The following is a 56,956-nucleotide window of genomic DNA, read 5'->3' as shown; positions in this document are numbered from 1 at the left end:
GCGGCCCCTTACGTATGCGGGAGAGAGGGTGCGGTGCCTTTGCTCCAGCCGCTCGTTGATGGATGACATCGAAGATGTGGAATAACGCATGATGGCAAATCGGACGATCAGCCTCTTCATGGAATCACACATCCATAAGGTTTTATGGGAACAATCCGACTCCGCATGTAGCACGTTACCCTCATTTTCGTGATCCGTTCATGCTTAGCTTTGCTGAAACGAAATTCGCACGAGCTGAATAATAAAATAGGAGTCTTTGGCACCTCCTATTTTCCGCTTTTTCGAAAAACCGCAACAGATAGAGGCGGTTTGCACCCCCTATTTCAACCAAGTGGGCGGGTCTGCACGCTTATCCACGGATAATAGCAGTCCCAAACCGCTTTTAGTCCCCAAGCGAGGGGGGAAGACGAATGGCCACGGAGCAGGGCTGAAGCGGAAAGCTCAAGATGTGTAACCTTGCGGCATTGCTAGTCCGATCGATAAGTGAGGAGCCCCATTGCTGCTACCGTACGTTGAAGACGAATTTAACCATTCTACGCTATCAAAAAAAAGAGCCTTGCCGGTCGATGGCGACCGCCAAGGCTCTTTTCTCGTTCCCCCGCCACAGGACGGCGGAATTCCGCTTATCTAAAATCCGGCGGCGTCCGGCGGGCGACACCGGTCAAGATCGCCGCTTCCACGACCGCGCGCCTGACGCGCACGACGACCTCCTCGTTGAAGATGCCGGGGATGATGTACTGCTCGTTGCGCTCGCCCTCGGATATGACGGAGGCGATGGCGCGGGCTGCGGCGAGCTTCATCGGCTCGTTGATGAACGTCGCCCGGCAATCCAGTGCGCCCCGGAACATGCCGGGGAAGACGAGCACGTTATTGATCTGGTTCGGGTAATCGCTTCGTCCGGTTGCGAACACCCGCACATGCGGCAGCGCTTCTTCGGGAGCGATCTCCGGGTTCGGATTCGCCATAGCGAAGACGATGTTGTTCGGCGCCATCCGCTGAACGTCTTCCGCGTTCAGCAGCCCGGCACGCGATACGCCGATAAAGACGTCGGCGCCGGTCAGCAATTCCTTCAGGCTGCCCGGCGTATCTTCCACCTGCGGCTGCTCGGCGAGCCAGTTCCACATCGGGTTCGGGTAGCTGCCGCCGCGCACGATCGCGCCGTCACGATCGACCGGGACAAGCTGCTTCACGCCGGCGGCCAGCAGCATTTTGCAGATCGATACACCGGCGGCTCCGATGCCGTTGACGACGACCCGGATATGCTCCATCCGTTTGCCTACAACTTTCAGCGCGTTGATCAGTCCGGCGACGACGACGACGGCCGTTCCGTGCTGGTCGTCATGAAACACCGGAATGTCCAGCTCTTCCGCCAGCCGGGTCTCGATCTCGAAGCAGCGCGGCGAACTGATGTCCTCCAGATTGATTCCTCCGAAGATCGGACTGATCGCTTTGATTGTGCGGATAATTTCCTCGGTATCCGTCGTGTCGAGGCAGATCGGGAAGGCGTCTACATCGGCGAGCTGCTTGAACAGCATCGCTTTTCCTTCCATAACCGGAGCCGCCGCATAAGGACCGATGTCCCCAAGACCGAGGACGGCCGTCCCGTCGGTGATAACGGCTACCGTATTGCGCTTGATCGTGAGCGAGTACGCTTTTTGCGGATTTTCGTGAATGGAAGTACATACCCGCGCTACGCCGGGGGTGTACACCCGCGACAAATCGTCGCGGTTTTTGACCGGAAGCTTGGGCTGAACCGATATTTTTCCTCCCAGGTGGGCAAGAAAGGTGCGATCCGATACGTTCACGACTTCGACACCCTTAAGCGACTTCAATCCTTCGACGACCCGGGCTTCGGCCGTATCGGAGACGTCGATCGTAATATCCCGGACCGACCGGTCGCTGCCGGGACGAATTACGTCGATTGACGTAATGTCGCCCTTGGCCAGACTGATCGCCGAAGCGACCTCACCGAAATTAATTTCGCTATGATTCAATTCAACGCGGACAATGATACTATTGTAGGCCATTATCGGATGTTCCCTTCTCATTTAGGAGTATAATATCAGGTTCGATTAGAAGCTGGATATCGCTTGGGTAATCTCTCTGGCGCCTTTCTGCAGCAAGTTGCGGGTGATCTGGGCATCGTAATGGTTGGAAGCGCTGGAACGGAACGCGCCGAGAATAAGGACGATCTCTCCCCTCGAATTAAAGATCGGACAGCCGAGTCCGGCGATACCGTACGTATACTCCTCAAAGCTTTCCGAGATGCCTTCTTCGCGGATTTGCCGCAGGTTGTCGAGGTACACATTCAGATCGGTAATCGAATTGTCCGTATACCGGGGCAGCTTGCCGTCGACAACGACCTCCTCGATAATGCTCAAGGCGGAATGAACCGACGGTATGAAAGATCGTCGTTCGTTATTCGTGGAGGGCTGCCTGTTCACCTATTCGCATACATTCTTTCGTCTAAAAGAGCAAGGTAAAGGTTCCTCCGCGGATGATCCCCAATTAGAAGGATACATCATCTATTCCGTAAACGACAACTATATTTGATAGAGATTATGAATCGAGGAGCCTTTACGTTGCAGAATTCTGCCTAAAAATACCTTTGTCCAGAAAACTATTATACCATCAAACCTGGCATCGTCTTGTTCGTAAAAGTCTTCCACGTAGTACCTTGATGGGGAGGCCGTTGACAAGCAAGGTGAAGCCGTATAAATTTCAAATGGGGCCTTTTGCCCCCGGCTTGTATAGCACAGTTTCCTTCTCCGCTGTATCGTCCGGAAGGGATGTCGGAATGGGAGTACGGCATGTACGGCGTCTGTCAGCTTGGGGGTTTCCTGTATATGGAAGGTGTTGCCTCCACACTCCGGAATCGGGCCGGATAGAAGACGATGTCCTATGTGATTGCGGCCGGAACGGCCTTTCAGAAGTGAAGGACGACCCGAATCCGGGAGAGATGGAGAACATACGGCGCAAATCCGGTAATCGGGGAAGTACTGACCAGACAAGTGCGAAGCCAGGGCTGATTCAGGGAACTTGCCGCTAATTCGGGAAAGTGGGGATACGATGAAACATCACTTATATATGAACGGCCAGTGGAAAGAAGCGCCCCGGTATACGCCGCTGTACTCGCCTTATTCCGGCGAGCTTGTGGCGGAAGTAGGGGAAGCGGGGGAAGCGGAGACCGAGGAGGCGATCCGTGCCGCCGAAGCGGCCGCTCCGGTGATGGCGGCGATGCCGGCGCACGAGCGGGCGGCGATCCTTGACCGGGTCGTCGCCATTCTCGAACGGCGGCAGGAGGAGCTGGTGCGCATTTTGGCGCTGGAAGCCGCCAAGCCGGTTAAGACGGGACGCGGCGAAATCATGCGGACGATCCAGACCTACAAGTTCGCTGCGATGGAAGCCAGGCGCTTCCATGGCGAGACCGTTCCGCTGGACGCCGCGCCGGGCGGAGAAGGGCGGATCGCTTTTACGATGCGCCGGCCGATCGGCGTCGTGGGGGCGATTACGCCGTTTAATTTCCCGTTTAACCTGGTTGCCCATAAGGTGGGCCCGGCGATAGCGGCGGGAAATACGGTGGTGCTGAAGCCTGCCGGGCAGACGCCGCTTTCTTCGCTCGTGCTCGGCGATATTTTTGCCGAAGCGGGACTGCCTGCGGGAGCGCTTAACATTATCCCGGGGCCGGGAGCGGTAGTCGGGGAGAAGCTGGTGAGGGACAGCCGGGTCAAGGCGATTACGTTTACCGGCAGTCCGGCGGTGGGCATCGCGATGAGAAACAAGGCCGGATTGAAACGGATGACGCTGGAGCTGGGCTCCAACTCCGCGCTCGTCCTCGATCGGACTTGCGACATTACGCCGGAGCTGATCCAGCGCTGTGTGCTTGGCGCTTTTTCCTTCAGCGGGCAAGTCTGCATCTCGATCCAGCGAATCCTGGTCCATGAGGAGAAGGCCGAGGCGTTTGTGCAGCAATTTAAAGCGCAAACCGAGAAGCTGGTCGTCGGCGATCCGCTGGATGAGGCGACGGACGTGTCGGCGCTGATCAGCGAGAAGGAAGTTCGCCGAATGGAGGAATGGGTCGGCAGCGCGGTCGCCCAAGGAGCGGTAGTCGTTACCGGCGGCAAAGCGGTCCATCCGCGGCTGTATCCGCCGACGATCCTGACAGGGGTGCCGACGACCGAGCCGGTATCGTGTCAGGAAGTATTCGGTCCGATCGTCACGGTCGGGTCGTTCTCGACGCTGGACGAAGCGATCCGGGAAGTGAACAATTCCCGTTACGGACTTCAGGCCGGCATCTATACGAACGATATCCATGCGGCGATGCAGGCGGCGGTCGAGATGGACGTAGGCGGGGTCATGATCAACGACTTTCCGACCTTCCGCGTCGACAACATGCCCTACGGTGGAGTCAAGGAAAGCGGCTTCGGCCGCGAGGGCATCAAATATGCGGTAGAAGAAATGACCGAGCTGAAGCTGATCTCGATCAAGCTGAAGCCGTAACAGGCAGGCTGCTGCCTCGATAACCGTCCGGGAATGAAGTGCCCCGCTAGTTAGATCGCATCTAACCGCAGGAGGTACGTTCAAGTTCCGGGCGGTTTTTTTTACCGCTTGCTGCTTGTGGTGTTGGGCGCGCTGGAGAACGGCCGGCTGGAGATGAGAGCGGGGGAGCGGTTTGCTTTGCAGGACGCAGCCAGCGGCCATTCGCGGAGTAGGAAGCAGAGGCAGCACGGGCCAAGCGTTGCTCCGCGTCGAAGATTAGTGCTATAATGTTCAATTTAAAGGAGCAGATGCAACCCCACTACGTGTTAACAGGAGGAATCCGAATGGGATACGTCGAAGAACTTCGTTCCGCGGTCGGCCACCGGCCATTGATTCTTGTTGGAGCGGTGACTCTTGTGCTGGATGATCAAGACCGCCTCCTTCTCGAACAGCGTCGTCATCCGTACGGCAGATGGGCGCTGCCCGGCGGACTGATGGAGTTAGGAGAGTCGGCCGAGCAAACCGCGATTCGCGAAGTCCGGGAAGAGACGGGACTTACGATCGGCGATTTGCAGCTGGTGGACGTCTTCTCGGGCCCCGAGCAATTTATAACCGCTCCGAACGGAGATCAGTTCTATGCCGTCACCGTAGCGTATTTCACCCGAAATGTAAGCGGACAACTGCAGATCGATTACGCCGAATCGCTGGATTTCCAATATTTTGAATGGTCCGCTCTGCCGGGCGACATCGTGAAGAGCCACAGGAAGATTATCGACCATTATCTGTCTCAGCAGGAGCGCAGCATGGGGCACAGGTAGCCGGGATTTTTTCGAAACGGGGAGGAGTTTACTGATGGACTGCAGCGCCGATCGAAGCGTCGAGCTTCGTCGCTTGATCGAAGAAGCTGTCGCATGTTTTATTTCGCCGGATGCTGTTGTGCTGGATTTGGAAGAACAGCCGGTTCACAAAGGATTTTCGGCCACTGACATTTATCGGCATCAAGTGCAAGTGGAGTATCGGAACGAACGGTTAGTAACCTCTTACATCACTAAAAACGCAAGTTTGAAGGAACGCCGGGTATTGGCGCTGCTGCACCGGCAAGGGGCTGCTGTACCTTACAGCTTCTCCCGTGACTATGAGGAGGATCAGTCCCGTTACGTCTGCATACAGGATGTTGACTATGCGACGGATTACGGGGCCGTGGATGCGGAACAAGTTCTCGGACAAGAATTCGAACTGCTTGCTCACCTTCACGCCAGTAACCTGGGTCGCAGGCACGAACTGCTCTGGCTTCCTGAAGCCGACTCCGGTTATATATCCCGGATGCTTCGCGAGCGGTGGGAGCCGTCGTGGAATCAGGCTGTGCAGGACAAGGATTTCGCAGCCTTATTTCAATCGTACATACCGGACATCCAAGCCGCAGCCCAATCGATTGCAGATGATCTGGAACCGATCCTTAACGACGCAAGCTCCCATACATTAATCCATACCGATCTGCACCCGGGCAACGTATTGGTTCAGAACAACACCCGGATTCGTTACATCGACTGGGAGGAAGCCGGATACGGATCGTTTTACTTGGATATTCCGCTTCGCTTCACGAGCTTGGAAAAAGCGGAAAAATACCGAATGGCGCTCGAAGCAAGAGGAGTCTCCATAGACCAGGACGAATTCAGACAGCGGTATATAACGGCTTCCCGGTACATAGGATTGCGGTATATGGGGTGGACGTTCGGGTCGTGGCGCACCGATCGGCATACGTTCGAATCGATGATTCAATACATGAACATGGTGCTAAGTTAACAAAAAGGGACTGCCCGACGGTCATCTGCGATGGCTGCTTGGGCAGTCTCTGTTTATTACGAGGTATAGGCGGGAGGGCCACCCGACTTATTGGCGTCTGCCCGGCCTGGTAATATTTAATGAAGTCATTTATTATCACAACAAGACTCTCTTTTTTTAGTAAAATGGAAGCATCAATGTGCCTGGGATGTGAGAAAGATGAGTTCAACAATCGCTTCACTGTTCGATCAGTATTACCGGGAGAAGGACTTCGCCGCGCGGGACTGGTGAAGACGAACGATCAGGTACAGTTTGCACAAGCCTACGGCTTAGCGCATAGAGGATATAAAGTGGCGAATACAGTGCAGACCAAGTTCGATACGGCATCCATCACTAAATTATTTACAGCGGTTTCCATTGTGCAACTGATCGATAACGGGACTATCCGGTTGGATGATAACATAACGGAGCTCCTTGATCTGTGAGGGACTGCAATTCCGGACGATGTTACGATCTCTCACTTGCTTACCCATACTTCGGGAATCGCTGACGATGCGGATGAGGAAGAGGGGGAAAGTTACGAGGATTTGTTCAAGAATAAGCCCAATTATTCCATCCGAAATTGTATTGACTTTCTCCCGCAGTTTGCGTACAAGAAACTTAAATTTAAGGCGGGGACGAAGGTAAGCTACAATAACTGCGCTTTTGTGCTGCTTGGGCTCGTCATCGAACAGGCAACCGGCGAAGGCTACCGGGAGTATGTTGAACGAAATGTATTTCACGTTTGCGGTATGAAACATACATCCTTTATATCCAAAGATGACGGCGACGCTGAGGCGGCGGAAGGGTACTGCGCCGTTCAAAAAGTTGAAGCCGCAGACCCATCTGGAGAAAACATTCGAATGGGGGAGAATCGTTAACGGTTACGGGTTTCACTTTACTTATAATAAGGAAGGGAAAGGTTATCGTCTCTACAAGGAAGGCTCCAACGCCGGAGTTGCGGCGATGCTTGCCTATTACCCGGACCTGGACACGACCAGCATCATATTAGCGAATCAAACGTGCAACGTCTGGAAGCTTCACTGGGAAGTGGAGCAATTGCTGTTCGACGGGTTAAAGTAAGACGAGCTAATCAGAAGCGATCAGAAAGAAGGTGTCCCGATTGTCACATTCGGAACGCGTCTACAGTGTGGTGACAGCTGGCGTATATGTGCTTGCCCGCGGGTTGTTTCCGTTTCAAGCCGGTCCGGACCGATCCGGACAAGTGCTCGGCGTCGTCAGGCTCGGCGGTCATCGGGAGGAAGGCGAGACAGGCTGGGAGTGCGCATCGAGAGAAGCGTGGGAAGAGGCGTCGATGCGGGTGAATCCGATCGCTCCGCCCGCTACTTATTGGCTTGATTACGGAGAGAGCGACCGGTTGTCCCCCGGTCCGTGGGAGGAAGACGGCATAGCGCCGATTCTTGTCTCAAGAAAGGAGGATGGAAGCATTACGCCGATTTATTTGGCGACTTCCACGGATTCGCCGGTTCCCGCTGCGGAGACCAAGGCGCTGCTCCTGCTCCGCCCGGAAGAGATTCGGCGTATGGCGACAACTTCGATTACTTTGAGGCAGTATTTGGAGGCGGGAGGGCAAGCGGTGTTCAAGGCAGAACTGCCGCTCGATTTTATTTTGCAACCGTTCCCGCATTTGCGTCTGCTTCACGTTTTGCTGCAGATGCATCCGGAACTCGCTCGGCTTGCGCCTCCCGCCAGGCAGGTATAAAAGAATGGAAATGGAGTCAGAAAATGATTCACACGGGAACGTGTGTTTGGTATACTGCTAAGTAGATGCGAAAATCGCAATAGACCAGACTCCAGTCTCCTGCTGCACGCGGGACGGCGGGAGGGAAGGAAGGTATACATGGTTACGGACCAGCTCACGGAAATAGACGAGGTGATCGCTTATATTCATAAGCATTTGGATGATCCGCTGCCTCTCTCCCGGTTAGCCGGCCATATTAGCTACAGTCCCTTTCATTTTACCCGGCTGTTTAAGGAAAGGGTCGGGCTGCCGCCGCTTTATTACGTATCTTCTCTCCGGCTTCAAAAAGCGAAAGATTTATTGCTGCAGACGAATATGAGTATTCGCGATATCGGCCTGGAGATCGGCCAGCAAAGCCTCGGTACGTTCACTACCCGGTTTACCGAACGGGTAGGCGTGTCCCCGTCCCAATTCCGGAATTCGCGGCTGCAGGCGGACGATCAGTTTCGCGCTTTGCGCAAGCTTGGCGATTGGGAACCGGAGCAGCGGTATTTGAATCACCTTAATACGGTAAGAGGCACCATCTGTGCGGAGATTCCTTTCGATGGCGTCATTCTGATCGGCCTGTTCGCCAAACCGATTCCCGAAGGATTGCCCCTGTACGGGACGCTCCTTCCTTCCGTCGGCGATTTTTGCTTTACCGGCGTCAGGCCGGGCACCTATTATTTGATGGCGACTTCGCTCTCGTGGGGGATGCAGGCGATGGATATTTTGCTGCCGCACGCTACTTTACGGACCCGGACGAAAGAGCCGATCGTAGTCGGCCCCGGGTCTTATATCCCGCATCTGCAAGTTACGTTATATCCCCCGCGGGTGGACGATCCGCCGATTCTCATCTCTTTATCGCTGCTGATGAACAATTTCATGAACAGAGTGACAAGCGGCGTTACCCGGTAAGGCGCGGCGCACCTGGTTCTGCTGTTGTTTAGATCCGCTGCTGCACCTGCCGCAGGAAACCGCCGCAAAGCTCCAGTTGTCGTTCGGCGAAAGACCAGTCTCCATGCCCCTCCAGCGCCAATGCCGCATTGCAAAGCGTCGACACCAGAATACGCGCGCGTAATATGAATCCGAACGATTCCCGGTCTGCTGCAACCTCCGGACGGTTCAGCACGGCTTGCAGAAACGGCTCCTCCCACCCCCGGAACAACGCCAAATTTGCGACAAACGAAGCATAGTCCCAATATCTCGGCATCCGGCTAACGTCCTCGAAATCCGTCCAGCGCCAGCCGTCCGGGCCCGGAAGCAGGTTGCGCGCATGGGAGTCGCCATGGGCGGGGACAAGCTCCTCCGGCCGGAACCGGCGCATCCGCTCGTCGACGCTCCGGTACGCTTCCAGTGCCCGGCTGATTCGCGGATCGTCGTATGCGGGCATCGCTTGGATGATTTGATACGATTTGTCCCAGACGCCAAGAACGGGAAGCTCCTCGGGAAACGAAGCCATTGCCGACGTCAGGTCACCGATAAGCCCGATCGCCCGGTCCGGGGCGAGAGGGGACGCCGGAGCAGGCGGTACGTACTCCCAGCAAGTGACCCACGTGCCGCCGGCCTGGAACGGAACGGCCAGCGTCGTATCGGGTTGGACGACAGGAACTTGGCATATGTGCAGATGACGCGCTACTCGGATCTCGCGCGCCAGCGTCGCTCCGGCTTCCTCGAGCCGCAGCTTAGCCGCTCGGGCTACGACGGGGTAGAGGGCCAGGTGTATAAGGAGATTGGCTCCATTGCTTAGCACGGAAGGGGTGATATTGACGAAGCCGCGTGCTTCGACGGCTGCCGCGACTTGGTCTACCAGCTTATGGGGAATAGTCAACAGGTACTGTCCTCCTCGAAAGTTGATCTTCGTATAACGTAGCTTAGCGGCAGAACGGCTTCAAGCGGATAATTCCATTATGCTTGTTCTTTCCGCCCGAAATGCCGCTTCGTCTGCCGGGAATCTGGTATGATGCGGAGTGGAATCGTTCCATTCGGGAACGGATACGGAAAAACGGGAGGGTTATAATCATGACCGCATCGAATTGGAGCACGGCTGTACAAACCGTTAAGGGTGTCTTATCGGCGACACTCGCCTGCCCTCAGACGGATCTCGACCGTGAGGGCGTATCGGTGTACGAAGCGAAAAGTCTGGAAGGAAGGCTCCGGTTTCCGCTTCGCGAAAAAGCGTTAACGATCGTAACGATGGGGAAAGGCGTCGTCGTTTCGTGCAGCGCGGACCGGATGGACTGGGCGAGGCGGGAGCTAGGGGGGCTCGTAACCGGGCAAATTTTCACGGCGCGGACGGCCGCTTTACTGGAGGAGCTTGTCGCACAGGACCGTCAGTTTATGGCGGGACCGGATCAGAAGTATGTATGCTCTGCCGATCATTTCCGGGCGTTTACGGTTCCGCCTGGAGTTGGCGTCTCCACTTACCGCGGCGACCAAGTGTCTGGCTTGTACGGCTACACCCGGTTTAAGCACGCTTTGTCGTTTCGGGCCGACAGCCCGCGGCCGGATAAGATGGCAACGATAGCGGTTTGCGACGGGACTGTCGTCGGCATTGCCGGAGCATCCGAGGATAGCGAGACGATGTGGCAGATTGGCGTCGATGTGCTGCCGGAGTACCAAGGGAAAGGGATCGGCAAGGCGGTCGTCGGCACGTTAACGTTATCGATCCTGCAGGAGGGCGTTACGCCGTATTATTCGACGATTACGAGCAATCTGCAGTCGAGACAGCTGGCCGCCAGTTTGGGCTACTGGCCGGCTTGGGTCGAGATGTACGCCAGAGACAGCTCATAGTCCAACGAGACATGGAGCCCGGACTTGCTTGTGGCGGGAGGTGCAGCCGCTCGGCAGCGGGGCGCCTGTCTGGGCATCTGGGCAGGAATAGGTTCCTTCACCAGGCACGATACCCGAGTGGCCGATTAACTGGAAACGATTCCCTCTCAGCGGACATTTTTTGGAACCGCCCCGTTAACTCCCTTTTAGGCTTATTTCTTTTCTCCATGGCATGTCTCTTGATAACGCGTGATGATTAGAGTGCCTCTTACACAGCTTCATTCCTGCTGCGAAACACTCCCTTCCCACATCCCCATCCAAATATCGATAAATCACAAATGTAACGTCTATTATCGAATAGACCCCCTCTTGGAACCCGGTGTATATTGGTTGTGATCTTCAAACAAGGGTGTACCAGGGCATAGACAGGGGGATGCATATGAAACGCGAAATGCATGCAGACGTCGCGATCATCGGCGGCGGTCTGGGTGGTTTTGCAGCTGCGCTGGCAGCAGCAAGAACAGGCAAGCGTGTTGTATTAACCGAAGAAACGGATTGGATCGGCGGCCAAGTGACGAGTCAGGGAGTACCGCCCGACGAACACCGATGGATCGAGGAGACCGGTTGTACGAGAAGCTACCGGCAGTTCCGGGACGGCGTGCGCCACTACTATCGCAGCCACTTTCCGCTGAGCGATCTGGGGAAGAAGGCGGATATTTTTAATCCGGGCAACGCGCTCGTCAGTAAAGTAAGCGGCGATCCGAGGACCGCGCTGGCCGTCCTGCTCGAAATGGCGGCTCCATACACGCATAGCGGCAGACTGGTCATTCTGCTTAAGCACGTACCGGAATTGGTGGAGACGGAAGGGGATACGGTTCGCGCCGTCACGATGAGAAGTCTCGAATCCGGGGATCGCCTGGTTCTCACGGCACCGTATGTGCTCGACGCGACGGAATGCGGCGATCTGCTGCCGATGGCCGGGGTCGAATATGTAACGGGAGCGGAGTCCCGGGAGCAGACCGGGGAGCCGCGCGCTTTGGAGGGAGCGGCGAATCCGTCGGAGATGCAAGCGATCACGCATTGTTTCGCTATGGACTATATCGAAGGCGAAGACCACACGATCGACAAGCCGCGGGATTATGCGTTCTGGAGAGAGTTCAGCCCGGATTATTGGCCGGGGCGGATGCTGGGCTGGATCGGTCCCCATCCGGTCACGCATGAAGCGAGACAATACGTGCTGTTTCCGGAAAACGACTTGTTCCCGCTGTTTGATTACCGCCGGATCGCCGACAAATCCAATTTCGCGCCAGGTACGTTTGAAAGCGATATCACGATCGTAAACTGGCCGCAAAACGATTACGTACTCGGCCCGGTTATTGACGTAAGCGAGGAAGAGAAAGCCCGCCATCTGGACGGGGCGAAGCAGATCAGTTTATCGCTCCTCTACTGGATGCAGACGGAGGCGCCTCGTCTTGACGGTAAAATCGGCTATCCCGGACTCCGGCTGCGCAAAGATATTTTCGGTACGGAGGACGGTCTGGCCAAATCCGTTTACATTCGCGAATCGCGCCGGATTCAAGCGGAGTTTACGATACTTGAGCAGCATGTGACGAAAGAGTTCCATCCGGACGGCAAGGCGGAACGGTTCCTTGATTCGGTAGGCATCGGTTATTACGCGATCGATCTGCATCCGAGTACGGCGAACCGCAATTATATTCATTTCTCGCCGCTTCCGTTTCAGATTCCGCTTGGCAGCTTAATCCCGGTCCGGGTCAACAACCTGCTGCCGGCTAACAAAAATATCGGAACGACTCATATTACGAACGGCTGTTACCGGCTTCATCCGGTCGAATGGAATATCGGCGAAGCGGCCGGACTACTTGCTTCCTTTTGCCTCGATAAAGGCGTGCAGCCGCGCTCCGTCTACAAAGACCCTGGCCTGCTGGAGCAATATCAGCAGTTGCTGACCGGACAGGGCATCGAGCTGATCTGGAACCTGTAAGCTTACACTTGTAGAGAAAAGGGGACTTGAGAATGAACGTTAATTGGAAAAAAGGGCTGGTCTTTGTATCTCTTAGCGTACTTCTCGCAGCATGTGGCGGACAGAACGGAACAACAGGCGGAACAAGCGCAGGGAGCGAGACTCCGCCGGCCGGCAATCCGGCCGAGGCGCCGGAGAAGCTGAAGGACCCGGTTACGATCAACTTTTTCTATAACGGATATTCCGGATCGCTGATGGACGAGTGGAAGGCGAAGGTGAAGGACAAGTACAACATCATCTTGAACCCGTACTTGAACGAAAACATCGACAACCTGATCGCCTCCGGCGTGAAGCTCGACTTGATCGCTTATTCGGCGGGCGGACTGTTCAAGGCGATGGACCTGCAGCTCACTTCCGATATGAGCGATCTGATCGCCAGACACAAATTCGATATGAGCCGGCTGGCGCCGGGCGTGCTCGATTCTGTAAGAATGTATACCGACAAAAATGACGTTTCGGTCATGCCTTATGAATTGAACAATAACGTCGTGATTTACAACAAAACGATCTTCAACAAGTTCGGCGTTCCGTTTCCGAAGGACGGCATGACTTGGGAAGAACTGAACGAACTGGTCAAAAAGGTATCGCGTGTCGACAGCGGTATCCAGTACAGAGGATTCGCCTACAGCGGATTGAATCTGATCTACAAAAATCAGATGGGACTGCCTTTCGTCGATCCTGCATCGAACAAATCGCTGGTCAATACCGATGCGTGGAAAAAATGGCTGAGTACGATGGCCGGATTATACCAGGTGTCGAACAACGACCTGGTCAACGCCAAGGAAGATCAGCTGTTTTTCAAGGAACAATCGCTGGCCATGCGGGGAGGGCCGAGTCCGCTGGAGCTGCTGCCGCCGGCGATCGAGAGCGGTTTGGAATGGGATGCGATTACGAATCCTCGTTTCGCCGGGATGGAGAATGTCGGGTCGCAGATGAACGCGCCGTTCCTCGCGATTCCTCCGAACAGCCCTCACCGGGACGAGGCGTTTAAAGTAATCATGTTTTTCCTCTCGGATGAGATGCAGGCGGAGAACGCGCGGGCAGGCCGGGTACCTGTTCTCAAAACGGACAGCGTCGTGAAGGAATTCGGCACGAAGCTGCCGTTCCTGAAAGGGACGAATTATGCAAAAGCCGTGTTCGCCGATACTATCGGCAAGCCGATCCGGGTTACCAAATACGACGGCACCGTCAGATCCCAGCTCTCCGCAGCGATCGTGGATGTCGCCACTGGCAAGTCTGATGTGAATACGGCACTTCGAACCGTTGAGGAGAATGCGAACAAGGCCATCGAAGCGGCGATGAAAAAGTAAGGAAGACAGACAACGAATGAAGGAGCCGGGACGACTCGTTCCGGCCTCTTTCACGTTACGTTGTGTATCGGATTGACCGGGCTGTGCTCACGGACGGTTGACATTCCATGGAAAAGACTCCGTTCAGCTCCGGTCGAAGCTTTTTCCTTTTCCAACATCTTGGGCTTAAACGAAGGACGGTGGCGATGATGAACATTAGAAAAATTGCCGTTATTACGGCGGAAAAAAACGATTTTACAAACATGCTGCAGCTTCAGAAGGCGAACCTCGCTTTTTTCGCCCCTGATGCCAATCCGAATCTGGATGAATACGACGCGGTCGCCGTGCTGGGCGGGGTGTCGGAAGAGCCTCTGCTTCTGCGGGCCCGGACAAGAAATGCGGTGGAGAAGCAGATCAAGGCGGGGAAGAGGGTGTTCGCCGAATATGTGGGCAGCATCGGCCACGTTTATTGCGCCCCTCCGGTCAGCAGCCGGTACGAGCGGCTGGCGGTATGCGCGGACGGGGTTATCGACGGACTGGAGGCGGGCGAGCTCATCGAGGATCAGTGCAATATGCGTCTGAAGCCGCACAGCATCGCCTGCTCGCACGGCTTGCCTATTCTGCAATATGTAAAGCTTCATGCTCATGACCGGGTAGAGATGACGCCGGAGCTGACGAAGCCGGTATCCGACCGGGGGCTTTGGTTCGATACGCCCGACAATCTGCTCATCTGCTCGCTGCGCCTCGCTAATTTCGCGAAAGCGAGATTTGCGCCGAGACGTTCCGCGCTCAAGCTAATCGGGTTCATCCTGGAGTGGCTGTTGGACGGGCCGGCCGATCTGAGCGGAGCCACAGCCGCTTATTCGGTGGGAGCGGAGCGGCCAGAAGCTCCGCTTGCCGAACAGATTAGAGACAGCGCGGATCGCGCCGTTCGCTGGTTCGAGCGGTCCGGAGTCGTCTATGACGAAGGCGTCACCGGTGCTCTGGAAGGACCGGGAACGGAAATATATCCGGACGGCACCCAGCGGATGAGCACGATTCGGCGGGTCGATTGTATCGGAGAGATCGCGCTGCCTTATTATTTGAACCATTTGCTGACCTCTGACCGGCGCAGCCTGGATATCGCGGACAATCTGCAGCGAGTCGTATACGGCGAGTTCCAGTGCAAAGATCGGGACGAACCGTGGTACGGCATGATTCGTTGGACGGAAGAGGCATGGGGCGTCTGTTACCAAGACGATGTGGCGCGCGCTATCCTGCCGCAACTGCTCAAATGTCTGTACTCCGGTACGACCGAGCATTTGGATGATATTGCCGAGGCGCTGCTGTTCCTTGTCCGTACGACCGGGACCGACGGGACGAGAGTGTACCGGACCGATAATATCGGACTTACGCCGGAGAAGATAGAGCAGCTTCGGTCGGAGCCGGGCCGTATGCCGAGCGCGCATTACAACGGCTTTTATTATGCTGCTCTGCTGCTCGCCTACCGGTTGACCGGCATCGGAGAATTCCGCGTGACCGCGATCCAGGGGATGGAGACGATGATGGCTCTATATCCGGATACGAAGCGGGAGCAGAGCCAGACGCAAGAATATTGCCGGCTGATCCTGCCGCTCAGCTGGCTGGTCTGGGAGACGGGAGAGGAACGTCATCGGGATTGGCTGTACCGGGTTGCAGGCGACCTGCAAAAGTTCCGGCATCCGACCGGGGCGTATCTGGAATGGGACGAAGGGTACCGCGCCGCCATGCGGCACGAGATCGGGCAAGGCGAAAGCTCGCTGATTTCGCGCAACGGCGATCCGGTCATCGATCTGTTGTACTCGAACAATTGGCTGCCGATCGGGTTTATCCAGGCGTATTTCGTTACGAAAGATCCTTATTTCAAGCAGCTGTGGGAAGAGATCGCCGGGTTTCTCGTGTCCGCTCAACTCCGCAGCGACAATCCGGTTCTGGACGGAGCGTGGACGCGGGCGTTCGACGCGGAGAGATCGGAAGTGTTCGGTTCTCCGGCGGATGCGGGCTGGGGACCGTGGTCGATCGAATCCGGCTGGACGGTGGGCGAGATTTCCGCCGGGCTGTTGATGGGACTGCTGGAGGAACGGCTGCTACCTCATTATGAACAAGGTTCGGCCAATAAAGGATAACCTGCGGAGGGAACCGGGTCGTCATGGGAGTACTGCGGGAATCGAAGCGTTGCATTTTGAAGAATCGTTCTTTATGATGAAGGGTAGGAAGGGCCGGAGCCTTTCCGGCAGGATCGGGGAAAGGGGAGTCTTCATGGCACTTGACCGCTCGCTAATCAACCAGTCTCCTTCGATGAATGATGCCGTATGCAGATGGTTCGAGGAATTCCCGATTTATTTGCGCCACGATTTTTTAAGCGCGCATAACTTCAGTATGCACACCCAGCCCGGCATCGAGCTTAATCTGACGCTGGAAGGCCGAGGAACATTCGTAGTTGATAAAAATATATTGAGGCAGTCGCCCGGCCAACTGCTCGTGTTTCCGGGAAAAATGCCCCATCAAGTGTTTATCGATCCGTCCGATCTGTATACGAGAATGGTCGTTCTGATCGACGACCGGAGCTTGTCTTCCTTAATGCCGGGCCGGGACTTCGACTGGTTGTCCGATGTGAGCTGCCACCAGGTCAGGCTGCAGCCGGATACGTATATGACGATGAAACACCTGCTCTTCATGATGCATAAGGAGATGAGGGAGCGCAAAGTCGGCTGGCAGCAGATGATAGTCTCCGGCTTGATGAATTTGACCGTACTGGTCAGACGCTGTCTGGAGGCCGGGCAAACGCTGCAAGGCAGTCCGGGGAAGCGGAAGCCCGGGCGGCGGGCCGGAGAAAACCCGATTTTGAAACTATGCCAATATATCGAACAGCATCTCGATGGAGATTTGTCGCTCAAGAAGATGGCCGACCATTTTCAGCTTAGTCCGGATCATCTGATTCGAACGTTCAAGAAAGAAAAAGGGATGACCTATCACCAATATGTGCTTCTCCAGCGCGTATTCGAGAGCAAACGGCTGCTCTTGCAGCAAAGCGAGATGTCTCTGACCGACATCGCTTATTCGGTCGGGTTCGCCTCCTCGTCCCAATTCAGCAAAACGTTCAAAAACATTACCGGGCAAACGCCGAGCGCATTCCAGCAGCAGGTGCAGACGAATATCCCGTAAGTCCGGCCGCGTGCGGGGATCATCGTCCGTTCAAGCCGCACTATACAGAAGGACAATCCCTCAGAAGGTAGATGAGCAGGCTATGCAGCCGCGCTTCCCTTTTGAGGGATTTTTTACTATGATGATGGTAGGAAACACCTGACAGATGTTGCGTCGGATACAAGGAGTCGATTAGATGAGGAACAGCCAGATGAAGCCGGAAGTTCGGGCCTACTTGGACCGGATCGGCTACGACGGCCCTGCGGACGGCAGCGCCGAATGCCTCGCCCGCTTGCAGGAATGCCATCTGCACACGGTGCCTTACGAGAACTTCGATATTTTGAACCGGGTGCCGATCTCGCTTCAAATTGAGGCGATTCATAACAAGATCGTAACGCGCAGACGCGGAGGTTATTGCTTCGAGCTGAATGCTTTGTTCGGCTGGCTGCTGCGGGAGCTCGGATATTCCGTCACCGACCTGTTCGCCCGCTTCTGGCGGGACGAGCCGAATCCGCCTCCGAAGCGCCGGCATCAGGTGCTGCTCGTGACGGTTGGGGACGCATCGTATTTGTGCGATGTCGGCGTCGGGGGGATCGTTCCCCGCAGACCGATCCGGATGGAGGAAGGGCTGGAGCAGGTGCAAGGCGACGAATGTTACCGGATGGAGACGGACGACGATTTTGGCTGGGTGCTGTGCGAGCGGAAGCGCGGGGCGTGGAGCCGGATCTACTCGTTCAGCGAGGAACCGCAGCTGGCCAGAGATTTTGTGATGGCGTCGTATTGGTGCGAGAACAGCCCGGATTCGATCTTCATCCAAAATCCGATGGTCGCGATCCGTACGGCGGAAGGACGCAATACAATCGCCGGAGGCGAGTTCCGCATCTTCACCGCAGAAGGCGTACGCACGCTCGTTCCGCAGACGAAAGAGGCATACAACGAAGCTTTGCGCACTTATTTCGGTATCGATCTGGGGTAGCAGGGACCCGGGGAAGCGGCCTGGAACGGCAAGTTACGCCAAACGAAGAGGCTTTCGGATTCGGTTCCGGGAGCCTCTAATCGTTATGGGCGGAATAAGTGATCGGTCGAACAGCTTCCCGCCGCCCCCGCCCCCGCACACAGCACAGACAAGATTTACCGGGCGATGTCCTGCAGTCCGGCCATACCCTCGTAATACCGCTCCATCCATTGACGGAAAGGACAGGCGTCGTCCCAGTAAACGGTGCCGCTCGCTTTGTGATATCCCCAGACGAGTAAACGTTCATGAATCAGATGGACACGGAAACGATGTGTCCATCCGCTATCCGGCGAATCCCGGACGGTTCGATTGTCCCAGTATCCGGTCATGAATTGCCCGGCAAGCTCCGGAGCGTCCTTGTCGATGTACATCGCATACGCACGAGGCAGATCGGCAATGCCGTCCCCCATGACGCAAGCGGTAAAATCAAAAGCTCCGGACACTTCCCATCCCCCGCCGCGCCGCTCGAACAGGACGTTGTCCAGCTTGTAATCCCCCATCACGAAGCAAGGCTTCCAACCGGAATCGAACGCGCCGCTCGATGCGGCAAGTACGCGTTCAACCCAATCGCGATCCTCCGAAGTGATGACCGAATACTTTTTGGCGTCCTCGAGCCAAAAGCGGATTTTCGTATACAGCCATTCCCGGTAAGGGTTGTCGTGCACCGGGAAACTGTCGACGTACCGGTCGCGCACCGGACCGAACAGCCAATCCCGATACAGCTGCTCCAAAGGAACGAGGCCATTCTCGCGCGGCACATACAGGGCCGGCCGGTCAGTGGTGAATTGCTGCATCCGGGCGAGGTTGCGGCCGAACGCCCTCGCAATGCTCCGCTCGTCATCCGCGCTCAGTCGTTTCTTCATCTCCTGGGTATCGGTATGGACGCCGCCTAGCCGGGGCATAATCGCATAACTCCATCCGAACAAATCGGACGACAGGTCGAGATGGTAGGGGGCCGGAACCGGCACGCCGGTATAGGCGTGAAGTTGGTCTATTATAAACTTTTCCAGCTGAAGCTGCCCCGGGTTCGGATTGCCTCTCATCACATAGTCGCCCCCGGTCGAAGAGATGAATATCGTCTGCCCCAAGCTGCCTCTAGCGGTCTTCTCGGCCTTCCGGAAGCGTCCCAGCTGAAACCGGTCCAAAGCCGCCTGAAATTGCCGGCCGGAAATCGTTCCTAATCGTTCGCCGTAATGGAAGCTGTTCATGGATACCTCCAAGTATAGGAATATATGTTCCCATTATAAGGAATATGTCCGCGATAGACAAGAGGGTCGGGTTGGTTGCCTCAACCGTCCTCCCCATTTTCCCCTGCTTTTTCTGGTGGATCGTATATAATGGGGAAGTTAGGTGACTAGGGCGATGAGGTCATACCGGCGGTAGCGAAAGCCCGCTTTGCAGCAAAGGAGAGAGTGGCTGATGTCAGATAACGTGTACAAATATACGCTTTGTTTCATTCAGCGCTGCGACGAGATTTTAATGCTGAACCGGCGCAGCAAGCCGGAGATGGGCGTATGGAACGGAGTCGGAGGCAAGCTGGAGACGGACGAACGTCCCGAGCTTGGCATCATCCGGGAAATCGCGGAGGAGACGGGAATTCGGCTGGAGCGGGAGCAGGTTGTGCTGGCGGGCAGAATTACATGGGTTACGCCGACGATGAAGTCGGGCATGTACGTCTTTCTGGCGCGTGTGGGCGACGACTTGGACTATCCAACCCCTCGGATGACGGAAGAAGGCATACTGGACTGGAAGCGGGTCGCCTGGATTTTGGAACCGCTGAACAAAGGCATAGCGCATAAAATCCAGCATTTTCTCCCGCCGATGCTGGAGGGTGCCGTATACGACCATATTTATGATTATGATTCCGGGGATAACGATATCGGCTACACGCGTTTGCCTTTAGGGGAATCGGCCGGCAGGCCGGCACCGGCAACGAAGTAAGGCCGGCGAACCTCCGGCATCGATCGCCTAATCGGCTGTATGGAATGGACCCGGGTTGCCGTTATATCACTAGAGGGTGAATGCGTAATAATGAGGGCCGACAAGGCGCCCCCCTATGCAATCAATCCGTTACTAATTCATGGAGGGATTCGGCAATGATCATCGAAAACGACAAGCAGCAGCTAAAGGTTCAAAATGCGGACATCTCGAAATCGAGCCTGACGAACGTTAATGCCGAAGGGATGACGATCCGGTGCGCCAACATCGGAGGCGTAACGTATACCGACGTGTGCATGGCCGGAACTTTGATTAGCGACGCCAATATGAGCGATATTACGATAGACGGAGCGCAACTGGGCGGGGCCGTCATCCGGAATATCGGCCTGCCGCCCGAAGGCCATCACGCCTACAAGCCTGGGGAGAAGCAGCGGCCGCTGAAGTTCGAGAACTGCACGCTGCACGACAGCACGTTTACGAATTGCGATTTGAGTCATGTCCGACTGGAGATGTGCGACATTACGGGACTGACGATTAACGGGATTCGCATCGACGAGCTTTTGGAGCGTCACGGGAAAGCTTGAGCCGGTTCGATCGTGCAAGCATCCTGTACGTACATCATGAGCATGGAGCGGGGCAGCCGCGGCAGGCTGCTCTTTGCTTTTTGGTTGAATCCGGAAACGATTGCGCCTGATCTACGTATAAACGTAAACAACTAGAAACAGGAGGGCGAGATGTATGTTCGATATGGGGCCGTCGTTTGGCGGAGGACTATCTTCCTTTATGTTCTCCGTCGTGCCGATCTTGGTTATCGTCGTATTTGCGATCGTTATCGTTCGGATGGTGATGAGCGGGGCACGTTATGTAAAAAACGCGAGCACGCCGCAGGAGTCCATATACGCCAAAGTCGTCGCCAAACGGATGGACGTCCGACATTATACGAATCAGCACAATCACGGCAGCGGAGCGATCCATACGTCCAATTCGTCGCGCACGTACTACTACATTACACTCGAGTTCGATAACGGCGATCGCAGAGAGTATCTGGACGTCAAAAACTTGTACGGTCTCGTCGTCGAAGGGGACATGGGATATGCGGCGGTGCAAGGGGAATGGATTGTTGCGTTCGAGCGCAGCGCCGGTTGAGGGTTGAGAGAGTGACTAGCCTAAAAGAGACGGTATGAAGAAACGGTATGGGGCGTCCTGGGGCGTTCCCCCTCCCCTCCCGCTGACACGACCTGCTGCATAATGGACATGGGCGCAGCTTAGACAGCCCCTAAGGAAAGATATGCAGATTAACGGACAAAAGCGACGCTTACGATGGTAAAACACCAGTAAATAAGGGATAATTCGCCGCATAGATGCTCGGATGACCGTTAGAAATGAAAAGCTGTAAAAATCCGCGTTTAAGCTGCCGTGATGTCCGTTAGCGGAATGAAAAACGGGAAATGAGCGGGCTTGGATAGTCTGTGGAGAAAGATTCGGAAGCAGTCGGACCAAATCAAATCGGCTGAAGATCAGAGTAAGAGACACTCGGAACTCCGGGATGGCCGAGTCATATGGATTCCGCAACGGATTTGTCCTGGGCTGGAGCCCGGAAGGGGGAAGCCGGATCATCGGGCGAGCTGCTGGCGGTTACCGGAGCGGGAGCCCGGCGGAATCAACGGAATTAAAAGGAGGAACCTTTTACGAGGGGCCTTCTTTTTTTGTTTTTTAAAATAATTGTCGTTTAGCGATAAGATTTCGACCTGCTCAATACATTACTTAATAGAGGGCAAGATTATGTTTAAACAGCCTTCGACCGGATGAGGAGGGGGAAGATGAATTTTGACCAGCTTTACGACAGTATCGTACATAACAAAGCCGCAGACGAAATCGTTATCCGGTTCAGAACCAATTGGCTGCCGGGTGTCGTTATGCATCTGGCATCCTACGAAGCGATCAAGTGCGAACGTTCCCTTGGGGCAAGCGATTACGAGGAGATCGAGGATAAAGTGTTCGAGATCGTGCTGCATAAGGCGGCCGAGACGAAGCGAGGCGCCGCGTTCCGCGCCTGGGTCTGTCAGGTGATCGTTTATGTGAGCAAAAACCAGCTTCGCAAGATCAGCCCGATCCTGGTCGATTTTACGCCGGGCGGAGGCTTGCGAAGCCAAAGGTACGAGAAGCAGTTGGCCGACCGGAACGAGGAATTGAAGGATCAGATCGAGGAAGCGCTTGAGATGCTGCCTCCCAATCAGCGCAAGGCGATCATTCTCCGGTATTGGCGGGGGTACTCATCCAAGGAGACGGCTGAGCGGCTTGCCTGCAGCAGCAATCAGGTCGATCAATGGGTGCATAAGGCGAAGAAAACGCTGGCCGAATCGCTGGCGCAATACCGCGGAGTCCGCAAGGCGGACCGGGAAGTCAAGCCGTCTAGCGGCAGCGGGGTACGCGAGAGCGGCACTCGGTATACCGCGGCAGGCGGGCCGGACGGATTCGGGCCGGATGAGCTGGAGCCTTTCGAGCCGGATGCCGTCCTGCTGTTCCGTTTTGCGATGGAGGATGAGCTGGGGACGCCGGAGCAATGGAACGAGCAGCTGCGTCTGGATGAGAAAATAGACGGACCGCTGCTGGCCGGGAAGTTTGACGCATGGAGATGGGAGCGGCGGACACTGATCCATTTGCTGCGATGTCTGGGCTTGCCCTGGCAGGAGGCGGCGGAGGTGCTGCGCAGACAGCCTTTTCATGCGGCTTGTGCACGAGCGCTTTTTGACGATCGGCCGGCCAGCGGCGGCAGCGGAGACCGGACGCCGATATGAACAGGAAAGGAAGGGTTGCCTTGTACGCCATCTACTACCGGAGCAAGCGGCTGACCAAACCGGGGACCGAATATGAAGCGAGAATGGATTTGCTGAGGCTGAACAGTCTTTTTTTGCATTTGGAAATACGGGAAATCAAGGAGCGACGGGGTCGCGTTGCTCCGGAGCGCAAATAACCGGAGACCCGGCTTGTTGGATGCTGTGGCATGCAGCATGAGGCACCGTCCGTCCTGCAGTCCGCTTGAAGGCGGAGCTGCAGGACGGACGGTAGTGTTTGTAGTGCGCCGGCTTGGCTTAACTTAGCCTCTCCACCCGGACTCCGTCGGGAACGTCCAGCTCCGCTTTGCCGTCCGCATAGCTGAATCGGACTGTCCCGGAAGGAATCCGGAACTGCAAGCTGATCTTGTCCAGGGAGGCCGGGACCCGGGGTGCGAACGTCAGCGATGTCCAGCCCGGCGAGGCCGGCTTGATGCCCGCTATTTCTTCGATGAGCAGCGGGATCGGGGCGCTGGCCCAAGGGTGGCAGAGACTCGTGTTCCGCTTCAAATCTTTGGACCATACTTCGAAGCAGGTGGTCGCGCCTTCCTTCACCATCGTGCTCCACGAATGCAGATCGTCCGAGGTGATCAGCTCGTATACGAGTTCATGCTCCCCTGCGGCAGCGAGCGCCTGCAGAACAAAGTAGGCTATATAAACGCCGCAGCTTAGGCGCTTCTCCCGGATCAGGCCGACGACGGCACGACGGTCGCGCTCTTCCGTCAGTCGGAACAGCAGCGGCAGCGCATTGGCATGCAGCGAGGAATGGAGCGAGCCTTCCGCATCGGAGAACAAGTTCGTCTCCGTATTCAGAAAAGCTTGCCGGAACGCATTCTTGAAAGAACTTCGGACCCCGCTCTCCGGGTCCGGCTCGTTCAACAGCTGCCGGATCTCGCTCATGGCGAGCATCGCTCCGTAATACCAGGCGTTGACGACGTTGTGGCAGCCTTCTCCGACAGGTTCGAGCGGGAAGTCGTAGCCGTCGCGCATATTGGTCGGCCAGTCGACCAGATTCGGCTTGTCTGTTACATTCGCGAGCAGGCCGTCTTCCCGCTTGTATTTGTCGTAATACCGCATCAGCCGTTCCGCTACGGGAAGCATCTCCCGCAGGAAATCCGTATCTCCGCTGAGCATCGTATAACGCAGCAGCTGCAGAGGCCATTGCAGGGAATAATCGACGAACTCCTGCATGAAATGTCCCGGAGCTACCGCCATAAAGCCGGAACAAGTGCGGGAGGACAACACGGCGAAATCGATCAGCGATTTGCGGAACAGACGAAGATCGCCGGTCAAGTAGGCATGGGCATGCGTGATGATCGTATTGTCGCCCAAATATTGGCCCTTCTCCCGGGAAGGACAATCGACGTAGTTTTCCTGGGAGCCGTATTTCACGCCTTCACGGCAAATTTCCCAGATCCGGTCCAGCAACGGATCGGACGACTCGAACCGGCTGGCCTCCTCATCGAACGGATAGTGGCGGACGATGACGCCGAAGCTGTCCGGGTCCGTCTGAACTCCCGCCTCAAGCAAAACCTCGACGTAACGGAAAGCTTTGTAATCGTAAAACTCGAGCTCGTCCTCATCGCTGCCGGACAACGTCCATACTTCGCGATACGTGCAATTGCACCGCATCTTGTAGCGGACGCTCCCGTCGTCCTCCAGCTCCTCGCCGCACCGGATCTCGATCGTTTGCCCGGGGGTGCCGCGCGCCTTCATCCGGAACTGGCCGGTCCGCTCTCCGCCAAAATCGAGCAGGAAGCCGCCGGGGTTCTCCGGCAAAGAGACGATCTGCACCGGCTGGATCTCATATACGCTAACCGTCGGGGTAGGCTGTGCAAATAACCGGTGATCGTCGGACCAATGCTCGGCCGGAGTCCGCCAGCCGGAGTCGTCATAGCTGGGCTCCCGCCAGCCGGTAAGCTTCAGCCGGTTGTCGATATGTTCCAGATACTGCGTGTCATAACCTACGGTCCCGCCGCTCGCATATTCGCGGGCCGTCTCGATCTTCCACGTCCGGTCCGTCTTCACGACCGTTCGTCCCTGAACGTCCAGCTCGGCGATTAGCCCCTGGCGGTAGTCTCCGCTGTTGAACGCCCGGCAGATCAGTCCCTGATAATAGACGTGGACAGCGATTACGTTGACCCCCTTATGCAAAAAAGGAGCGAGGTCGTACCGGTTATAATAGTAGTGATAATGATTCCCTTGCGCAGGACCTTGGCCGACAAACGTCCCGTTCACATATAGCTTGTAGCAGTCGTCGGCGGTAATGTGAAGCACGGCGTTTTCGTACGAGTCGTCGAGTACGAATGTGGTTCGGGCGAGCATATGCCGGTTTTTCAGATCGTCCCGGTGTTTCGGGCCTTGGCTGGGCTCCAACTGCTTGCGGTATACGTCGATCGGCTTTAGGCCGGCGAAATCTTCGTCCATAATCCAGTGGGCAGACCATCGTTTGTCCATTTCTTGCACTCCTTCTCGGGTTGTAAACAGCTGTCGATCCGCAGGGTGACAGCTCTGTATGCGGAGAGTGTACAACAGATAAGGGCTCCGATCTTGTAACTTTTGCCGAAAAACAGGGGGGATCTGACGCGCCGGGCCTCTTGCCAGAAGGAGCAGCGTATTTTACTATTGCTTCAGAAGGACGAGTTCTGCGGAAGAAGGAGCCTGATATGCTCGTTTACTCGAAGGAACGTTATTTGGAGAGCGACGAATTTGCTTTTGCGGCCTTTCCTTACTCGACGATGCCGGACCGGCCGTTTACGCCTCATGTGCATGAATTTGTCGAGCTTGTCTACGTGGACAGCGGCTGCGGGGAACATCTGTACAAAGGAAACCGGTTTCCAGTATCCAAGGGAGATCTGTTCGTCATTCCGCCTTACGCCGAGCATGATTATCGCGTGATCGGAGACGCTTCGCTGGACGTGTACAACATTTTGTTTTTGCCGTCTTTTCTCGTATCGGAGTTGAAGGTGCTGTCGCAGGTGACGCCGTTTGTGCAGTTTTTTTATGTGGAGCCGTTTATGAAGCAAAACCCGGATTTCGAGTCTCATCTGAAGCTGTCCCGTTCGGAAGCGGAGGAGGTGAAGCAGCGTCTCGACCGGATTGTCCGGGAATTCCGCGACAAAGCGCTTGGCTATCGGATTACGGTGAAGGCGCTGCTGATCGAGCTGCTCGTCTGGCTGAGCCGGCGGTACGAGCCGGTAACGGCGGAGCCGCCGTTTCAGACCCGGGACTCGGAAGCGATCCGGAAGTTGTGCGAGTTTCTCGATACGCACTATGCCGAGCCGCTTCAGCTGGAGCAGGTGTGCCGGATGTGCGGCATGAGCCAATCGGCTTTTACGGCCAAATTCAAGGAGGTTACGGGCAAGACGTTCACCGGGTACCGCAACGAGCTGCGCATCCAATCTGCTTTGGAGCTGCTTCGGGGCACGGACGAGAAAGTCATTCATATCGCGGAACGGGTGGGTATCGGGGATAGCAGTTATTTCAACAAGCTGTTCAAGGAACAGATCGGAATTTCCCCGCGGGATTACCGCCGGTTGACCCGGACTTGACGGGGAACGGACAAAGTGGGCCGGAACGAGGCGCGCTTTGTTCTTTTTATTAGGAAATGATGAACCTTGCAGCAGCCGAGGATACGTTATGCACTGTATGGAGAGGAACGGATGATCCCGGATCGGCTGGTTTTTCATCGTGTAGAGGAAATCCAACTTCCGTTATTCCCGAAAGGTACATACATATTATGAGATAGAGGAACTTTCGTTTCCTTTATTTTGGCGTTTTGGAGCGGAGCAGGTTATTTTGTCGAAAGTAACGGAACAGATTCTTCCGCTAAACTTCTTTTCCTGCCGCGAACAACAGATAGCGGAAGTATTTCTTCCGGAAGAAGCTTGACAGGCTGGACGGGAAGTCGAAGTCGCCAGTGCGGTTTCGTCGCAGGTTGCGTGTCAGCAATCGAGCGTGAAGGACGTCAACCGTCATTCCGGCTTTCCGGGCGCCGCTCCCCTTTCCCGGTAGTGTTGCGGCGACACGCCTTCCATCTTTTTGAAGATGCGGCTGAAATAAAAGGGCTCCTGATAGCCGACCTCCATGGAGATTTCCTTGACGGTTTTATCGGTTTGATGCAGCAAATGTTTGGCGCGCTGCACGCGCAGCTGCTGGACGTAATGATGGATCGTCGAACCCGTATACTTGCGGAATACTTGGCACAAATATTCATACTTTCTTTCCGTCGCCCGCTCGAGCTGATCCTTGCTCACTTCGCGCTCGTACGAGTTGTTCAGCAGATTGACGAGCTTGCGGAACGTAATATACGAGATCGGGAACGAAGTGTCGAGGTGGCTGGACTCCATAAATCCGGAGGCGATGCGGTGAAGCATGTCCGCCAGCAGCAGCGTGGCCTGATACCGGAAATATCCTTCAGGCCGGTTCATTGTGCCCAGAAGTTTCTCGAACAGGCCGAGCAGCGTATAGCGGTCCCGGTTGCTGAACTGGCGGGGGATGATCAGCAGATCCTCGTGGCTCACCTTCACCGTCCTTAATTCCGTCCGTTCGGCATGCACGATATTAAGTTCGGAGGCACGATTTAGAACGAATTCGTTCATGCCGGGCTCGCAGGAGAACTGCACCCAGAAAAACTTGCCCGAACCTTCGCACGGACTCCATCCGCCATGTTGCTCCCACGGCTTCAGCAAGTACGAATCTCCCATCTGCAGCGTCATCCGGCTGTCTCCCGCCTGCAAACGCACCGTTCCCTCCGCCACTACGATCAGCTCGTAATAAGGGTTATAGTGCATATTGTTGAAGAAGGAAGAGCTGCGGTTCGTATCGAGAAGATCGGCCCATCTGACGTCGAGCGTCGATAAACGGGACATGGAATAGTATAAAGTCATGACTTCCTCCGATGATTTTTCATGACAAAACCTTAATCCTGTTCATGGATGCGGCGGGCGGCCGTTCCTATAATGAAATCAGGCTACATGCATTATACCATGACGGATAAGCGGCTGGAGGAGAAGATATGGGAATCAGTATTTTGAATGAGCGGGACTATTACCGGATCGTGTACGGCGGATGGCTGGGCAAAAATATCGGCGGAACGCTGGGCGCGCCGGTAGAAGGCAGGAAGGAGCTGCTGGATTTGACCTTTTATCCAAAGCTTCCGGACGGCCCGCTCGAGAACGACGATCTGGACTTGCAGCTCGTCTGGCTGCACGCTTTGGAGCAGTACGGTCCGTCCTTGACCGCCCGGGAGCTCGGGAAGGAATGGGCGGAGCACGTATTTTTTCCGTTCGACGAATACGGGTATGCGCTTGCCAACTTGCGCCGGGGGTTGCAGGCTCCGGTAGCGGGCTGGTTCAACAATCCGTTTACGAACTGTATGGGTTCGCCGATCCGCTCCGAGATCTGGGCGATGGCTGCGCCGGGCGCACCGGAGATTGCGGCATATTACGCGTATCAGGACGCCATCGTGGACCATGCCGGGGGCGAGGGCGTATATGGGGAAATGTTTTTCGCGGCGCTGGAAAGTGCGGTCTTCGTCGAGAAGGACAGAGACCGGCTGATCGAAATCGGCATGAAGCACATTCCGGAAAGTTGCCGGACCGCCAAAGCGATGCGGGACTTGATCCGCTGGCACAAGGAAGGCTGCAGCTGGACGGAAGCGCGCGAGCTGATTCTGGAGCATCACGGAAACGATAATTTTACCGATGCCCCGCAAAATATCGCGTTTACGATTCTCGGCTGGCTGTACGGCGACAACTTTGAGGACGCGCTGCTCAAATCGGTCAACTGCGGCTACGATACGGACTGCACGGCGGCGACGCTTGGCGCGATTCTCGGTATGCTGCTCGGACCGGAACAGCTGCCGGAAAGATGGGTCAAGCCTGTCGGCGACCGGGTCGTGGTGAGCCCTCCGATCAAAGGGTTTCCGGCTCCGGCCAATCTGGACGAATTGACCCGCCGCACGATTCGTATGGGCAAGCAAGTGCTCGCGGCCTGGGATTCGGACATCATCGTGCATCCGGAACTGCCGACCTCCTGGAGCCGGGAGGAAGCGGCATTAGACTCGTTGATTGCTTTATCGGAAAGCCCGGTATCGTCGAACCGGTATCAGCTTCCCGAAGGGTCTGTGCGTAACCCGGATCTGGAACTGGTTATCGAGTATGGGGAGATGGGCCCCGCGATCGGGACGAATCAGACGAAAGCCGTTAGTTTCGAGTTGACGAACTGTTCCCGGGTTGCCGTTGAAGGGACGGTCTCCCTGGAGCTGCCGGACGGATGGACCGCTTCCGAAGCTAGGCCGGTCGTGCTGGAGCCGGGGCAATCGTACCGCTGGGAAGCGGAAATTCGCGCTAACGCGTTGGTAAACTCGTATAACGGCCTGGCTTTTCTATGGACCAGAAACCATGACGTGTCCGTATGGTCCGAACAACGGGTAGCGTTCTCCCTCGTCGGAGCTGCGAAGTGGACGGTATGGGGACCTGACGGGCAGCAGCTCGGGGACGTCTGGTTTAGCGGAAACAGACTGGACTTGGAGAAGGCGCTCGGAGCCGAGACGGAGGGCGTGTACCGGGCCAGAACGACGATGCATGTTCCGACGGAGAGACCGTTCCGTCTTATAGCCGCAGCCAACTGCCCGGTTCGGATGAAGCTGGACGGACAGCTTGTCGTCGACTGCGGCGATACGCTGCCGCTGATGCCGGCTTTCCATAGAGCTCCCCCCAGACAAACGGCCGAATTGACGATCGGGGAAGGTTATCATGAAGTGGAAGTGGAAGTCGTAAAGGGTGAAAACCCGCTCGAAGTATACGTCCTGCCCGTATCCGTAAGGAAAACGTCCTCTCCAGGCCCTTGCTACTTCTTCACGGACGTAACTTGGGGGATCCGTTGAGAGTCGACGCACATCAGCATTACTGGGAGCCGCAGCGGGGCGATTACGGCTGGCTGACCCCCGGGCTGGACGCGATGTACCGGGACTTTTTGCCGGATCAGCTCGAGCCGTTGCTCGGCAAGTACAGGATGGACGGTTCCGTTGCGGTGCAGGCCGCGCCTACTGTGGAAGAGACGAAGTATCTTCTGGCACTGAGCGATACGTACCCTTCGATTCTGGGGGTCGTCGGCTGGCTTGATCTCGAGTCGCCCGGTTTCGCTGAAGCTTTGACCCTGCAGCGCGAGCATCCGAAGTTTGTCGGCATCCGGCCGATGATTCAGGATTTGCCGGATGACTGGCTGCTGGGCGAGTCGGTTGCGGGTTCCATGCGGATCTTGGAGCGGCAGCGGTTTCCGGTCGACCTCCAGCTTCGCCCGCGCCTGCTCGACAGTGCGGTTAAGCTGATGGAGCGGGTCCCGGAGCTTACCGCCGTTATCGATCATTTGGCGAAGCCGGATTGGGGACAATCCCCGGTCCGGTGGCAGGAGGCGATCCGCCGGCTGGCCGAGTACCCGAATGTGATGTGCAAACTATCCGGAATGGTGCCGGAGAGCAGGGACCGGCGGGATGCCAGGATGTGGAAGCCGTACGTGAGCTATATATTGGACGTGTTCGGCCCGGGTCGGGTGATGTACGGAAGCGATTGGCCGGTTTGTCTCTGGTCGGCTGACTACGATCGGGTGTACGAATCGTTGGCCGGGCTGCTTCCTGCCGGACCGGAGGATTCGAGGTGGACCGGCTTGTGGGGAGACAATGCGGCGCGGTTTTACGGTTTGAGATGAACGGACTTCGGCGTATTGCCGTTTTTCTTCCATAACTAATGAACCTTCATTTCCTGCAATCGATCGCGGGAGGGCGAAGGTTCTTTTTATTTTGGCCCTAAGAAAGAGACTGGAGCAGGGATGGGAATCGTAATGGAACCAACTGGAGCAAGCGATACTGCCCGTTTCCTCAGATGCGCCGGCGTACGGGTATGCCGAAAAACCGTCTGGGGGAAATCCCCCTCCCGGACGGTTATTACAGGGGTTAAGATTAGTGCGCAGCGATGCCGAAATACGTTTTGCACGAGTCTATGCCGCCGTTCACACGCGCCGGGAGCCGCTCATGGGCACGGGTCGACCGGATAAGGGTGGTTTGTACCCTGTATTTTGTCCGAAACCCGCTTGGTTGGGGAGATAAGATCGGTTCGTAGCTGCTAAAACCGGCTAAAAGAGTATAGCGAGCCTGTCGATTCACTGTGGACAACCAAGTGGAAAGGGAAAAGATTACCTTCTGGCGAGTTTTGTCTGGAATCCCCTACCTTACCATCCTTATTCAATCAAGGGATTCTGGACAACCAGTATGAGCAGAAGAAGGTAACTTTTCACTTGGAACGGCCTGCTAACACTTCTACACAATGAATCGACAGTCTCGCCAAAGGCTCTTATTCCTTACAGTGCCGCTCCCGCAAACACGTCTTCAGTGAAGCGAAACGTTCATATCCGAGGGGAAGCTGTTTGCGCAGGGGGATTGGACTTGAACAAGGCCGGGTTTGGAAGCTTTTCTTAGAAGGTCGAAACCAAAAGCGGTTGTATACGTTGTATATGGATATGCCAGCCGTCCTGTCGATATATGCGTCAAAGTCTCGCCGGGCCTAAGATCAGTGGCAATCGGGGGCGTCGTTGTACACAATTCCGTCTCCGGTCAATACGATTAGGGGCTGAGGCACGTACGGCTTCGCCTCTACTACGGAAACCCGGTCCTTTTGTCCGTATACGGCCACCACGACGGCTACGATGGCGATCGCCGAGAAGGAAATCCATTTCTTTTTGTTCATCTTGGCCAAGCTCCTTCCGTCAGCAATGAAGTTAGAAGTAGTATACCTTATTTCATACCAGAATACTAGGGATTAATTGGGGAGAGGGTGTGCAATTCCAAAACGTGCCAAGGTTGCCTACCTCGCCAAAACCATTCGTCCGTCGCGTTCGTGGACAGGTCTGATTTTTTGAGGGCCTATTATGAAAAATTTTGCAAACCATGTAACTTTTTTTGTCGATGCGACGTCTATAGTTTGTATGAACGAACTATGAACGCGAAAGAGATAGGAGGAGAATCGGGGGATGGCTTGGCTTCCGCGTTTTGCCGCGAAAAAAAAGAAGGAAACGGCGCCGGCTGCAGCATCCGGTGAACGGCCCGCGACATCGGCTGCTGCGGTGGAGACCGCGTCGGCTGCCGAGACGGCTTCCCGGGACGGAACAGCGGCGGTGGCCGGTCTGCCGGTCAGGGGAGAGCCGGCAGCGAATGAGCTGATTCTGTCCGTCAACCATGTCGAGCGTTCATTTCCGGTAGGCGGTCAGCAGCTTCACGTCCTGAAAGGAATCGATATGGAACTGAGGCGCGGCCAATTGGTTATGCTTCGCGGACGTTCGGGCTCGGGCAAGACGACGCTGATGAATATGATCGGCGGACTCGATCAGCCGAACAAAGGCGAGATTTATTTTATGGGACACCCGTTCCATCAGTGGAATGACGATAAGCGGACCGAAGTGAGACGCAAGCAGATCGGGTTCATCTTCCAGGCTTATGCGCTTATGCCGCTGTTGTCCGCATGGGAAAACGTCGAGCTGTCGATGAGGATGGCCGGTATTCCGCGTTCGATGTGGAAGCCGCGAGTCGAGCATTGTCTGGACCTTGTCGGACTTGGCAAAAGGATGCACCACCGCCCGTTCGAATTGTCCGGCGGCGAGCAGCAGAGGGTGGCTATCGCCAAATCGATTGCGCACCGTCCAACGCTGCTGCTGGCGGACGAACCGACTGCGGAGCTTGATTCGCAGATGGGCGCGCAGATCATGTCGGTTTTTCGCGAAATCATCGAGACCGAGCAGGTGACGATCTGCATGACTACACACGACCCTACGATTTTGGAGGTAGCCGACCATGTCTATCAGATGGTTGACGGGAAATTCGTCACTACATAAACGCAGTAAAACGATACTTACAGTTGTATTGGCCGTATCCATGATAGCCGCCAGCGGTTGCTCGCTGCTTCCGAAAGAAGAGGAAGAGGAAGTGCTTCCGGCGATTACTCCGCCGAAAATTTCCGCGAAGCCGGAGCACACGGTCAAGACGACGACTCTCGAAACGAAAGTGAGAGGTGCCGGCCGGCTGATGTCCACCAAGGAGGAAATCTTGTATTTCACCGAGGACAACAAACGGATTAAGGAAATGTATGTCAAATCCGGAGATGCGGTCACCGCGGGCCAACTGATCGCGGAGCTTGACGTCAGCACGCTGGAAAGTGAGCTTCGTACGCTGAGACTGCAGCAGCGTAGCGAGGAGCTGGCGATGATCGAGAAGCTTCGCAAAAGCGACGGCGACCAATCGGCAACCGAGCTGGAGCAGGCCAAGATCCAGTTCGAGCTCAAAAAGGAAAAGCTGACTGAGCTGGAAACGTCGATCGCCAAGGCGAAGCTGAGCGCTCCTTTCGGCGGGACAATCGTCTCCGTGCCAGTCAAAAAAGGCGACAGCGTCAAGGCGTACGACGATATTGCCGTCATCGCCGACCTGAATGAGCTGACCGTCGTGGCCGACCTGAGCGCCGACGACCTCAAAAAGGTAGCGGTCGGAATGGAAGTGCTGGTCGATATTAACATGGCCGGTCAGCATAAGGGCAAGGTGAAGCAGCTGCCCGCTCCTAAGCAGGATAACAACAACAACCCGGGCGGGCAGAAGAAACAAGACACGATCGACAACTATCTGGTCGTGGAGCTCGATGCGTTCCCTCAAGGACTCAACCGCGGAACGCCGCTAAGCGTGCAGGTCATCACCCAGCGGAAAGAAAACGCAGTCGTCATTCCGGCTTCCGCGCTTCGCAGCTATTCCGGCCGCAACTATGTGCAAGTGGTCGACGATAAGGGGAAACGGGAGGTAGACGTAGAGATCGGCCAGCAGACGTCGACCGAAGTGGAGATCCTTAAAGGCCTGCAGCCGGGGCAAAAAGTGGTGGGGAGATAACGTCTATGCCTATGCTCCGGTTTTTGTATCGTAAAATGTGGAATAACCGCTGGATGACGCTCAGTACACTGCTCGGGCTTATTGTGGCGGTAGCGTTCACGACCAGTATCCCGATGTACTCGGACGGCTCGCTCAAGCGGGTCGTAGCGAATACGCTGCTGGACAATACGGACGGACTGCCTCCGGGCTCGACGCTGATCCGTTATCAGGCGGTAGGGGCGGATAAAGCCGATCTGGAATCGCTTGGTGACGTTGACGCCTACATTCGCGACGAGATTCCGAAGCAGATCGGATTTCCGTTTACGACTTATGCACGTTCCTATTCGATTCGGGGTTCGCAGATCACGCCGGTCGATCCGACCAAGACGGACCCGAGCAAACGCCGCCAGATGACGATCGTCACATACGGCGGTTTGGCCGACCATATCGAGATGTCGAACGGCAGCCCGTTCTCCGATCAAGTCAAGAATGGGGTCATCGAGGCAGTCGTTTTCGAAGAAGCGATGTACCGGAACGATTTCAGAGTCGGAGATGAGTTCAATTATCCGATTACCGGCGGGCAAGGCATCGCGCCGCTTAAGGTGAAGGTTGTCGGCACGTTCAAGCCGAAGCAGGAGGAAGACCCTTACTGGTACCAAGGCTTCGAGGGACTGCTTAACAGCCTGATCGTCAGTGACGAAGTGTTCCAGAACGAACTGCTCCAGCAGAAAAAAATACCGCTTAATCTCGCGAACTGGTATTATGCGTTCGACTTGCGCGAAATTAAAACAAGTCAGCTGTCCGAACTGTCCCGGATTCTGGACCGGCTGGACATTACGCTGTACCAGAAGCTGAAGGATACGAGAGTGGATTTCTCGTTCCAGGATATGCTTACCGAGTTCAAGCGGCAAAGCTTGCAAATGCAAATGACGCTGTTCACGCTCGCTGCGCCGATGATCGCGATGGTCTTTTATTATATCGTCATGAATGCGCGCCAGTCGCTGGACCGTCAGCGGAGCGACATCGCCGTACTGCGAAGCCGCGGGGGAAGCACCCGCCAGATCATTTGGGTATATTTGCTGGAAGGGCTTCTGCTCGGCGCCGTCGCCCTCCTGATCGGTCCGGTTATCGGCTGGATGATGGCGAAAAGCATCGGCTCGTCGAACGGATTCCTTATGTTTGTCGACCGGAAGGCGGTTCCGGTAGGCGTGACGACGGAAGCACTGATGTATGGGGGAGCGGCGGTGCTGCTGGCCATACTTGCGAGCGTAATTCCGGCGGTTTCCTTCGCCCGGTCGTCCATCGTCAGCTACAAGCAGCAGTTGGCCCGCTCAGACCGCAAGCCGTTCTGGCAGAAATGGTTTTTGGATGTGCTGCTTATTCTGCTGGCCGGTTACGGGTATTATTCGTTTCAAAATTATCAGGTGCTGTCGGCCAAAACCGGTTTGACGAACGATCAGCTTCAGGTGCATCCGCTGCTGTTTTTCGTTCCGGCGCTTACGATATTCGCGCTGGGCCTGTTTTTCCTGAGATTATTTCCGTGGCTGCTGCGGCTGTTTAACTGGCTCGGCAAAACGTTTTTGCCCGTACCGATCTATTTGACGCTTACGCAGCTGTCCCGTTCGTCCAAATCGTATTATCCGCTTATGCTGCTGCTTATTTTGACTCTGGGCCTCGGGGTATACAACTCCTCCGCGGCACGGACGATCGATCTGAACTCCACCGAGCGCACGTTGTACCAATACGGCACTGATATCGTGCTTCAACCCGTATGGGAAGCGTACTCGGAAGCACCGCCGCCGTCGCCGGATCAAGGTCAAGGAGGCCAAGGCGGTCAGGGGGGACAAGGCGGTCAAGGAGGCCAAGGAGGCCAGGGCGGAGGTGGAGGCGGCAATCCGGGAGGCAATCCGGGAGGCAATCCGGGAGGTAATCCCGGCGGCGAACCGCAAAACTCGAAGATGCTGTACCTCGAGCCGCCGTTTGAAATTTTCCGCACGCTGGAAGGCGTGGAACATGCGGCGAGAGTGCTGCAAACGAAAGGAAACGTCGTCGTTTCCGGCAAATCGCTTGGCGCCGGTACCGTCATGGGCATCGACAACGTGGACTTCGCGGAAGTAGCCTGGTTCCGCAACGATTTGTTCCCGGCGCATCCGCGGCAATATTTGCAGCTGCTCGGTTCATACGAGCATGCGGTAATCATCCCGGAATCGTTCGCCAAGAAACATCAGGTGAAGCCGGGAGATCTGATCTCGATCGCCATTCAGCAGCAGATGGTCGAGTTTGTCATTGTCGGCACGCTGCCGTATTGGCCGTCGCTGTACCCGGATCAATCGCCGTTTTTCATCGCCAACCTGGATTACATATTCGATCAGGCGCCTCTCGTACCTTATGACGTCTGGCTGAAAATGAAGCCCGGAGCGCTGCTCGCTCCGATTATCGAGACGCTGCAAGAGAAAAATATTCCTTTGGTCAGCTACAAGGACGTACGAAGAGAGCTGATCACTCAGAGCAAACATCCGTCGCGCGGCGGCGTATTCGGTATACTGAGCCTGGGTTTCCTCGTATCGGTTCTCGTATCGCTGATCGGATATGTGCTGTATTGGTTCTTCAATCTGTCGAGCAGGGTCGTCCAGTTCGGCGTCTTGCGGGCAATGGGATTGTCGCGTAAGCAGTTGACCGGCATGCTGCTACTTGAACAGGTGTTTACCGCGGGCTTGTCGATTGTGCTGGGCTTCGTCATCGGCAGGCTGACGAGTATCCTGTTCCTGCCGTTCCTGCAAACGACGGAAAATGCCAAAACCCAAGTTCCGCCGTTCCGGGTTGTGTTCGAAGCCAGGGACATGTATCAGCTATACGCCGTCGTCGGATTTATGCTGATTACAGGCGCAACGCTGCTGCTGCTTCATATTCGCCGGCTGAGAGTGCATCAGGCGGTTAAGCTGGGGGAGGAGCGGTAACCGATGATTACTTGCGAAGGATTAGTCAAAATTTTCAAAACCGACGAGATCGAGGTCGTCGCGCTGCAAGGCTTGAACATTTCGGTAGAAGCCGGCGAGATGATGGCGATCATCGGCAACAGCGGAAGCGGAAAGTCAACGATGCTGAACATCCTGGGCGGACTCGACCGCCCTTCCGCGGGCCAGGTCCGGGTCGGCGAATGGGATCTGCTGAAGATTACCGACGAACAGCTGGTGGAGTACAAGCGCAAGACGGTTGGCTTCATCTGGCAAAATAACGCTCGGAACCTGCTTCCCTACTTGACCGCGCTGGAAAACGTGGAAATGCCGATGATGCTGAGCGGCAAGGTGGATCGCGCCTACGCCAAGCAGTTGCTGGATTGGGTGGGGCTCAAGGAGCGGATGAACAACAAGCTGTATCAGCTCTCCGGCGGGGAGCAGCAACGCGTCGCGATCGCCATCTCGCTGTCGAACCGGCCGTCGCTGCTGCTGGCCGACGAACCTACCGGTTCGGTGGATACGCAAACGTCGGACCTGATCATGGATACTTTCCGCAGGCTGAACAAAGAGATCGGCATCACGATCGTAATCGTCACCCACGATCTGTCGCTCGCCAGCAAGGTGGACCGGGTCGTGGCCATCCGCGACGGCCTCACGAGCACCGAATTCGTGAAGCGGAACGAAAATCTCGATTTCGATGCAGGCGCCGGCTCTCATCTCAAAGGAATCCGTGCGGGGCACGAGGAGTATGTCGTGCTTGACCGTGCGGGCCGTCTGCAAATTCCTAAAGAATATTTACAAGCTCTGCAAATCACGAACAAAGCGTCGATGGAATTCGACGGCAAGACGATTACGATTAAAGCGCCGAAACAATTAGGGGGAGAAGCGAATGAATCAATCTAAACCGCGATGGCTTAAAACGTTGACCGGCCTTACGGCAATTGCGACCTTGACCGTGCCGGTACTGGCAGCATGCAATAAAGGGGAAGGGCCGAGCGATAAGGGCGAGCAGGTGCTGCGTATCGCGACTCCGTATTACGGCGAGGAGGATGAGTACTTCCGCCAGCAGTTTACCGAAATTTTCGAATACAATAATCCGAACATCAAGGTCGAGATCGTGTCTGCGGTCAATCAGGACCAGTATCGTTACGGACCGAGACCGGAAGGGGAAAAGCCGGAAGATCCGAACGAGAAAATGAAAGAGCTGATGAACAGCGATAACCCGCCTGACGTCGTTATGCTTAACTTTGAGCAGCTTCCCGATCTGATCAGCAACAACATGCTGAAGCAGCTAGACGCGGACATTACGAAGGATAAATTCGACTTGTCGGACGTAGTGCCGGCCGTCATCGACGGGATCAAGTCTGCAGGAGAAGGCAAGATTTACGCGCTTGCGCCGACGTTTTCCTCTCAAGTGCTGCTGTACAACAAGAAGCCGTTTGACGATGCGGGTGTTGAGTACCCGAAAGACGGCATGACCTGGGATGAGATGTTCGAACTGGCGCGCCGGGTATCGAAAGGTGAAGATGAAAACCGCGTCTACGGATTTTCTTTTAACCAATACAATTACGGCTCCAAAGAAAACTTATTCCACGAGATGAGGACGTATACGGCGCCGCTTCAATTGCGTACGTTCTCGGATAACGCTGAAAGCATGACGGTGGATTCCGATCAGTGGGAAAAAGTATGGTCGACGATGATCAGCCTCAGCAAGGAGAAAATATTCCCCGAGCCGATCGATTACAGCAAGATGGATGCGGCCAGACGGGCGCAGATGGCAAGCGGCGAGTACAATCCGTTCCAAAACAATACGTTCATGAACGGCAAGCTCGCGATGACGCTTGGTCATACGTATAATATTAACGAACTGATCCGCAGCAACAAAAATGCGGCCAACATTAAAGGGTATACGCCTATCGATTGGGATATCGTCTCGATGCCTTCGCATCCGGAGTTTAAAGACGTCGGCGGCAACGTGTACCTGAACGGTCTGATGGGCATTAACGCCAAAGCTCAAAATTCGGCGGCGGCGTGGAAGTTCATTAAATTCATCAACGGCGAAGATTGGGCAAGACTGAAGTCCAAAAGCGTCAACCAGCTCGTATCCCGCGCGAAGTACATTCAGCCTCGCGACGGCATGCAGTATAACATCAAAGCGTTTTACACCATGAAGCCGGTACCGGTTCAGGACGAGATGAGCGAGCTGTATCGGGAATACCAATATATCGGTCAAGTGTATGATATTGGCCGGGAATATTTCAAAAAAGCGATTGAAGGCAACATTACCGTCCGCGAAGCTCTGAAAGAATGGCAGACAGCCGGAGATGCGGCGTTGAAGCAGATGAAGGATAATCCTAACGCTCCGATCAACATCATGCCCGGCGGCGGCCCGATGATGATGCCGGCGTTCTAATCGATGAAGGATGCCGGATCGCCGACTGAGGCGGTCCGGTTTTCGCATTTTCCGACAATTTCCGGGAAGTCCATGCTATAATGAACCTATGTCTGACATCGAAGGGGAGATTCCAATGCGGAAACGGGTCCACAGCAAAGATGTAAAGGAAGCTGCACTGCGCAAGCTGCAGGAGCGCGGCGTACAGCTTGAAGATATCGCTCATATCGTCTATGAGATGCAATCTCCCTATAATGCGGGTTTGAAGCTGCAGTTGTGTCTGGAAAGCGTTCGGGCGGTGCTGGAGAAGCGCGAGATTCAGCATGCGATATTGGTGGGGATCGAGCTCGACCAGCTGGCCGAGAAACAGATGCTGTCCGAACCGCTGCAGTCGATCGTCGAGACGGACGAAGGGTTGTTCGGTTGTGACGAGACGTTGGCGCTTGGTTCGGTATTCGGCTATGGGAGTATAGCCGTTACGACGTTCGGTCATTTGGACAAGCATAAGGTCGGAGTGATCAAGCGGCTCGATACGAAAAGCGGGAACGGCGTCCATACGTTCCTCGACGATCTGGTGGCGAGCATCGCGGCTTCCGCAGCCAGCCGGATCGCTCACCGGATGCGCGACGAGGAGGAGCGCCTGGAGGCGGTTGATAACCCTGCGGTGCTTCGGGGAGAGCATGCGGGCTGAATAAACGGTGTAGAACCTCTCACGCAGAGATGCGGGGAGGTTTTTTTGCGGTCTTTTTCGTTTATAACGGGGGCGTAAGCGTTAGGGCAAATAGCGTGTTTCTGAAACTTTTTGCATAGAATCGTACCGATCCCGGTAAAAAAATGGGGGAGATGGGATATGCTAATGAGAGAACAAGATCAAAGAAAGGATCGGTCGGAATTGAAGATGCAATGGGTGTACTGGGTCAAGCTGTATGAAAGCAAATTCCAGGCGGGCTGTCTGGCCAAGCGGATGGAAGAGGATTGGTGGATCTACGGCTACGAATGCCCGCAGTCGGTGGAAGTGTTCAGGTCCAAGAAAGGCCGGTTCGGCGTCCGGTATCAGCTGTAGGGAACAAGAAAACTTACGGTTAGTACCACTAAGTGAAAAAAATATTGACATCCACTCTTCATATGGTGTATATTTATTTTTGTCGCTGTCGCGAACAGGACAGCATTTCCAAACGACGCGGGGTGGAGCAGCCCGGTAGCTCGTCGGGCTCATAACCCGAAGGCCGCAGGTTCAAATCCTGCCCCCGCAATAATCTTTTCCGCTCATTGGGGCCCTTAGCTCAGTTGGTTAGAGCGGTCGGCTCATAACCGATTGGTCGGGGGTTCGAGTCCCTCAGGGCCCACCAGAAATAGAATGCGGCAATCATAGATTGATAGGAACGTCCATACATACATGCCGGGGTGGCGGAATGGCAGACGCACAGGACTTAAAATCCTGCGGGGGCAACCCCGTACGAGTTCGAGTCTCGTCCTCGGCATAAACCTACAATCCAAAAACACAAAACGCTTGGTTAAAGACAGCGGGAGTTGATCCCCGTCGATAACCCGGCGTTTTTTTGTGCAGGCGAACCGGGTTCGACCTAGTTTTTGGGTGTAAACTCCAAGAGAACAGACTGCTTCCGGGATGTGTCCATGATGATCATTGAAAGTCTTGTCGACCGTAAAAACCAGGCGCCGTTAACGGTGCTGCTTAACCTGAAAAAGGGTGACCCGGTCGATCTGCGGCTGGAGGACGGTTCCTGGAAGGTATATGCGCACGGCGCCTATCTGGGGGCGATCCCCGATTCCTATGAAATAAACGGGAGCCGTTATCAGCATGCGGTCATAACTAAGATGGAGCGGACCGTTACGATGAATTTCTCGCTGCGATGTGTAACGGTTCAAGAACTCCAAGCGCATGCGGAAAAGCAGCGTGTGGAGACGGAACAATACAAGAAGAAGTATATCCAATATCAAAAAGAAAAAGAGTCGGACAAGTATAGACCGGGCACCTCCAGCGGCGTTAGTCTGTACGATAAAGAGCTGGATAAAGAGTTAACTTGGGATTATGACCCCGAGCCGTGACTTTGCCAAGTATCGTTGCAAAGCAGTGTATATGTGAAAGTAATTACATAGCAGTTAATCTGTAACGTCAGGAAAAGAGAGTTCAGCGGTTACGCGGCACATAAGGGCTCTCTATCGTTATCAATGATCTGGCAGCATCGATTGTTAGTAACGGATATCCGAATAGTGTGCCGGATTGCGGGGCTGTACTAAAGAAATAATGGGATGCAGGGCGGACGCACAGGACTTTAAATCCTGCGGGGTAACCTGAACAAGTTCAAGTTTAATCACCCATCTATCACCTGAAGAATGCAAACCACTATAGCAAACCAACTTAGTGAACAAACCATCCCCGATTGTACCACGCACATCCATCTATTCTTAAAACGATTCTGATTATCAACGAATATCCTCAACAAACACTTTACTCATTTATCGCTTATTTTCATTATATTTCTATTCTCAAGCCGTTATAATCCTTATAAAAATGAAACAGGACGAGATTCTGATTGTCGAATGCAATTGCAATTTCATCCCCCCTCGATAACTTGAAACCCTTAGCTTAAACCCTCGGAAAGTAAAAAAAGAACTTCGGCCAAGAGCGTCCGCTCTGCCGAAGTTCCCGGGTGAAGCTTATCTTACAACGCGTCAGAAGACGAAGTCGATCCGGCGGCCGGCTGCAACACCGGCTTATAGGTTGAGGCGACGTAGGTGTCGATTTTGGCCTCGCTGATCACTTGCGGATACATTTTATCCGGATCGGGCTGATGAAGCTCGTAGGAGATCAACGCTTGGCCGTCAAGGGTGAACTCGATGTTCGATACCGAGATTCCGTATCCGGGATGCGGTCGGTTGCTCCAGGTTAAGGTTACTTTGTTCACATCGTCGTTTACTTTCGTAACCGACAGCGATATGTCCGGATCTACCGCCGGAACGGGTTTGATCGGTTCGTGCTTTTTGGCGAACAGGATCGCCTGATTCAGCAGACGGGCCGCTTCGCTGCGCGTAATTTCGTGTTTCGGATAAAAATATCCGTCGTCAAGCTCGGTAATTTTGCCGAGCACCAGATGCTGGATGCTGTTCATGTAGGCTTCAGTGACGTCCGCTTCATCCTTCAGAATGACATACATTTTAATGAACGCATAATCATTTTTGGCCGTCAACGCATGGAACAAAAGATCGGCGTACTGCTCTTTTGTCAAGTTTTGCAGCGGGTCGGCGTCCCTCGGAATCGGCAGGCCGTTATGATGCGCATAGATGAACGCTTCTGCGTACCAGGCGTCATTGGGAACGTTGGTGAAATAATCGCTTGCTTCCGGTTTCTTAATAAACCGGATATGATCGATATTCAAATCAAAAGCTTTAACCAGCATCGCAACGCCTTGCGCCATCGTGACTTTGCCTTTGGGGGCGAAATGCTCGGCCGATATGCCGCTGACGATGCCGGCTTTCTGAAGTGCGGCGATATCCGCCTCGTTAGGATCGCCTTGTACGTCGGAGAAGGCATAAGCGGAGCCGCCCAGCATCATTAGCAGGGCGAGCAGTGCGGAGATAAAGACGGTTGCCCGTTTTTTCATTTCTTTCACCTCTTCGTCTGATGTTATCGTGCAATCGATCGATCAACCTTCTAAACGGGAAACGCCAGAGAAATGTTGCAAAGTTTATCCACTTTTTTTGAGAATGCGAGTTTCGCTGGAAACGGAACAAACGCCAGATGCGGAAGCGTGGCTCCGCAATCTGGCGTTTGTTGGTTGGTTTATTCGTTCAAGCCGGCACGTCCCGTGCTTGTGGCGAGAGACGAATCGGCATCGGCCGGTGAATAGGCGATCAGAGTTACCAGCTGTCCGGTTTCCTGCTTCAATTTTTGTTCCAGCTGAACGATCTCTTGGATAAGAGCGGGTTTGCCGTTTAAATCGGTGTATTCGTATTCGTTGCGAGTGGTCAAGTGTCGCTGCTCCTTTCCGCGCAAAAGCCGTCATTCCAAACCTAATTTTAGACTGTCCCGAAAAATTGCTTTCTATACCCGGCGTATTCTGTATTGGCAGACAAGCCCGTTTTTGTTAGAATGCGTGTAAGGCCCCGGATCGGGGTCTGTTTGTCCATATGAGGGAGGAGATGAAGCGATGAAACGATTATCGGTGCCGATCGTCAAACCCGTCGCGGCAGCACGGTATGGAGGTGATGGCTGCCATGAGCCATAGTGATGCCAAAGGAACAAGAGACGCTTTAATCGGGCAGCTCGTTTATTTTGACGAGCAAGTGTCTTCTTTCTTAGATGAATACAGCGATTCCGCCCGTCAAGACCGGGTCAAGCTTCGCAAGCTGATCGAGCGTTACCAGCGTAAGCTGCAGGATGTTACGTCCAGAAACGACGATCGTCTCGACGAATCGCTTCGATCGGTTGTGCTGATCGGCAGCAGCGTCAAAATCGAATTTCCGGAAGACTCTATCGTGGAAACGTATACACTCGCCTTTCCCGAGCATATCGATCCGGATCAAAACCGGATCTCGTTTTTGTCGCCGCTCGGGCTCAGTCTGTTGTTGGGAAGTGTCGCCGACTCGGTAACCGTAGAAGGGCCGGGAGGAAATTATGTCGTTCATGTCCAGGAAGTGAATTTCGCGGAAAACGCCGTGTATGCGATGCCATAAAGCTGGAAGAAACGCCGGGTCGGACATCGGACGATCCGGCTTTTTGCATATTGGCGGACGATTGACTTCCCCTGATGCCTCCTCTATAATATAAGAACAAATGTTCTTATTCGGAGGGTTCGCGATGAGTAAAGTTCCTATTGAATGTATGGCTGTCGATAGTTCTACGGCTGCCCGGTCGTCCGCAAGACGGAGGCCTGACCTGGACGATCGGCAATATGAAGAGAACATTCGATCGCTTGCGGTCGCTTTATTTACAGAGAGCGAAGCGGTCGTGACGGTATGGGGAGACGAGGAGGAGCAGACCATTCAAGGACGGATCACCAAGCTGGATAAGGAACGCAAAAGAATCAAAATCGAGAACAAATGGGAATACAGCTGGATCGACTTCGCCGATGTGGCAGGCATTCGTCTTCTCTTAGATTGAAGCGAAACTCCCGGATATGGTATGCTGCTTCAGAGCGGGCTTTTCTAACAACCTATCGAGTAATGGAGCAGAGCGGTATGAATAACACTATCGACAAGCAATGGGTATCGCGTAAAGTGCAAAGTTTGATCGCGATATCCGAAGAACTGATTTCTTTCCTGGGAACGAAGCAAGGCGAGGACGGGACGATCCGGATCACGCTTAAAGATTTGGCTACGGAGCTGAAAACATCCGTGCCGTCCGCGACTGAGCGGCTCGATCGGCTGATCGATTTCGGCCTGATCCGGCGTATCGATTCCCGTTCGTATCAGATTGTACATACGAATTTGGCGCAGACGCCTCTAACGAAGATTGAAGAATTGATGCAGGTCGTATCGGATGTGCCAAGCTCCAGCTATAAGCAGCAAGCGGAGGCGCTGGGCATATCGGTGGAAGAGCTCGAGATCGTATACGGATATTTTATTCTTCTCCTGAAGTAGTCTGCCGTTTAGAGTCAAAGGAAGGTCCGGACCGGCCCCGATGCACCAATATCGGTAATATCCCGGATGTGCTTCATCCAGAATTCCGCCGGCAATTGCCGCAACTCCAGTTATGACATGATCCGTCCGCTCCTATCATATACTGCTATCACCCTAGGCTAGAGGTGAGAGGATATGGAGCGTAACGGTTCTGCAGTCAGAGGTTTGTTGTTCGCCGTGCTGCTTGTGGCACCGGTTTGGGGCGTGCTGATCTGGCTATGCAGCCGATAACCGGGATCGGGCTGTCTTAAGCTGCCGGGATTATTTTAAAAAACAGAATCGAAGGTTGACATGATAGGCGATCCTTGGTATTATAGTTTTTGTCGCTAATGAATACGACCTGTTAGCTCAGCTGGGAGAGCACTATCTTGACAGGGTAGGGGTCAGTGGTTCGAGCCCACTACAGGTCATACCAGGAAAGCCTTGAGATATCAAGGCTTTTTTCTATTTTCTATATAGCCGGAACGGACCCGATAAGAGTGGTTTGCAGCCTTTATTTTGCGCAAAATCCGCATGGACGGGGAAATAGCAGCGGTTTGGAGCTCTTAAAATTGGCCATAGGGGTGCAGACCCCGTCAACGGGGCGAAATAAGAGCTACAAACCGCCTTTATTCGCTTCCATCTATCAAAAAGTCGGGAGATAGAGGGTACCAGAGAGTACCAGAGACTCTTATGGCGCTCAACCAACCGCCCTCCTGCAGCAAAACGCCGCACGCTGGAAGCAACGTGCGGCACGATGAAATTTTCGTATCTTTTCGCAACCTCCAACATACGGCTTCTTACAAACGCCGCGTCAATCGGACACGGTCGGACCGTCCTCATCTGCATGTTGCCGCTCCACGTATTGACTCTGATCGCTGCCGTAAATAAAATCGACGGAGTAGTCGATGCCGGGCTGATCCGAGTCCGAAGCGGAAGACAGGCTAACGGCTGCTTTGCGGTGATCGGCTGCTTGTTCCTCGTTGTACATGGAAACCCCTCCTCTCGGTATTAACGGGAGTTTGCACCAGGAGGGCGGTATTTATGCAGGGCGAGCTAACTTTGCCGATGCGGTTCCACACTTTGCCTCTACTTTTGATAGCGGACAATTTTTCGGTACATGGACTTGTTCTTCAGTTTCAAGAATAGCGACTTGGCCGGGTTAAAGTTCGCCTCGATGATCCATACCCGCCCTTTATTATCGATCCCCACATCCAGGCCGACCGTGCGAATCCGGTAATAGTTGTGAAGCTGCCGGGCGGCCTTCAGCCCGATCGACTCGACCCGGTGCTCAATCTCGCTAACCGACCGGCCTTGAATGTCGGATCTCCGGATCGCATCGGAGAGAGGAACGACTTTGCCTTTACTGCGAGCGGTATTCGTGATGATGTACCCGGCCCCGGCGATTTTCGCCAGCTGCCCCGTCAGCACCCATTCCGAGCTGCCCCGCTTGCGCTGCACCATGACGCGTGCGTCGAACGGACGTCCGTTCACCTTCGCCAATCTGATTTTCTTTTGCACGATGTAGGAGGCGCCTTTTGTTTTGCGCTTGATATACGCATAGGTTTCGCTTAACCCGGATATCCTTTTTTTGCTTGTGCCGTGATGGAGCTTGTAAGATTGGCCTCCCTGGGAGACGACCGACATGACTCCGATTCCGCCCGAGCCGGAGGAGGGTTTGACGATCACTTTGCCGTACCGGCTGATCAGTTTCTGAAAATGGCTTTTGGTCATCGAATACGTTGACGGAAGGGTGGACGCCAACTCCGAGGACTTTTTCAATACCCGGTATTTCGCCAGTTTATTTCGGCTGTAGCGCATTCCAGTTCACTTCCCCTGTCTCATTAAATAAAGGGTGATCCTCGTAACGGGTAATCCGGTTATCCGAATCGACGAAGACGACCCGAGGGACCAGCTTGCGGATCTCCTCTTCGTCATACAAGCCGAGACTTAACACAATGACCAGATCGCCGGGCTGGAACAAATGGGCGGGCGGTCCGTTCAGACAGATTTTCCCCGAGCCTTCTGTGCCGGGAATCGCATACGTTTTCCAGCGCGTAGCATTGCGGAGACTGGTGACCTGGACCATCTCGTAGGGATGGATATTCGCCGCTTGCATCAGGAGAGAGTCGATCGTAATGCTTCCTACATAGTCCAGACTGGCTTCAGTGACGGTTGCCCGGTGGATTTTTCCTTTGCACATCAATCTCTTCATCCCGTAATGATCCTTTCTCTTCTCGACGAGTAGTCATTCTTGCGGCCGATCTCAACATCAGACTATGCATAACCGCACAGGAACGTTTGGGAATCGGTGAATTTGGCGCAGGAATAGGCGTCAACCCTCGAACTTTCGTACAGGGGTTCATACGTTGTAAGGAAGCTTGAGAACGGGGGGGATGCTGCGATGAGATTCGGTTTGGTTTGCGGAACATGCGGGAAACAGAAGCCGTTCGACTTACAAGGGATGAAATGCGGCTGCGGCGGCACTTTGTCGGTGGAGTACGATCTCGAACGGGTCGGCCGGACGCTGACCAAGGAAAGCTTGCAAAGCCGCGTAACGTCCATGTGGAGATACGAGGAGCTGCTGCCTGTTGCGAACAGGGACCATATTGTAACGTTGGGGGAAGGGTGGACCCCGCTGATCCGGTTGTATTCGCTGGAGCGGCAACTGCGGGTCCGCAAGCTGTGGGTCAAGAGGGAAGAGCAAAATCCGACCGGAAGCTTTAAGGCACGGGGCTTCTCGGCGGCAATCTCAGTGGCCAAGGAGCATGGTGTCCGAAAAGTGGCCGTTAACTCCAACGGCAACGCCGCTTCGGCTCTAGCCGCCTACGCCGGCTATGCGGGCATGGAAGCTTATGTGTTCCTGCCGAAGGATTGTCCGGGGCTGATCGCAGCGGAATGTTCGCTGTATGGCGCGTTTACTTGTCTCGTAGACGGATTCATTCACGATGCGGGGCGCATTATTCAGGACGGCGGTCAGGAACAAGGCTGGCATCATGTCGGCACGCTGAAAGAGCCCGGCAGGGCGGAAGGTAAAAAAACGATGGGGCTGGAGCTCGCGGAACAGCTCGGCTGGAAGCTACCCAATGTGATCGTGTACCCCACCGGCGGCGGATCGGGGCTGATCGGCATGTGGAACGCGTTCATGCAGTTGAAGCGGCTCGGATTGCTGGAGGGCGACTTGCCGAGGATGGTCAGCGTGCAGGAACAAGGCTGCCAGCCGGTAGTCGATAATATGGAGCGGGGCGGACCGTTCGTGCCGATCACGTCCGGCGTTAGCTCCAATCCGACAGGGATGCGCGTTCCCGAGCCTCCGGACGGCGAGCTGATCGTCCGGGTGCTGCGCGAGTCGGGCGGCACCGCAGTAGCTGTATCCCCGGAGGAGATCCGCTGTGCGCAGGCGGAGATGGGCAAGTCCGGCATATCGTCTTCGCCCGAGGGGGCGGCTGCGTGGGCGGGGTTCCTTCGACTACTGGACCGGAACTGGCTGCGTCCAAGCGATGAAGTCGTCCTGTTTAATACGTCGCACGCGATGAAATATACGCCGAGTCAGCCAGATCGATTGCCGGTCGTCAGGACGTATGAAGAATGGAAACGCCGGCGGACCTAGGAGGTCTGCCGGCCTGCGATTGTGATATAATAGCGTCAGCACGAAAAACATAGATTACGCTAGCCTGTGCCGGAGGATCAGATGAAACGATACAGTGAGATGAATCAGGAAGAACTACAGGAGCAGATCAAGCTGCTGAAACGGGAGCGGCGGCGGGCGGAGTTTCCGAGCCAGGCGGAGATGCTGGAGCGGAAAATCTGGATGGCCAAAGCGTACTTGCTGTCACCCGAGTCGTTTCCTCCCGGACAGTATGAGGTGGAAGGGCACTCGGAACCTTTTGAGCTCCGTTATGTGAACGGGGTGATGGCTTGGGGCAAGATGGGGGATGAGGACGAAGCGAGCTTCCTGCTCTCCATGCTGAAGCCGAAGGAAGCGGGCGGCACGGCTGCGGAGAAACCGTCTTGAACGCGGCTCGTCCTCACCCGGATTCCCGCCAGGGACGGGAAAGACGGCCGGATGACGTTGTCCGATCGCTCGCCAGCGGCACCGTTATGCGACAACTCCCCGACCGGCTAATCCGTCCCGCACATCGAACCGAACAGCCGGTCGCAGCGGTCGATCAGCTCGATATCGAGCTGTGTAATGCCGCCTTCGCTCCAGGTTGTGACGCTTAGTGTTACGACTTTATACTCGATCGTGATCATCGGATGATGGTTCAGAGCTTCGGCGATCATCGCGGTTTGCTGTACGAATTCGATGCCTTTCATAAATTGCGGAAACCGGTATTTTTTGATAAGCCACTTGACGTCTTTGCGTGTCCAGCCGGTGCGGGTCGCCAGCAGCTCCTGAATGTGCTCGTCGGTTAATCTGCTCATAATAGCAGCACCACTCTCCAAATCTAGTTCTCGTTTATCGGACGGTGTGAACCGGAGGACGCGCCGTCCTTCCTCTTATTATACACGAACATGAAGGCAGGGAATGTCGGGATGTTTAAATTTAATGCACAATTGATGTTTGAAGCCGAGATTCGTCCATTCCAGGCGTTTGCCGAACGAAGGGGGCCCTTTGTGGACATATATATGCGGCTTGAGCCGGGAGGGCAGCGCTGGCCGGACGATTTGACCGAGCCGGGGGCTCTGGTCATTTGCGACGAGACCGGAAATCCGATCGACTATGTCGTGCAAAGCGAAGGCTGCGACTGCGAATACCGGTTCACGGAGAGCGAGAAGGAACAGCTCCGGCGGTATATCGTAGAGCAGCGGCTGATCGAAAAATGCCAGATAGAATGAAAAAAGAGAGGGAACCTGTCCCTCTCTTCGTCGTTATTAAGCTTCAACAATCAATTTGGCTTTCATGTTTGCGTGGCCTGCACCGCAAGGGACGCTGCATACGATCTCGTATGTACCCGGTTTGTCGAACGTAACTTCCTTGGACGTATCTTTGCCTTGCAACGTAACTCCAAGTCCGTTAATTTCGATGCCGTGAACGCCTTCCGAGTTTTTCAATACGACTTTCATCGTTTCGCCCTGTTTCACTTTGTATTCCGTTTGATCGAACTTGAAGTTGCTGGCCGTTATTTTTAACTGCGGCGTACCCGATTCGGCTGCAACATCTTCCTCGCTCTTCTCCGGCGTTGCGCTGATCATCAGGAAAATCAGACCGAAGGCGCAAGCTCCGAAAAACAGAGCGGACATGACCCATTTATACATGTGTGGTCCTCCTCGAACAAAATGTCACTTCAAGATTATACGCTATTTCGGAATTCAAATCCATTCGCCCTTTCCTTCACTTTATGACAAAACGTTGAACAAATCGGTACATCCTTCATTGTTGCCTGTTCATCCGGACATCAAACGGCGGCGTTTGCACCTTTCCATTGCTATCGGCTGCGCAAATTTCCGCAACAATCAAAGAAGTAGGCGCACGACCAATTTGACGCCCATGGGTGTTTAACCGTGTTCCGGATAGGTGCTTCCCCATAGACTAATGTAGATTGCAGGACACAAGGGAGGTGCAATAATGGAATATATGCCAAAGCAGACCGGGTTCAAACCGATGCAAGCTCCGATGCCGGTCGCGCCGATTTCGGCAGGACCGATGCCGATGCCGATGCCCATGCCAATGCCCATGCCGATCGCCAAGCCTTCGTATGAACACGTTTCGGTCAGCTACGTGCAAGCCCCTGTTTGCGAACCGAAGAAAACTCACGGCTGCGCCAGCTCGGCCGGTATCATATTGGTACTGTTCATCCTTCTTGTCATCATCAGCCGCGGTAAATGTTAAGCGAAATGAAGCGGCGGATGGAAGCCGGGGCTTGCTGCTCCGGCTTTGTCCTTTCTACATGCCGGAACGAACCGATCCGGCACGAAACGATACGGGTGGTGAAGGTTGGGAATGGAGAAGCCGCAAGGCACACATCGTAAACGCTCCGATATTCATCCGAAGATGAGCCCGCTTTTGCGTAAAGCGGTTTCCGGTATGATCCGCCGGAACGAGGGCCGTTCCGCGAGCGGCAAGCTGCGCGTCATCATCGAATTCGACTGCAAGCCTTCGCTGCGGATGGTCGAATCCTTACGGCGCAGCGTCGTGACTCACGCCCACCGGTTCGAGCCGCTGCGGAGAATGTCGCGGGTATACGCGCTGTCGGCCATCGTATCGGTCGCATGTCTGCGCAGGCTGTGCCGTCATCCGAACGTGCTTCGCATTCATTTGGACAGCAAGCTGAAGATCAGCTTAAATGTCGCTACGCCTTCCGTGGGTGCCACAGCGCTGCAAAGACGCGGAATTGGCGGAAAAGGAATCGCCATCGCAATTATCGATACCGGAGCTTACCCGCATCCGGATCTGACCCGGCCGGTCAACCGGATCGTAGCCTTCAAAGATTTCGTGGGACACCGGACCCGCACTTACGACGACAACGGTCACGGAACGCATGTGGCGGGCGATGCGGCCGGCAACGGGTTCAGCTCACGGGGCAAATACCGGGGATCGGCCGATCAGGCCAAGCTCGTTATTTTGAAGGCGTTCGACAAGTTCGGGGATGCGAACAGCTCGGACGTCATCGCGGCCGTCGACTGGGTATTGCGCAACCGCAAAAAATACAATATTCGCGTCGTGAACATGTCGTTCGGTTCGCCGGGCGTAACCCGGTGCTCCGACGATCCGATATGCCGGGCGGCCGAGCGGGCATGGAGAGCCGGACTCGTCGTCGTGACGGCCGGAGGCAATTCGGGACCCGATCCCCGAACGATCGAATCCCCGGGGATAAGCCCGCTGCTGCTAACCGTCGGAGCGGTTAATGACCGCCGTACGATCCGACAGGCGGACGATATGGTTGCGCTGTTCTCCAGCCGCGGCCCGGCCGCCGGCAACCGGATCAAGCCCGACTTGACCGCTCCGGGTGTCAACATCGTCTCGTTGCGGGCGCCGGGATCGACCCTCGACCGGAACTATCCGTCTGCGCGGGTAGGCAACCTGTACTTCAGACTGTCCGGTTCGAGCATGTCCACGCCGATCGTAAGCGGCGGCGCCGCCCAACTGCTTCAGCGGTATCCCGCTTTGAAGCCGGAGGGGGTGAAGCGGCTGTTGAAGGCCGGAGCGTTCAAGCTGAGGAAAAGTCCGAATGCGGTCGGCAGCGGAGTGCTGAACGTCGGATTCATTGCAAAACCGCTATTGCCAGTCGTCAGAAGCCGTGGTAAGATATAGCATTATTACGGAAGGGCCTCTAGGGATCCGCGGCCGCTGGAGAACAGCTTGCCGGCGAACCGAGCGAGGCCGGGCGCAGGCCATAACCGATCGCGCTACACCGCAGGGATAAAAGACCCGTGGCAAGTTCCGGCTCATGATTCGATGAGCGGACTGCAACGGGTCTTTTGTGCTTTAATCGGATGAAGAGCGAACAAACGAAAAGGAGGGATAGCGGCTGTGAAAGCAATCCGGGTGCAAGGACTGACGAAGCGGTTTAGTCAAAAGCGGAAGAAAGCAGGATTAGGGGGCAGTATGCGGGCGCTGTTTAAACCGGAATATACGGAGAAGACAGCCGTTAGCCCGATCGACTTCGAGGTGGAGAAGGGGGAGTTTTTGGCATTTCTCGGCCCGAACGGCGCAGGCAAATCGACCACAATCAAGATGCTGGCGGGCATTCTCCACCCGACGGCCGGTTTTGCCGAGGTGCTCGGACTGTGTCCGTGGAAGGAACGGAAGAAGCTGGCTTACCGGATCGGTTCCGTATTCGGGCAAAAATCGCAGCTGTGGTATCATCTGCCACCCGCGGATACGTTCGAACTGATGAGACGGATTTACGAGCTGGAGGAGAGCGATTATAAGAAGCGGCGCTCGGAGCTGATCGAACGGTTCGAGCTGGGACCGTATATCGATATCCCGGTGCGGAAGCTGTCGCTCGGCGAACGGATGCGCTGCGAGATCGCGTCGGCTTTGCTCCACCGGCCTAGTGTCGTTTTTCTAGACGAACCGACGATCGGCCTCGATGTCGTCGTCAAGCAGCGAATCCGCGAGATGCTGCGCGAAATGAACGAAACGGAGCGGATGACCGTATTTCTCACGTCGCACGACTCCGGAGATATCGAGCAGCTGTGCAGCAGAGCGATCGTTATCAATCACGGGCAAATTGTGTTGGACGATAAAGTGTCCAGCCTGAAGCGCCTGTATTTGACCCGCAAGACGATCGATCTCACGCTGCGGGAAGAAGCCGAGCCGTTCCCGTATCCGGGCGTAGAGCAGCTGCTGCGATCCGGCAGACGGCTGAAGCTGTCGGTCGATACGTCGCAGACGTCGATCGAGGAGGTGCTGGCGCAACTCGTCGGGCGCTACCGGCTCGACGACGTGACGATCGAAGATCCGCCGATGGAAGAAGTCATCTCGCATATATACGCAAGCCATACGCAAAGGGGGACGCTGCCGTGATTGTAGTCCGGAAAGCGGCGAAGTACGCGGCCTACGCCCGAATGACGGTGCGGAATCATCTCGCGTACGTGCTGGATTTTCTGATGCGTTCCCTGTTTCTGCTCGTTATTCTTTACATCTTTTTTCAACTGTGGTCCGTCACCTTCGAGGGCGTAGGGGAGAGCCGCATCAATGGTTATTCGTTCGAGCAGATGATCTGGTATCTGGTTGTCGCGGAATCGATCATATTGGCTTCGCCGAAGCTGAACGCGAAGGTGGAGGCCGAAGTGAAAAACGGCGACATCGGTTACCAACTGATCCGGCCGGCCAGCTACCTTCTTATGCATTACGGCAGCTACATGGGTGAAGCGGCGGTCCGGGTTGTCGTCAATTTACTGCTCGGTTCGGCTCTGGCCACGATCTGGTTCGGCTGGAGCTGGCCTGGCTGGAACGTGCCGATGATGTTGGCGGTTATGATCGGGGCTTTTACAGTCAATTTCCTGATGGCGATGCTGATCGCGTTATGCGCGTTCTGGGTGGAGGAGACGCGGGGGCTTGATTTTGTCTACAATAAGCTGCTGTTTACGGTAGGAGGCATGCTGCTGCCGCTGGAGATGTTCCCCGATGCTTTGAGGAGCGTCAGCGAGTGGCTGCCGTTCCAGACGATTGCTTATTTCGCGGCGAAGACGGCGGTGCTGCCCGATGCGAAGGAGCTGGTCCGGATGATCGCGGTGCAGTGGGGCTGGGTCGTCCTGCTGGCGGCTGGAGCGGGGCTCGTCTACCGGAAAGGAGTGCGGAAGCTGAATGTCAACGGCGGCTAATTTGCTGAAGTTTGTGTGGGCGTGCTGGAAGCTTAATTTATCCGGAGCGATGGAATACCGGATGAGCTTTTTTTTGACGGCAGGCATGATGGTGGTGAACAACGTAGTCTGGATTTTTTATTGGGGCGTTTATTTTACCAAATTTCCGGTCGTCAACGGCTGGGAGCTGCAGGACGTCATGATGATGTGGGCGGTCAGCGCCGGAGGTTTCGGGTTGTCCGCCGTGTTGTTCGGCAACAGCTATGCGATGTCCACGCTTATTGCGAACGGCCAGCTGGATACGTATTTGACCCAGCCCAAGCCGGTGCTGCTGCACGTATTGATCAGCCGGATGTCCGTCTCCGCCATCGGCGACGTTGTCTTCGGCTTGATGTTGTATGCGTTGTTCGGCGACCATACGCTCGCGGGATTGCTGAAATTCGGCTTCGGCCTCGCTCTTGCGACGACGATCTTCATCTTTTTTAATGTAATCGCCCAGTCGCTCGCCTTCTACATAGGCAACGCTGAAGGAATCGGGCAACAGGTGTTTATCGGCTTCGTCACCTTTTCCACTTACCCGACGGATATATTCCGGGGGCTGGGAAGGCTCGTTTTATTCACGGTGATTCCTGCAGGCTTCATCAGCTATTTGCCGATCGGCTTGCTCCGGGAAGTGAAATGGACGTTTCTGGCCGGGGCAGCCGGTATGGCGCTGCTGGTCACCGCCGTCGGCGTATTTGTTTTCTACCGGGGGTTGAGACGGTACTCCTCGGGCAATATGATGTCGATGCGTGGCTGAAGCGAGCCCTCTAACTTGCCACCCCATGGCAGTTCGATCCGGGCGATCCCGATCTGGTATAATCGGTTCTAGACCCCAACAAGTTGCTGCAGAAAGAGGAATGACCATGATCGACACAATAACGGTACAAAATAATGATCAGCTGGAGATGTGCCTGAACTTGCGCAGGGAAGTGTTCGTCAAGGAGCAGTCGGTCCCCGAGGAGCTCGAGGTGGATCAGTGGGATGTGCTTGGAACGGAATGCCGGCATATTCTGATCCTGTCGGACGGGGAAGCGGCGGCGACGGCGAGGCTGATCCGCTACGACGCACAGACGGCCAAGATGCAGCGGGTGGCGGTCCGAAGCGCCTTGCGGGGGCAAGGCTACGGACGTATCGTGATGGAGGCTCTGGAGAAGTTGGCTCGTGAACTCGGGTTTTCCCGCTCGCTGCTGGATGCTCAAGTAACGGCGCGTCCCTTTTACGAACGGCTCGGATACGAGGCGGTGTCCGAGGAACTGTTTTACGATGCAGGCATTCTTCATGTGAGGATGACCAAAACGATCGTCTAGACGACGGTCGCTAGGGCAAGGCAGACTTCAAAGGCGCTCCGTGAACGGGGCGCCTTTGAAGTCGTGCGGCGGAATGTCCAAGTTTCATTCCGTGCTAAAGCGGGAAATACGGTCGGCTTCCTTCAGGGCATCCGAACGAAGCGAACTAAGCATCCTGGCAAGGCTTTTCGGGGACGGCTTTACAAGTCCGTTTCCGAACGGTCCGCCGTGCGGTTCGCCTCCGGCACGCCCGGCAACGGCAGCGAGATCCGGAACGTTGTACCTTTGTCCAGCTCGCTTTCCACCTCGATCAACCCTCCGTGATCTTGGACGATTTTATGGCAGATCGATAACCCCAGCCCGGTTCCCGTATCTTTGGACGTATAGAACGGCTGGAAAATCTGGTCCAGCTCGTCCGGCGCAATCCCGGTCCCCGTATCCTTCACTTCCACGACGGCAAAGGCTCCCGACTGCTTAAGCGCGATCGTCACTTGTCCTTGCTCGTGCATCGATTCGATCGCGTTTTTGATCAGGTTGAGCAGCAGTTGGACGAGCTTGTCCGGGTCCATCCAAATCTGGATGGACGGGTGAGACGCTTCGTATACTAGCCGGTGTCCGAGACGGGTCGTTTCCGATTCGGTCAGCGAAATCACTCTTTGAATGCAAGTATGGACGGGCTGCAGAACGAAATGAGTGGCGCTTGGCTTGGAAAATCGCAAAAACTCTGCCGTAAGCTCGGACATTCGATCAATTTCTTCCATAATCATGTTATACCAGGGCTCAATGTTGTACCCGTTTGAACGGGAGATTTGCAAAAAGCCCTTAATGGTCGTTAGCGGATTGCGGATTTCATGCGCCATCCCGGAAGCGAGCTCGCCGACGATTCGCAGCCGCTCGGAACGGGCGATGATCACTTCTCTCTTCATCCAGATGTCCTGCTTCATCGCAATCATGTTTTTCTCCGCTTTGGCGAGAAGCTGCTCGCGGGTCGTACCGTCGTCCGGAGATGAGGAAAATCCGTATGAAAGCTGCAAGCCCGTCAGCTTCGAAATTTCGGATTCGATAAACCGGCGTACCGATTCGAGCTCCGCCGCTCCGCCTCTTCCGAATACAACGGCCAGACGGCCGTCCCCGTAACGTGTAATAACCGCTTTGTCCGAGAAAGAAACGCTCAGCAGCCCGGCGATTTGACTGGGCAGCCGAGCCCTTTCGGGATCGGGCTGGGACTGCTCCAGCATGTTGGTTTCGTTGCAATCGATCAATGCCGTCAGGACCGGAGAAGGCTCGCGCAGCAGGCCGTCCATATGCCGATGAAACACGTCGTACGTTACAAGTCCGGCGAGCGGCTCACGATGAGGCGGCTTGTCGGGGGTGGCGACGCGTTTATGTTTGTCCGCGATGTGGGCGATTACTGAA

General features: G+C 55.2%; 55 protein-coding genes, 4 tRNA genes and 1 pseudogene (1 of these 60 only partly in view). 45 read left to right on the top strand and 15 right to left on the bottom strand.

Translation table 11 applies throughout. From position 1 onward, the window contains the following. Positions 1–623 precede the first annotated feature (623 nt). The gene (locus PV433_RS15600) at positions 624–2,027 is read right to left on the bottom strand and encodes an NAD-dependent malic enzyme (protein WP_332072999.1); all 1,404 of its coding nucleotides are present in this window, start codon (positions 2,025–2,027) and stop codon (positions 624–626) included. A 45-nt stretch (positions 2,028–2,072) separates the two neighbouring features. Further along, positions 2,073–2,381 (bottom strand): IclR family transcriptional regulator domain-containing protein, encoded by a 309-nt coding sequence (locus PV433_RS15595; protein ID WP_332072998.1) that lies wholly within the window; start codon positions 2,379–2,381, stop codon positions 2,073–2,075. A gap of 688 nt (positions 2,382–3,069) precedes the next feature. Here PV433_RS15595 and PV433_RS15585 point away from each other — a divergent pair. The 7 genes and pseudogenes from PV433_RS15585 (at position 3,070) to PV433_RS15555 (ending at position 8,959) form a co-directional block, all read left to right on the top strand. Then, the gene (locus PV433_RS15585) at positions 3,070–4,500 is read left to right on the top strand and encodes an aldehyde dehydrogenase family protein (RefSeq protein WP_332072997.1); all 1,431 of its coding nucleotides are present in this window, start codon (positions 3,070–3,072) and stop codon (positions 4,498–4,500) included. Between the two features lie 323 nt (positions 4,501–4,823). Next, the gene (locus tag PV433_RS15580; RefSeq protein ID WP_332072996.1) at positions 4,824–5,297 is read left to right on the top strand and encodes an NUDIX hydrolase; all 474 of its coding nucleotides are present in this window, start codon (positions 4,824–4,826) and stop codon (positions 5,295–5,297) included. Positions 5,298–5,331: 34 nt separating this feature from the next. Beyond that, on the top strand, positions 5,332–6,282 hold the full coding sequence (locus PV433_RS15575) for an aminoglycoside phosphotransferase family protein (RefSeq protein ID WP_332072995.1): 951 nt from the start codon (positions 5,332–5,334) through the stop codon (positions 6,280–6,282). A gap of 119 nt (positions 6,283–6,401) precedes the next feature. Beyond that, positions 6,402–7,181 (top strand): annotated as a pseudogene (locus PV433_RS15570) (serine hydrolase domain-containing protein). Continuing rightward, positions 7,129–7,383 carry a hypothetical protein gene (locus tag PV433_RS15565; RefSeq protein ID WP_332072994.1) on the top strand — a complete coding sequence of 85 codons (255 nt, stop codon included), beginning with the start codon at positions 7,129–7,131 and terminating at the stop codon, positions 7,381–7,383. Before PV433_RS15570 ends, PV433_RS15565 begins: the two are co-directional and overlap by 53 nt. Before the next feature lie 40 nt (positions 7,384–7,423). Beyond that, positions 7,424–8,023: an NUDIX domain-containing protein gene (locus PV433_RS15560; protein WP_332072993.1), complete on the top strand. Its 600-nt coding sequence runs from the start codon at positions 7,424–7,426 to the stop codon at positions 8,021–8,023. A 138-nt stretch (positions 8,024–8,161) separates the two neighbouring features. Beyond that, on the top strand, positions 8,162–8,959 hold the full coding sequence (locus PV433_RS15555; protein ID WP_332072992.1) for a helix-turn-helix transcriptional regulator: 798 nt from the start codon (positions 8,162–8,164) through the stop codon (positions 8,957–8,959). Between the two features lie 28 nt (positions 8,960–8,987). Here PV433_RS15555 and PV433_RS15550 read toward each other — a convergent pair whose 3' ends face one another. Beyond that, positions 8,988–9,872 carry a phosphotransferase family protein gene (locus PV433_RS15550; protein WP_332072991.1) on the bottom strand — a complete coding sequence of 295 codons (885 nt, stop codon included), beginning with the start codon at positions 9,870–9,872 and terminating at the stop codon, positions 8,988–8,990. A gap of 191 nt (positions 9,873–10,063) precedes the next feature. On the opposite strand from PV433_RS15550, the gene PV433_RS15545 reads away from it, so the two are divergent. The 6 genes from PV433_RS15545 to PV433_RS15520 all read left to right on the top strand — a co-directional run bounded on the left by PV433_RS15545 (position 10,064) and on the right by PV433_RS15520 (position 18,281). Beyond that, positions 10,064–10,834 (top strand): GNAT family N-acetyltransferase, encoded by a 771-nt coding sequence (locus PV433_RS15545; RefSeq protein ID WP_332072990.1) that lies wholly within the window; start codon positions 10,064–10,066, stop codon positions 10,832–10,834. A 418-nt stretch (positions 10,835–11,252) separates the two neighbouring features. Further along, on the top strand, positions 11,253–12,815 hold the full coding sequence (locus PV433_RS15540; protein ID WP_332072989.1) for an FAD-dependent oxidoreductase: 1,563 nt from the start codon (positions 11,253–11,255) through the stop codon (positions 12,813–12,815). 32 nt (positions 12,816–12,847) lie between these two features. Further along, positions 12,848–14,164: an ABC transporter substrate-binding protein gene (locus PV433_RS15535; protein WP_332072988.1), complete on the top strand. Its 1,317-nt coding sequence runs from the start codon at positions 12,848–12,850 to the stop codon at positions 14,162–14,164. Between the two features lie 185 nt (positions 14,165–14,349). Next, positions 14,350–16,287, top strand: coding sequence for a hypothetical protein (locus tag PV433_RS15530; RefSeq protein WP_332072987.1), 1,938 nt, complete (start codon positions 14,350–14,352; stop codon positions 16,285–16,287). 133 nt (positions 16,288–16,420) lie between these two features. Then, a complete protein-coding gene (locus tag PV433_RS15525; protein WP_332072986.1) occupies positions 16,421–17,326 on the top strand; it encodes an AraC family transcriptional regulator in 906 nt (301 codons plus the stop codon). A gap of 175 nt (positions 17,327–17,501) precedes the next feature. After that, positions 17,502–18,281: an arylamine N-acetyltransferase family protein gene (locus PV433_RS15520; RefSeq protein WP_332072985.1), complete on the top strand. Its 780-nt coding sequence runs from the start codon at positions 17,502–17,504 to the stop codon at positions 18,279–18,281. A gap of 155 nt (positions 18,282–18,436) precedes the next feature. Here the strand turns inward: PV433_RS15520 and PV433_RS15515 are convergent, their stop codons facing one another. After that, entirely contained in the window at positions 18,437–19,528 is a 1,092-nt protein-coding gene (locus tag PV433_RS15515; protein WP_332072984.1) for a phosphotransferase family protein, read from the bottom strand. Between the two features lie 211 nt (positions 19,529–19,739). Between PV433_RS15515 and PV433_RS15510 the strand changes: the two genes are divergently transcribed. The 5 genes from PV433_RS15510 (at position 19,740) to PV433_RS15490 (ending at position 23,232) form a co-directional block, all read left to right on the top strand. Beyond that, on the top strand, positions 19,740–20,261 hold the full coding sequence (locus PV433_RS15510; RefSeq protein ID WP_332072983.1) for an NUDIX hydrolase: 522 nt from the start codon (positions 19,740–19,742) through the stop codon (positions 20,259–20,261). Between the two features lie 155 nt (positions 20,262–20,416). Next, entirely contained in the window at positions 20,417–20,842 is a 426-nt protein-coding gene (locus PV433_RS15505) for a pentapeptide repeat-containing protein (protein ID WP_332072982.1), read from the top strand. 154 nt (positions 20,843–20,996) lie between these two features. Then, the gene (locus tag PV433_RS15500; RefSeq protein ID WP_332072981.1) at positions 20,997–21,404 is read left to right on the top strand and encodes a DUF2500 domain-containing protein; all 408 of its coding nucleotides are present in this window, start codon (positions 20,997–20,999) and stop codon (positions 21,402–21,404) included. A 674-nt stretch (positions 21,405–22,078) separates the two neighbouring features. Then, positions 22,079–23,056: an RNA polymerase sigma factor gene (locus PV433_RS15495; RefSeq protein ID WP_332072980.1), complete on the top strand. Its 978-nt coding sequence runs from the start codon at positions 22,079–22,081 to the stop codon at positions 23,054–23,056. Continuing rightward, positions 23,053–23,232, top strand: a complete 180-nt coding sequence (locus tag PV433_RS15490) for a hypothetical protein (protein ID WP_332072979.1) — start codon at positions 23,053–23,055, stop codon at positions 23,230–23,232. Before PV433_RS15495 ends, PV433_RS15490 begins: the two co-directional genes overlap by 4 nt. Before the next feature lie 118 nt (positions 23,233–23,350). On the opposite strand, the gene PV433_RS15485 is transcribed toward PV433_RS15490, so the two are convergent. Further along, positions 23,351–25,549, bottom strand: a complete 2,199-nt coding sequence (locus PV433_RS15485; RefSeq protein WP_332072978.1) for a family 78 glycoside hydrolase catalytic domain — start codon at positions 25,547–25,549, stop codon at positions 23,351–23,353. 209 nt (positions 25,550–25,758) lie between these two features. On the opposite strand from PV433_RS15485, the gene PV433_RS15480 reads away from it, so the two are divergent. After that, a complete protein-coding gene (locus PV433_RS15480; protein WP_332072977.1) occupies positions 25,759–26,643 on the top strand; it encodes an AraC family transcriptional regulator in 885 nt (294 codons plus the stop codon). Positions 26,644–27,066: 423 nt separating this feature from the next. Here the strand turns inward: PV433_RS15480 and PV433_RS15475 are convergent, their stop codons facing one another. Then, positions 27,067–27,981 carry an AraC family transcriptional regulator gene (locus tag PV433_RS15475; protein WP_332072976.1) on the bottom strand — a complete coding sequence of 305 codons (915 nt, stop codon included), beginning with the start codon at positions 27,979–27,981 and terminating at the stop codon, positions 27,067–27,069. Positions 27,982–28,109: 128 nt separating this feature from the next. Here PV433_RS15475 and PV433_RS15470 point away from each other — a divergent pair, with 128 nt between their 5' ends. Both PV433_RS15470 and PV433_RS15465 read left to right on the top strand, forming a co-directional pair. Next, entirely contained in the window at positions 28,110–29,981 is a 1,872-nt protein-coding gene (locus tag PV433_RS15470; RefSeq protein ID WP_332072975.1) for an ADP-ribosylglycohydrolase family protein, read from the top strand. After that, positions 29,978–30,802, top strand: coding sequence for an amidohydrolase family protein (locus PV433_RS15465; protein ID WP_332072974.1), 825 nt, complete (start codon positions 29,978–29,980; stop codon positions 30,800–30,802). Before PV433_RS15470 ends, PV433_RS15465 begins: the two co-directional genes overlap by 4 nt. Before the next feature lie 857 nt (positions 30,803–31,659). On the opposite strand, the gene PV433_RS15460 is transcribed toward PV433_RS15465, so the two are convergent. Beyond that, positions 31,660–31,836: a hypothetical protein gene (locus tag PV433_RS15460; protein WP_332072973.1), complete on the bottom strand. Its 177-nt coding sequence runs from the start codon at positions 31,834–31,836 to the stop codon at positions 31,660–31,662. 283 nt (positions 31,837–32,119) lie between these two features. Here PV433_RS15460 and PV433_RS15455 point away from each other — a divergent pair, with 283 nt between their 5' ends. From PV433_RS15455 to PV433_RS15405, 11 genes are all read left to right on the top strand, one after another. Beyond that, on the top strand, positions 32,120–32,977 hold the full coding sequence (locus PV433_RS15455) for an ABC transporter ATP-binding protein (RefSeq protein WP_332072972.1): 858 nt from the start codon (positions 32,120–32,122) through the stop codon (positions 32,975–32,977). Continuing rightward, the gene (locus PV433_RS15450; RefSeq protein WP_332072971.1) at positions 32,937–34,013 is read left to right on the top strand and encodes an efflux RND transporter periplasmic adaptor subunit; all 1,077 of its coding nucleotides are present in this window, start codon (positions 32,937–32,939) and stop codon (positions 34,011–34,013) included. The genes PV433_RS15455 and PV433_RS15450 overlap by 41 nt, the downstream gene beginning before the upstream one ends. A gap of 5 nt (positions 34,014–34,018) precedes the next feature. After that, positions 34,019–36,949, top strand: a complete 2,931-nt coding sequence (locus PV433_RS15445; protein ID WP_332072970.1) for an ABC transporter permease — start codon at positions 34,019–34,021, stop codon at positions 36,947–36,949. Positions 36,950–36,952: 3 nt separating this feature from the next. After that, positions 36,953–37,852 carry an ABC transporter ATP-binding protein gene (locus PV433_RS15440; RefSeq protein ID WP_332072969.1) on the top strand — a complete coding sequence of 300 codons (900 nt, stop codon included), beginning with the start codon at positions 36,953–36,955 and terminating at the stop codon, positions 37,850–37,852. Beyond that, positions 37,839–39,362, top strand: coding sequence for an ABC transporter substrate-binding protein (locus PV433_RS15435; protein ID WP_332072968.1), 1,524 nt, complete (start codon positions 37,839–37,841; stop codon positions 39,360–39,362). The genes PV433_RS15440 and PV433_RS15435 overlap by 14 nt, the downstream gene beginning before the upstream one ends. Before the next feature lie 115 nt (positions 39,363–39,477). Beyond that, positions 39,478–40,032 carry a phosphatidylglycerophosphatase A family protein gene (locus PV433_RS15430; RefSeq protein ID WP_190926278.1) on the top strand — a complete coding sequence of 185 codons (555 nt, stop codon included), beginning with the start codon at positions 39,478–39,480 and terminating at the stop codon, positions 40,030–40,032. Positions 40,033–40,197: 165 nt separating this feature from the next. Further along, positions 40,198–40,404, top strand: a complete 207-nt coding sequence (locus tag PV433_RS15425; RefSeq protein ID WP_332073081.1) for a hypothetical protein — start codon at positions 40,198–40,200, stop codon at positions 40,402–40,404. 116 nt (positions 40,405–40,520) lie between these two features. Continuing rightward, positions 40,521–40,594 (top strand) — tRNA-Met (locus tag PV433_RS15420). 19 nt (positions 40,595–40,613) lie between these two features. After that, a tRNA-Ile gene (locus PV433_RS15415) sits at positions 40,614–40,690 on the top strand. A 49-nt stretch (positions 40,691–40,739) separates the two neighbouring features. Beyond that, a tRNA-Leu gene (locus PV433_RS15410) sits at positions 40,740–40,822 on the top strand. A 154-nt stretch (positions 40,823–40,976) separates the two neighbouring features. Then, the gene (locus tag PV433_RS15405; RefSeq protein WP_332072966.1) at positions 40,977–41,408 is read left to right on the top strand and encodes a hypothetical protein; all 432 of its coding nucleotides are present in this window, start codon (positions 40,977–40,979) and stop codon (positions 41,406–41,408) included. A 617-nt stretch (positions 41,409–42,025) separates the two neighbouring features. Here PV433_RS15405 and PV433_RS15400 read toward each other — a convergent pair. Both PV433_RS15400 and PV433_RS15395 read right to left on the bottom strand, forming a co-directional pair. Then, on the bottom strand, positions 42,026–42,964 hold the full coding sequence (locus PV433_RS15400; protein ID WP_332072965.1) for an S-layer homology domain-containing protein: 939 nt from the start codon (positions 42,962–42,964) through the stop codon (positions 42,026–42,028). A gap of 179 nt (positions 42,965–43,143) precedes the next feature. Continuing rightward, entirely contained in the window at positions 43,144–43,332 is a 189-nt protein-coding gene (locus PV433_RS15395) for a hypothetical protein (RefSeq protein WP_332072964.1), read from the bottom strand. Between the two features lie 245 nt (positions 43,333–43,577). On the opposite strand from PV433_RS15395, the gene PV433_RS15390 reads away from it, so the two are divergent. The 4 genes from PV433_RS15390 to PV433_RS15375 all read left to right on the top strand — a co-directional run bounded on the left by PV433_RS15390 (position 43,578) and on the right by PV433_RS15375 (position 45,391). Next, positions 43,578–44,036, top strand: a complete 459-nt coding sequence (locus tag PV433_RS15390; RefSeq protein WP_332072963.1) for a GreA/GreB family elongation factor — start codon at positions 43,578–43,580, stop codon at positions 44,034–44,036. A 124-nt stretch (positions 44,037–44,160) separates the two neighbouring features. Continuing rightward, on the top strand, positions 44,161–44,463 hold the full coding sequence (locus tag PV433_RS15385) for a YolD-like family protein (RefSeq protein WP_332072962.1): 303 nt from the start codon (positions 44,161–44,163) through the stop codon (positions 44,461–44,463). Between the two features lie 77 nt (positions 44,464–44,540). Beyond that, on the top strand, positions 44,541–44,942 hold the full coding sequence (locus PV433_RS15380) for a hypothetical protein (RefSeq protein ID WP_332072961.1): 402 nt from the start codon (positions 44,541–44,543) through the stop codon (positions 44,940–44,942). Between the two features lie 376 nt (positions 44,943–45,318). Further along, positions 45,319–45,391, top strand: a tRNA-Val gene (locus tag PV433_RS15375). Positions 45,392–45,774: 383 nt separating this feature from the next. On the opposite strand, the gene PV433_RS15370 is transcribed toward PV433_RS15375, so the two are convergent. The 3 genes from PV433_RS15370 to panD all read right to left on the bottom strand — a co-directional run bounded on the left by PV433_RS15370 (position 45,775) and on the right by panD (position 47,175). Further along, positions 45,775–45,951, bottom strand: coding sequence for a hypothetical protein (locus tag PV433_RS15370; protein ID WP_332072960.1), 177 nt, complete (start codon positions 45,949–45,951; stop codon positions 45,775–45,777). Between the two features lie 98 nt (positions 45,952–46,049). Then, positions 46,050–46,781 (bottom strand): YheC/YheD family protein, encoded by a 732-nt coding sequence (locus tag PV433_RS15365; RefSeq protein ID WP_332072959.1) that lies wholly within the window; start codon positions 46,779–46,781, stop codon positions 46,050–46,052. Further along, on the bottom strand, positions 46,762–47,175 hold the full coding sequence (panD, locus tag PV433_RS15360; RefSeq protein WP_332072958.1) for an aspartate 1-decarboxylase: 414 nt from the start codon (positions 47,173–47,175) through the stop codon (positions 46,762–46,764). The genes PV433_RS15365 and panD overlap by 20 nt, the downstream gene beginning before the upstream one ends. Positions 47,176–47,364: 189 nt before the next feature. Between panD and PV433_RS15355 the strand changes: the two genes are divergently transcribed. Continuing rightward, positions 47,365–48,570 (top strand): threonine synthase, encoded by a 1,206-nt coding sequence (locus tag PV433_RS15355; protein ID WP_332072957.1) that lies wholly within the window; start codon positions 47,365–47,367, stop codon positions 48,568–48,570. Between the two features lie 81 nt (positions 48,571–48,651). Continuing rightward, a complete protein-coding gene (locus PV433_RS15350) occupies positions 48,652–48,975 on the top strand; it encodes a DUF1811 family protein (protein WP_332072956.1) in 324 nt (107 codons plus the stop codon). A 107-nt stretch (positions 48,976–49,082) separates the two neighbouring features. Here the strand turns inward: PV433_RS15350 and PV433_RS15345 are convergent, their stop codons facing one another. Then, positions 49,083–49,385, bottom strand: a complete 303-nt coding sequence (locus PV433_RS15345) for a 4a-hydroxytetrahydrobiopterin dehydratase (RefSeq protein ID WP_332072955.1) — start codon at positions 49,383–49,385, stop codon at positions 49,083–49,085. 192 nt (positions 49,386–49,577) lie between these two features. Between PV433_RS15345 and PV433_RS15340 the strand changes: the two genes are divergently transcribed. Then, positions 49,578–49,799 carry a hypothetical protein gene (locus PV433_RS15340; RefSeq protein WP_332072954.1) on the top strand — a complete coding sequence of 74 codons (222 nt, stop codon included), beginning with the start codon at positions 49,578–49,580 and terminating at the stop codon, positions 49,797–49,799. Between the two features lie 36 nt (positions 49,800–49,835). Here PV433_RS15340 and PV433_RS15335 read toward each other — a convergent pair whose 3' ends face one another. Beyond that, positions 49,836–50,219, bottom strand: coding sequence for a cupredoxin domain-containing protein (locus tag PV433_RS15335; RefSeq protein ID WP_332072953.1), 384 nt, complete (start codon positions 50,217–50,219; stop codon positions 49,836–49,838). A 310-nt stretch (positions 50,220–50,529) separates the two neighbouring features. Between PV433_RS15335 and PV433_RS15330 the strand changes: the two genes are divergently transcribed. From PV433_RS15330 to PV433_RS15305, 6 genes are all read left to right on the top strand, one after another. Next, on the top strand, positions 50,530–50,793 hold the full coding sequence (locus PV433_RS15330; protein ID WP_332072952.1) for a hypothetical protein: 264 nt from the start codon (positions 50,530–50,532) through the stop codon (positions 50,791–50,793). Positions 50,794–50,904: 111 nt separating this feature from the next. After that, the gene (locus PV433_RS15325) at positions 50,905–52,215 is read left to right on the top strand and encodes a S8 family peptidase (protein ID WP_332072951.1); all 1,311 of its coding nucleotides are present in this window, start codon (positions 50,905–50,907) and stop codon (positions 52,213–52,215) included. A 219-nt stretch (positions 52,216–52,434) separates the two neighbouring features. Further along, positions 52,435–53,433 carry an ABC transporter ATP-binding protein gene (locus tag PV433_RS15320; protein ID WP_332072950.1) on the top strand — a complete coding sequence of 333 codons (999 nt, stop codon included), beginning with the start codon at positions 52,435–52,437 and terminating at the stop codon, positions 53,431–53,433. Next, positions 53,430–54,233, top strand: a complete 804-nt coding sequence (locus tag PV433_RS15315) for an ABC transporter permease (protein ID WP_332072949.1) — start codon at positions 53,430–53,432, stop codon at positions 54,231–54,233. Before PV433_RS15320 ends, PV433_RS15315 begins: the two co-directional genes overlap by 4 nt. After that, positions 54,217–55,011, top strand: coding sequence for an ABC transporter permease (locus PV433_RS15310; protein WP_332072948.1), 795 nt, complete (start codon positions 54,217–54,219; stop codon positions 55,009–55,011). Before PV433_RS15315 ends, PV433_RS15310 begins: the two co-directional genes overlap by 17 nt. Positions 55,012–55,117: 106 nt before the next feature. Further along, positions 55,118–55,561, top strand: a complete 444-nt coding sequence (locus tag PV433_RS15305; RefSeq protein ID WP_332072947.1) for a GNAT family N-acetyltransferase — start codon at positions 55,118–55,120, stop codon at positions 55,559–55,561. Positions 55,562–55,740: 179 nt separating this feature from the next. Here the strand turns inward: PV433_RS15305 and PV433_RS15300 are convergent, their stop codons facing one another. After that, positions 55,741–56,956, bottom strand: partial view of an ATP-binding protein gene (locus PV433_RS15300; protein ID WP_332072946.1) — the 3' portion only. Its footprint extends 50 nt past the window's final position; the window shows 1,216 of its 1,266 coding nt (coding positions 51–1,266); its start codon lies beyond the right edge, outside the window; it ends in the stop codon at positions 55,741–55,743.

It is taken from the genome of Paenibacillus sp. GYB004, from assembly GCF_036577605.1.
GTDB classification, from domain to species: Bacteria; Bacillota; Bacilli; order Paenibacillales; family NBRC-103111; genus Paenibacillus_AB; species Paenibacillus_AB oceani.
The sequence above is the reverse complement of the archived record's forward strand: the minus strand, read 5'-3'. Positions and strand labels throughout refer to the sequence as shown.

Coding starts and splice junctions, on each gene's coding strand:
- PV433_RS15600 (WP_332072999.1), bottom strand. CDS start 2,027: ATGGCCTACAATAGTATCATTGTCCGCGTTGAATTGAATCATAGCGAA.
- PV433_RS15585 (WP_332072997.1), top strand. CDS start 3,070: ATGAAACATCACTTATATATGAACGGCCAGTGGAAAGAAGCGCCCCGG.
- PV433_RS15580 (WP_332072996.1), top strand. CDS start 4,824: ATGGGATACGTCGAAGAACTTCGTTCCGCGGTCGGCCACCGGCCATTG.
- PV433_RS15575 (WP_332072995.1), top strand. CDS start 5,332: ATGGACTGCAGCGCCGATCGAAGCGTCGAGCTTCGTCGCTTGATCGAA.
- PV433_RS15555 (WP_332072992.1), top strand. CDS start 8,162: ATGGTTACGGACCAGCTCACGGAAATAGACGAGGTGATCGCTTATATT.
- PV433_RS15545 (WP_332072990.1), top strand. CDS start 10,064: ATGACCGCATCGAATTGGAGCACGGCTGTACAAACCGTTAAGGGTGTC.
- PV433_RS15540 (WP_332072989.1), top strand. CDS start 11,253: ATGAAACGCGAAATGCATGCAGACGTCGCGATCATCGGCGGCGGTCTG.
- PV433_RS15535 (WP_332072988.1), top strand. CDS start 12,848: ATGAACGTTAATTGGAAAAAAGGGCTGGTCTTTGTATCTCTTAGCGTA.
- PV433_RS15530 (WP_332072987.1), top strand. CDS start 14,350: ATGATGAACATTAGAAAAATTGCCGTTATTACGGCGGAAAAAAACGAT.
- PV433_RS15525 (WP_332072986.1), top strand. CDS start 16,421: ATGGCACTTGACCGCTCGCTAATCAACCAGTCTCCTTCGATGAATGAT.
- PV433_RS15520 (WP_332072985.1), top strand. CDS start 17,502: ATGAGGAACAGCCAGATGAAGCCGGAAGTTCGGGCCTACTTGGACCGG.
- PV433_RS15515 (WP_332072984.1), bottom strand. CDS start 19,528: ATGAACAGCTTCCATTACGGCGAACGATTAGGAACGATTTCCGGCCGG.
- PV433_RS15510 (WP_332072983.1), top strand. CDS start 19,740: ATGTCAGATAACGTGTACAAATATACGCTTTGTTTCATTCAGCGCTGC.
- PV433_RS15505 (WP_332072982.1), top strand. CDS start 20,417: ATGATCATCGAAAACGACAAGCAGCAGCTAAAGGTTCAAAATGCGGAC.
- PV433_RS15500 (WP_332072981.1), top strand. CDS start 20,997: ATGTTCGATATGGGGCCGTCGTTTGGCGGAGGACTATCTTCCTTTATG.
- PV433_RS15495 (WP_332072980.1), top strand. CDS start 22,079: ATGAATTTTGACCAGCTTTACGACAGTATCGTACATAACAAAGCCGCA.
- PV433_RS15490 (WP_332072979.1), top strand. CDS start 23,053: ATGAACAGGAAAGGAAGGGTTGCCTTGTACGCCATCTACTACCGGAGC.
- PV433_RS15485 (WP_332072978.1), bottom strand. CDS start 25,549: ATGGACAAACGATGGTCTGCCCACTGGATTATGGACGAAGATTTCGCC.
- PV433_RS15480 (WP_332072977.1), top strand. CDS start 25,759: ATGCTCGTTTACTCGAAGGAACGTTATTTGGAGAGCGACGAATTTGCT.
- PV433_RS15475 (WP_332072976.1), bottom strand. CDS start 27,981: ATGACTTTATACTATTCCATGTCCCGTTTATCGACGCTCGACGTCAGA.
- PV433_RS15470 (WP_332072975.1), top strand. CDS start 28,110: ATGGGAATCAGTATTTTGAATGAGCGGGACTATTACCGGATCGTGTAC.
- PV433_RS15460 (WP_332072973.1), bottom strand. CDS start 31,836: ATGAACAAAAAGAAATGGATTTCCTTCTCGGCGATCGCCATCGTAGCC.
- PV433_RS15455 (WP_332072972.1), top strand. CDS start 32,120: ATGGCTTGGCTTCCGCGTTTTGCCGCGAAAAAAAAGAAGGAAACGGCG.
- PV433_RS15450 (WP_332072971.1), top strand. CDS start 32,937: ATGTCTATCAGATGGTTGACGGGAAATTCGTCACTACATAAACGCAGT.
- PV433_RS15445 (WP_332072970.1), top strand. CDS start 34,019: ATGCCTATGCTCCGGTTTTTGTATCGTAAAATGTGGAATAACCGCTGG.
- PV433_RS15440 (WP_332072969.1), top strand. CDS start 36,953: ATGATTACTTGCGAAGGATTAGTCAAAATTTTCAAAACCGACGAGATC.
- PV433_RS15435 (WP_332072968.1), top strand. CDS start 37,839: ATGAATCAATCTAAACCGCGATGGCTTAAAACGTTGACCGGCCTTACG.
- PV433_RS15430 (WP_190926278.1), top strand. CDS start 39,478: ATGCGGAAACGGGTCCACAGCAAAGATGTAAAGGAAGCTGCACTGCGC.
- PV433_RS15425 (WP_332073081.1), top strand. CDS start 40,198: ATGAGAGAACAAGATCAAAGAAAGGATCGGTCGGAATTGAAGATGCAA.
- PV433_RS15405 (WP_332072966.1), top strand. CDS start 40,977: ATGATGATCATTGAAAGTCTTGTCGACCGTAAAAACCAGGCGCCGTTA.
- PV433_RS15400 (WP_332072965.1), bottom strand. CDS start 42,964: ATGAAAAAACGGGCAACCGTCTTTATCTCCGCACTGCTCGCCCTGCTA.
- PV433_RS15390 (WP_332072963.1), top strand. CDS start 43,578: ATGAGCCATAGTGATGCCAAAGGAACAAGAGACGCTTTAATCGGGCAG.
- PV433_RS15385 (WP_332072962.1), top strand. CDS start 44,161: ATGAGTAAAGTTCCTATTGAATGTATGGCTGTCGATAGTTCTACGGCT.
- PV433_RS15380 (WP_332072961.1), top strand. CDS start 44,541: ATGAATAACACTATCGACAAGCAATGGGTATCGCGTAAAGTGCAAAGT.
- PV433_RS15370 (WP_332072960.1), bottom strand. CDS start 45,951: ATGTACAACGAGGAACAAGCAGCCGATCACCGCAAAGCAGCCGTTAGC.
- PV433_RS15365 (WP_332072959.1), bottom strand. CDS start 46,781: ATGCGCTACAGCCGAAATAAACTGGCGAAATACCGGGTATTGAAAAAG.
- panD (WP_332072958.1), bottom strand. CDS start 47,175: ATGAAGAGATTGATGTGCAAAGGAAAAATCCACCGGGCAACCGTCACT.
- PV433_RS15355 (WP_332072957.1), top strand. CDS start 47,365: ATGAGATTCGGTTTGGTTTGCGGAACATGCGGGAAACAGAAGCCGTTC.
- PV433_RS15350 (WP_332072956.1), top strand. CDS start 48,652: ATGAAACGATACAGTGAGATGAATCAGGAAGAACTACAGGAGCAGATC.
- PV433_RS15345 (WP_332072955.1), bottom strand. CDS start 49,385: ATGAGCAGATTAACCGACGAGCACATTCAGGAGCTGCTGGCGACCCGC.
- PV433_RS15335 (WP_332072953.1), bottom strand. CDS start 50,219: ATGTATAAATGGGTCATGTCCGCTCTGTTTTTCGGAGCTTGCGCCTTC.
- PV433_RS15330 (WP_332072952.1), top strand. CDS start 50,530: ATGGAATATATGCCAAAGCAGACCGGGTTCAAACCGATGCAAGCTCCG.
- PV433_RS15325 (WP_332072951.1), top strand. CDS start 50,905: ATGGAGAAGCCGCAAGGCACACATCGTAAACGCTCCGATATTCATCCG.
- PV433_RS15310 (WP_332072948.1), top strand. CDS start 54,217: ATGTCAACGGCGGCTAATTTGCTGAAGTTTGTGTGGGCGTGCTGGAAG.
- PV433_RS15305 (WP_332072947.1), top strand. CDS start 55,118: ATGATCGACACAATAACGGTACAAAATAATGATCAGCTGGAGATGTGC.